The following is a 57,671-nucleotide window of genomic DNA, read 5'->3' as shown; positions in this document are numbered from 1 at the left end:
CGGACCGACGGGCGCTCTACGACTTCCAGAGCAACACGCTCAGCCTGCTCATCATCTCCAGGCGGTGCAGGGACATGCTCGAATCAGGCCACCACGCCAACATCGAGTTCCTCCCCATCACCCTCCTCGACCATCGTGGGAAGGTCGCGAGCCCCAGCTACTTCATCGCGAACCTCCAGGGTTCCGTCGACTGCATGGACCTGGAGAGGTCCATCTTCAGGCCGGAGCCGCTCAAGCCCTCGACCTTCGCCAGTTGCAGCCGGCTGGTGCTCCGCGACGACCGGATTCCCGAAGACGTGGAGCTCTTCCGACTGAGCAACGGCCCAACGACCTACATTCTCAAGCAGTCGCTCAAGGAGCGCTTCGAAGCCGCGGGCATCCAGGGAGCGTCCTTCATCCCCGAGCACGAGTACAACTCGGCGCTCTACTGACCATGGCGCATCATCTCCACGCGAGCATCGCCAGGTATGAGATCCAGCAACTGCTCCAGGGCTTCCAAACGACGTGTGACTTCCGGGAGCGTCTGCGTGTGTACCGAGCCTTCTGCCAGTCGCTGGAGACGCTCGCGTTCTGCGCGCTGCTGGGGCGGGCGGACGTCATGGGCTTCTCGCGAGGTCTGATGCGGGCGGCGCTCCACTGGAAGGCGCTGCTGGAGCATGCTCGGGACCATGAGCCCGGCGCCAGGGTGCCTGCCTCGTGGAACGGCCCCTTGCTGGGAGCCATCTGCTGTGGCCCCCGAAGCTTCGCCTGTGAGCTGGCGGCACTCTCGGCGCGAGCACCCACCCCGCCCGAATACGACGACGAGTTCCTCTCCGCCCTCCTCCTCCAGGAGTACCTGCGCAGCCGCTTCGTCGCGGGGAGCGAGCCCGCGGACCTGGAGGTCCTTTGTGAGCGCATGGAGGATTACCTCGGGAAGCAGACGCCTCGGGCCGAGGTCTACCGGGCGGTGTCGCGCAGGGATGGGCGCCTGTTCCCGGAGGCCTTCCAGGCGTGGAACGAGGAGGTTGCGGGGGAGCTGAGAACTCGCGCGGAGGCCCCAGGCGCCCCTCCCGCGCTGGAGGTGGGCAGGTACATCTGGCTGGAAGGGATGGCCGTGCTGAAGCTCGCCGAGGAGGAAGGGCTTTGGGTTCCCGACCGGATCCACCGGCTGATTCCGCCGCTCGCGCGCAGTGCCCCAACCCTCGCCCCCAGCGCGGTCTCCCTCCTGCTGGGGCACCCTGTGAATGAGCAGGAGCTCATCCTGCCCTGAGTGAGGCCCTCTCCATGTCCTCCAACGCGCTGGTCATCACCGGCATCGGAATGGCTTCGTCCCTGGGCCCTGCCATCGGCGCTTGCGCCGCCGCGCGTGCGGGTGTCACCCGGACGGCGCCCCTCGACCTCGTGGTGGGAGGGCCGGACACCGAGGTCCCGCTGCCCGTGACCGGGCATCCCTGTCCGTGGGTGGAAGGGTTCACGGGAGTGGGGCGGCTCGTGGCCCTGCTCAACCTGGCCATCGAGGACCTCGTCGGAGGCACGTCCTTGCCTCCGGGCCAGCTGCCGCTGCTGCTGGAGGCTCCGTCCGTGGAGGAGCGGCCGGGTCTGCAGGAGCAGTTGGACGAGGAGTGGGAGGAGGTGCCGGGAGACCTGGAGGGCCGCCTGGGGGAGGGCCTCTCACTGACCCAGGGGAGCTCGGGGTGGGGCTGGGCGCTCCAGGTCACCCAGCGAGGCCATGCGGGAGGACTGGCCTTGCTCCGCGCGGCGCAGGAACTGCTCCGCTCGGGCCGGCATGAAGCCTGTGTCATTGGCGGAGTGGACAGCCTCATGGACCTGCTGACCCAGGAGTGGCTCTACGCAACCCGGCAACTGAAGCACCCCAACCATCCGGTGGGACTGATGCCGGGGGAAGGCGCCGCCGTGGTGCTCATCGAGCGGGCCGCCCATGCGCGGAAGCGTGGCGCCAAGGTGCTGGCGGAGGTGGGCCCTGTGTCGCTTCAGGATGAGGAGTACAGCCTCTCCGATGAGGGCGTCTTCCCTCATGGGCGCGCCCTGGCGAGCGCCATCCGGGACGTGGTGCGGGCCTCTCCCCTCGGTGCCCGGAATGTCAGCGTCATCTTCCATGACCTGAACGGTCAAGTCGTCCGTGCCATGGAGTGGGGCAACACGCTCATCCATCTCGCGGGGGAACTGGAGATGCTGCGAGAGGCACGGCGCTGGATGCCTGCCGCGAGCTTCGGGGATGTGGGCTCCGCCTCGGGAGCCTTCTCGTTGTGCATGGCGACCCAGGCCTTCGCGCGAGGGTATGCGCAAGGGACTGAAGTCCTGCTCTGCAATTCTTCCGAGAGCGGGCTCCGGGGTGCCGCCATCCTGTCGGCACCAAGAGACACCTGAGCGACAGAAAGAGCCAGGCGCTGGGGGAGAGAGACTCCCCTATGACCGCCGCCTGAAGGCGCCCCTCCGCACTTGGTTCAAGAATGAGTGGAACATGGACATCCAACCGTGGCGCGAAGCGCTCCACCGGGGCCAGATGCCGTGGTGGAACGCTTCAAGCCGCCCCAACGCGGGGCTTGCGCCTCAGCTCCCCGCGGGCAGCCCGACGCTGGCCTCCGCCACCAGGCCGGGCGCGGGCGGTACGCCGAAGTAGCGCGAGAGTTCCGCCTGGGCCTCGCGGGCTTGCGCACCGCTGATGCGCCCTTCCCGCTCCAGCCTCCCGATGATGACTCCAGCTCGGGTGCGCAGGGCCTCGGGCCGTTGGGCCGGCAGCCAGCGGCGCGGGGCGGGCAGCATGGCCGCGAGCATCGCGCCCTGCGCCACGCTGAGCGCGCGCGCCGAGATGCCGAAGTGCTCGCGCGCCGCCGCTTCGATGCCGTAGACGCCCTCTCCCCACTCCACGACGTTCACGTACAGCGCGAGGATGCGCTGCTTGGACAGGTGATCCTCCAGCCGGCGGGCGAGCAGCAGCTCCTTGCCCTTGCGCAGCAGGCTGCGGTCCGTGGAGAGGTAGAGGTTCTTCGCCAACTGCTGGGTGAGGGTGGAGGCGCCGCGCCCCAGGCGCGCCTCGCGCACCGACTGTTCGAGGGCGTTCTCCACCTCGGTCCAGTCCACGCCCTCGTGCCGGTAGAAGCGCGCATCCTCGGAAGTCAGCACGGCGTCCATCACGTGCGGGGCCACCGCGCCAAGGGAGACCCAGGCCTGGCGCACGCGCGGCTTCCTGCCCGCCTCGCTCGCCTCCTCGGCTCGCTGATCCATGAGCGCGGTGGTGCGCGGATTCTGCGTCAGCAAGGTGCTCACGTCAGGCAGCCGCACGTACTCGATGCTGAGCCAGAGGACGAGCAGCAGCCACCCGCCGAGCGCCCAGCGGCCCCAGCCCGGGCCGGAGCGCTTCCCCACGACGCGCCGCGCGCCAGAGGTGAGCTGTTTCGTCTTCTGCGTCCTGGGGGACGGGGCTCGCGCGGAGGGCGTTCGGGATGCCATCTGTGCACACATTTCCCCCCATATGCGGCCGCTGTCCAGAAGACGGCCGGGGCGGCCCCCGTCGGTCCGCCCTTGCTAGGGTGCGACCCATGCTCTCCCTCCGTACCGCGCTCGGCGCGGGTGTCCTCGTGCTGGGCCTGGGTTCGGCGGGGCTTGCCGTGCATTCCTTCCAGGCGAAGCGGCGCGTCGCGGTCGAGGCGCGCATCGCGGCCCGCGAGAAGCCCGTCCTGACGCCTGCTCCAGGCCCCGCCCCCCAGGGGCTTCCCGTCGTCGCGCCGGCAGGGGCCAGGCAGGACAAGGTCCCCCGTGGACACGTGGACGGGGTGGCGCTGCGCTCGCTCCTGCTCCGCCGCCAGTTCGATGAGCTGACGCTGGCGGTGGAGCAACTCCAATGGGGCATGGAGGCGCACCCCCGGGACGAGCACTGGATGACGGACGGCATCCAGGCGCTCGGCAACGGAGCCCCTGACTCGACGGAGCTCCTGGACGCCTGGGTGGAGGCATCGCCGCGCTCCTTCGCGCCCTACCTCGCCCGGGGGACCCACTGGGTGAACGTGGGCTACCTGCGACGCGGGACGCGGTTCGGAGCGGAGACGGCGGCGGAGGAGTTCGCCGGGATGCGGAAGGCCTTCGAACGTGCGCTGCCTGATCTCAACCTCGCCTGGACGCTCCATCCGAAGGCGGTCTCCGCGGCGCGGCCGCTGATCCACGTGGCGAACGCGCTCGGCGACCACGAGGCGCGCGATCGCGTCTTCACCCGCGCCGCGGAGCAGTGCCCCTCCTGCGCGGACATCCGGACCACCTACCTCCACGGACTGGCCCCCCGCTGGGGCGGCTCCTACGAGGAGATGGACGCCTTCGCCGAAGCCCAGAGGCGCGCTCACCCCGAGCTGGGCTTCCTGCGCGGCTTCGCCGATTGGGACCGCGCTCGCTCGCTGCGGGCCGAGGGCGACAACGACCGTGCACTGGCCCTGCTCGCCAAGGCACTGTCGGCCGGTGACTTCTGGGAGTTCCGGCTGGCGCGAGCGAAGCATCTGCGCCGCGCCCGGGCCCTGGACGCCGCGCTCGTCGAGGCGAACCTGGCCGTGGCCCTGCGGCCCGCTCGCGCGGACGTCTACTTCGAGCGCTCCCGGGTCCTCGCTTCCAGCCAGAAGTGGGGACGCTCGGGAGAGGATCTCCTGCACGGCCTGCGGCTGGATGCGACGGACGCGGACGGGCGGTCCCTGCAACCTGGCGTGGTGAAGGGGCTGATCTCCGCGGCCTGGGAGCAGCATGAGGCAGGACGCCGCGAGGAGGCCCTGCGCCTGTTCGAGCTCGCGGGGGAACTCGCCCCGGGCGACCCCGAGGTGACGCGCTGGCGCGCCCGGGTCGTGACCTCTCCGCTGCACGCGGAGGCGCGGGTCGGGGAGGAGCAGGCCCAGGCGCCGGAGGACTTTCGCGCCGTGCAGCAGCGGGACTACGCCCTGGCGCGAGAGCGGCGCTTCGCGGAGATCCTCCCGCTCTGGGATGCCTTCCTCGCGCGCAATCCCGACCACGGGCTCGCCTTCCTCGAGCGCAGTGGGACGCACTACCACCTGCGCAACCTCGAGGCCGCGCTGTCCGACCTGAAGAAGGCGTGTGACCTGGGCATCAACGAGGGCTGTGCCCGGGCGCGCCAGGTCGAGCGAACCAGGGGCGCGGCCCGCTGAAGCCGCACCCTTGAATCATCCACCTTCGCCGCCAGCCGCGGTCCGGATGAACACGACCGAGAGGCTCATGGAGGCCGAGCCGGCCATGTCCGCCGAGGCCGTGTTCATCACCCAGTACAATCCGAAGGGCCCGCGCGGCAGCACCCACCGCGGTCCTGCCAGCCTCGCCATGTCCCTGGCGTACACGGGCCACAGGCCCCCGGGCCTCACGTTCGCGCCTCAGCTCAGGCCGCGCTCGCGGTTGACGAACGCGCTGACACGGGCGGCGTCGTAGTCCGTGCGCAGGTCCGGGTTGGAGATCTGCTCGCCGAAGGCGCCGTGGAACGGGATGGCGTCCGAGGCGTTCTGGGCATTCTCCTGCAGGTTGGACGTCACCCAGTTCTGGAGCTGATCAATGGTCAGGTCCTTGAGCTTGCCCGCCCCGGGGATGGGCAGGTCGGGCAGGAACTGCTTGGCGGAGAAGAGCAGGTCCACCATGCCCTTCACCGCGTCGTTGCGCTTGTTCAGCTCGTCCACGGCGATCTGGAAGCCGCCTTCCAGCGCGCCCACCAGGCTGCCCATGAGCCGGGCGTCGCGCTTGGCATCCTGGGACGGCGGGTTCTCCGTGGCGTGCTCCTCGAGGCCGGCGCCCATCGTCTCCAGCCGCGACATGACGTCCTGGCGGAACGCGGCCTGGCCCTCGAACTCCGGCGGCGAGAAGAGCGTGCGGGTGAAGAACTCGGACATCTTCTTCTCGCCGTCCAGGGTCAGCGAGCCGGCCTTGTCCTGCAGCGAGGACAGCACGGCGTCACCGTGCTGGGTGAAGAAGCGGGCGGCGGCGGCGCGCGACTCGCGGTTCTCCCCCAGCTTGTCGATGGAGTCCGAGAACAGCTTCAGCGACTCCGTGGTGGGCGGGTTGATGCGGCCGGCCGCGTCCAGCAGCTTGCCCAGCGCGGGCGAGTAGGACGCATCCATGCCCGCGTTGATGTTCTTGAGGACGTCCGCCATGCCGTCCTTGTTCTCGGCGAGGAACGACTGGAGCCGGTCCGGCGGCATGCCCGCGAGGGCCGTGGCCACCGCCGCGCTGCGCTGCTGATCATACCCGCCGTCCGCGCGGATGATCTCCATCTCCTTCTTGGCGTACGTCTCGATGAGGTCCGCGTTGCCCGTGCCCGCGACGATGCCCGCCAGGCCCTCGTGCGTCTCACCCGGCAGCTCCCCGCTGTGGGCCGACGCGACAGCCGCCTCCAGTTCGCCAGGGGACACCGCGCCCGAGCGATAGGCATTGTCGAGCGCGCGGGACAGGCCCGCGCGGTCCGCTTCCGGCAGCCGCTGCACGTCGTCCAGGATGGCGCCAGCGACGGGGCCGAACTTGAACATCAGGTCCATGAACGCCGCCTGCTTGGCGGGATCCGGGTTGGCCTTCAGCCAGTCGGCGACGTAGCTCGCGTCCCGGCCGTCATGCGCGTTGGCGATGGCCTGCTCAGCGGCCTTCTGCTCGGACGCCGACAGCGCCGTGGGTGCGACGGCCGTCGTGCTGGTGGCCCGCACAGTCGTCGTTTCCGCGCCCAGACTCACCGCGCTCCGCGTCACCGGCGTCGCCTGGAAGGCATCCCGCGCCAGTTCGGCACGCACCGCGTTGTCACGCACGGCCGGCTTCGTGACCGTCTGGCCCTCCGTGCGCTCCGCGGTTCGGGTCTCGACGCGCTTCGGATTGCCACGCTGGATGGTCGACATGAGGGTCCCCCTCGCCCGGACTCAGGCGATGAGTGAGGCGGTGTACGCCTCACGATTTCCAGGAATTATCGAATAGAATCCCTGGAAGTTGCGCCCCCCAGGAACTGGCTTGCCGAGCGGGCGGACGACCGACGTCCCAAGGCGCAGACCCCAGCGGGGCTCGCCGGGGAGGCACGGTCAGCTGAGCTTTTCCAGGAGGGTGCGCAGCTCCGCCTGCTGCGCCGCGCTCAGGCGGCCGAGCCGCGAGCCGAACGCCTCCGAGAGCAGCGCGATGCCGCGTTGCATCACCTTGCGCCCGGCGGGCGTGAGGTGCAGCCGGTGGCGCCGCAGGTCCGTGGCGTCGATCTCACGGCGCACGAAGCCTGCCGCTTCCAGGCGCTTCACGTACACGGTCACCGTCGGCTTGGGCATGCTCAGCGTCGCCGCCAGCTCCGCCGGGTACGGGTGCTCCTCCACCTCCGTGAGCACGAACAACTCCTTCGCCTCCAGCCCCAGCGCGGTGACGTCGGAGGCGACGCTGGTGATCACCGACATCAGCAGGCGGTAGTTCAGCGACCAGATCTTCGCCGGGTCGATCTTCGACATGTTCCCTTGCGTGGCAATTGGTTCAAAATTAAATTGGTTCAAGGCTGAACAAAATGGCCTTCAACGCTAGCACGCCCCAGGAGTTCCCATGCCTCTCGACCACTATGTGACGCTCGGCCGCTCTGGCCTCCGAGTGAGCCCGCTGTGCCTCGGTGCGATGACGTTCGGAGAAGACCTCGGCTGGGGTTCGAGCGTGGAGGAATCCCAGCGGATCATGGACCGCTTCATCGACCTGGGTGGCAACTTCATCGACACGGCGAACTTCTACACGAAGAGCCATTCGGAGAAGATCATCGGAGACCACGTCGGTCGCCACGCGGCCCGGCGAGAGCGGCTGGTCATCGCGACGAAGTTCAGCGGGAATCTCTACCCGGGGGACCCGAACGGAGGCGGCTCCGGCCGCAAGTCCATCGTGTCGGCCTGCGAGAACTCGCTGCGCCGCCTGCAGACGGACTACATCGACCTCTACTGGCTGCACAATTGGGACATGCACACGCCCATCGATGAGACGATGGCCGCGCTCGAGGACCTCGTCCGGGCCGGAAAGGTCCGCTACCTCGGCGTCTCCGACACGCCGGCGTGGAAGATCGTCGAGGCCAACGTGACGGCTCGCTTCCGGGGCTGGTCGGCCTTCATCGGCTTGCAAATTGAGTATTCGCTGCTGGAGCGTTCGGTCGAGCAGGAGCTCGTGCCGATGGCCCTGGAGCACGGGCTTGGGATCACGCCCTGGTCGCCGCTCAAGAGCGGAGTGCTCAGCGGCAAGTACACGCGCGCGAACGCGGGACAGATGAAGGCCGACCGGGGGCTCTTCGTCGAGCCGTACCTGAACGAGAAGACCTACGCCGTCGTCGACGCGCTCGAAGCCATTGCCCGCGCGCACGAGAGCACGGCGGCGCGCGTGGCGCTGTCATGGGTGCAGTCACAGCCGGGCGTGGGCTCGACGATCATCGGCGCGCGGCGGCTCGCGCAGCTCGAGGACAACGTGAAGGCGGTGGACGTGAAGCTCACGGCGGAGGAGCGCGGTCGCCTCGACGCGCTGACGAAGCCCACGTTCGGGTTCCCGCAGAACATGCAGCCCGTGTTCCCCAGCATCCACAACGGCGGGACGACGGTGAACGGCATCTCCGCGCCCCCTTCTGGCTTCGTGATGGAGAAGGGCAACAAGCCCTACTGAGCCGCCTCGAAAGACGCCAGGCGCCGCGCTGCCGGATCTTCGCGAACGCCTCTGGGTTCTCTCGGAGCAGGGACACCGGCACGGGCTCCGGCCGTTCCCCGGAAGCAGTCGCCGGAGCGTTGGCCATACCCCGAGGAGGTGGCTCTCGGGGTCTGGGGCAAACTCGCACTCCCGGCGAAGTGTCTGCTAATCTCGCCAGATGCTTTCCCGCGCCCTCGCTCCCCTGCTGCTCTGCGTCTCGGTTCTCGCGCCGCTGCGTGCGATTGCCTGCTTCAACTCGATGGACGCCAGCACCCGGGAGTTCACCCAGTCCTTCTGGGTGGACCTGATCCTCTGGACCCTGGGCGCGGTGTTCCTCAACCGCGTGGTCCTCTTCAACGGCCTGGGCACCAACGCCACGGAGCGGGCCAGCACCTCTGGCTTGCGCAAGGCCTTCCTGCTGCTCGTCAGCGCCGCGCTCGTCCTGCTGCTGGCGACGGTCTCCGCGGGGGGACCGCTCCTCAACTTCAGCTCGATGGACTTCGCCAGGTGTTCGGTGAGCCGCACCATGCTGTTGGTGCTGGTGGCCAGCCCCGCGGTGCTCTTCAGCCTGCAGGCCGTGTTCTTCCATGGACCGGGCAGACGGCTGTTCAGCGACAGGCGTGGCGTGGCGCTCGCGAGCCTGGTGCTCACGTCGGTGCTGCTGTCGACGGGGTTGGGAAAGGTCCGGGAGACCTTCATCCTTCCGCATCTCTGCGAGGCTCCCCCTCCATCCTCCTTCAAGAGCGGCGCCGTCTTCATGAACACCGGTTACTGAGCCGCGCCAGGAGCCTCCCTCATGGCCCTGCGCTCCCTCCCGCTCGCCTCCCTGGCCGGTGTCTTCATCCTGGTGGCCACGGCGGGCGGTGGCTTCGTGCTCTGGCGCGACGCCGACGTGCTCGCGCTGCGCATGCCGACGCGGGTCCTCGCCCCCACGCAACGCACGCCTGAGAGTCCACGGGACGCCGTGGAGCACTTCCAGTGCAACCGGTGCCACGTGGTGCCCGGCATCGAGCCGACGTCCGCGCGCATGAGCGAGAACTGCGTGACGTGCCACCAGGCCATCAGCGCCGGGCGACTCGACCTCTGGTACCAGAAGGCGGAACTCCAGAAGTGGAACGAGCACCTCACGCACCTGGTGCGGACCCCGGACCTCGGCTCCCTGGGACAGCGGGTCAAGCGCGGCTGGCTCACCTCCTGGCTCCAGGCGCCCCATGTGGTGAGGCCGCTCTACGGCGCCACCATGCCCCGGATGAAGATTGGCCCGAAGGAAGCCGGACTCCTCGCGGACTACTTCCAGGTGACCGGGGAGGAGTCCGGAGAACCCGCGCGAGGTGACGCGGCGGCGGGCCGGGCGCTCTACGAGAAGAACGCCTGCGCGAGCTGCCATTACCGGGGGGACTCCCCGCTTGAGTCCCTGCGCTACGGCGCGCCGGAGTTCCTCGGCCCCTCGGCCCGGAGGCGGGCCCCGGACCTGCGCCATGTGCGCAGCCGCATGTCGCTTTCGCAGCTGCGCAGTTGGCTGGTGGATCCCTCCAGCATCCTCCCCGACACCGAAATGCCCACCTTCCCGTTCACCCCGAAGGAGGTCGAGGACCTGGCGACCTTCCTGCGCGAACCCCTGCCAGAGGTCGCGGCCGAACCGCGCTCGCCCTACCGGCCCCGCATGCTCCAGCGCGAGGTGCACTACCCGGAGGTCGCGCAGAAGCTCTCACGCCACCTCTGCTTCCACTGTCACTCCGACATGACGCGCCCCGGAGATCAGGGACCGGGCAACACCGGCGGGTTCGGCTACGAAGGCGTCTCGCTCGACCTGGCCACGCGGGACGGCATCCTCCGAGGCATCAAGCGGGACGGCCAGTTCCGCGGGCTTCCGGACCGGATGGAGGATGGCACGCCCCGGCTGGTGGCCAGCCTGCTCGCCCGTCACCGTGAAATGGACGGGCAATCCCATCCAGGGGTGCTGGGCATGCCCATGGGCTTCCCGCCCATTCCCGACGAGGAGATTGACCTCATCTCCACGTGGATCGAACAGGGCGCGCCCGAGTAGCTGGCGTCGCCCGAGCGCGGGCCCTACGCCTTGAGCATGCCAAGCACGTCCCTGGACGGATTGAGCGTCTGTTCGCGACGGAGGCTCAACGTGGTCTCACAAACGGCCCATGACCCGAAGCCACATCGGCGACAAATCCGTGCGCGCAGACCCATGCGAGTCGGCGGTCGAATGACGAGGCGGGGCTCATGAGAGCAAGTCCTACCAGGGACATTCTTCCTTGGCGCTCTTTTGCGCCCCTATGCTGGGGCTCCTGGGAGGCCTCCAAGTGATCCGTTCGGCCAATACTGTAGAGCAGACCCGGCTCTTCACCGAGGCCAGAGCCGTGGATGCGGGCTACATGACGAGCCTGACGGTGAGGCTCACGCTCGGCGCCTTCACCGGCACTGGCGTCGTCTATGCCCGCTACCGGGATCGCGTCCTCATCGCCACCGCTCGGCACAACATCGAGATCGCGGCAGCCCTCGGGAATTTCCAGGCCAAGGTGCGCGCCTTCCGCGACAATGTGTTGATTCGGCTACCGGGCGCCCCTGCTGACGTCCACCCGACCACGGTGATCGCCCCAGCACAAGGCGCGGGGTCTGTCTACGATGTAGCGGTTCTCCTCGTCAGGGATGCGGCCTTCGTCGCCCAGGTGCGAGCGGTCGTCACCGCCCGTATTGGGCCGTTCGCAGAGGGGCCGGTGTGGAAGCTCTTCCGTCAGTGGCAGGGACTGGAGAGCTTCACCGCGCTCGGCAACCTCGGAGGCTGGTGGCCAGACCACGACAACGAGGTCATCAACAACGAGACCTTCCGTTATCGCGCGGGCGACCGGTATCACCTGCTCCAGGTAGGTTATGGCCGCACCGTCGCAAACAACGCGAATACGGCGGGGAATCTTCAGACACGCCACATGAACATGTGCACGCCGTGGAGCACGATCGAGACAAGCATCGATCAGAGCTTCCCGGATGAGGATGAAGAGGAGCCTGGTTTCAAGAGTCTGTTGATCCTGCGAGCGAGCAACGCCGAGTCGACCCTGCCCGGAGACTCTGGCGGCCCGCTGTTCCTGCTGAACACGTGGAACAGCGACATTCATCTGCTCGGCACGACCCTCGGCTCCAACTTCTACGAAGACCGCGTGGACAACGGCGACGACACCCACAACAACGCGACCACCGTCGTCTCGAAGTCCGCATTGGAAGAGATCGCAGGCATGGATGAAGGGATGATCTCGGCCTGATCCCTTCGACCGATGAACCTTGAGAGGCACCCCTCTAAACATCTTCTTTGACGTAGTCGACGGTGCCGGCAGCGAGGACGCGTGACGTCGCGACCTGCCGGCGCACCTCGCTCGCTGGCGCGTAGCCTTTCTTCTTCTTGGGCTTCGGTCCGCGAGGGTGCTTGAGGAGCATCGCTGGGTCGACGTGCCTTGCCATGTCCACCAGCGTCCGGGCCAGCCGTTTCGGTGTCTGGCTTTCGTAGGGCAGCCAGACTTCCTCCGGGAGAGCGGCCTTCATTCCACCGTAGTACTCGCGCAACTCGGCCGCGATGTAGAAAGAGGAGATGGGCTTCTCCTCGCATACGGGATGGGCGGTCCGCACTGCCGCCTGCAAAAGGGCCAATACATCATAGGCCACCAGTGCGACGCAGAATCCAAGCAGGGCTCCTCGGGGCGAGCCCAGGCTTCGCAGCTCGCTTTCAAGGACAGACTCCAAGCGGCCAAAAAGGCATTCAATCCGCCAACGCGTACGGTACAGCCGTGCGAGCGTTGTCGCCCCCTTGCGGTCCGCCGGGACGTTCGTCAGCAGCCGAATGACTGCGTCGCCGTCGTCGGTTGGCGTGTCGAGCTCAATCTCGATGCGCCGCAGTCGCAGCACTCCACCGGCTCCGTCTGGGATGGACACGGGCTGCTCGAAGACCGTCCCCGTTTCGATGCGCCCCACCTTGCGTCGTGGGCCCTCCTCTGTCGGCGAGGGATTGCGAGCGTGCTCCCGCACGAGCAAAAAGGCGTCGCGCGCGCTGAAGGCCTGGAGAATCGAGCGCGTGCTGAAGCCCCGGTCCGCCACCCAGAGGTGGCCTGGCTCGACTTGCGGCAGCAGGTGCTTGAGCAGCGAGCGCTCATGGTCATGCGCGTCCTCCCAGGGCAGCACGTCGGCCACCAGGTCCAGGTCCGGGTCATAAAGCACGAGGGATTGGCCCGGCATCGCCGCGCCCCGGAAACCCCGCAGCGCGCAAAGCCGCTTGTCACTGGCCGGCAAGTCGTTGCCGTCCACGATGCGCACGCTCATCCCCTCGCAAACCGCGTCCCCCGGGCCCATCGCGCGGCGCACTGGGGAAAGCCGCGCGTATGCGCCACGCACCAGCGCCCTGAGGACAGCTGGTTCGGTCCGGTTCACCTTCTTGTAGAGCGCCTGCACCGAGACGGGCAGCCGATGCCGCTGCGCCGCCGCATGCAGCGAGGGGCGCAGGCCCAGCACCACCAGACTCATGCGGTCAACGACGTCGGAGAAGAGCAGCTCGCGCTCATACTGCCGGCCCCGGTGCTCATGGAACGCCGCATCCACCCACGCTGCGTCACAGGCACGCTCCAGCACCACCCGGGCCATGACGGTGAGTGGACTCTGGGCAAGGAAGCGCTCCACGATGGACTCGAACATGACGGTAGAACCCCCAGTCCCAATGTGGCCAAGGCGCTCCCCTGCGCACAGCGGTCAGGACGTGCAGATGGAGCAGTCCCTTCGCACGCCCGCTCGCCAGCCTGCATGCCTTCCTCCCAGGGCGCCGAGGCCGAAGATGTTTAGAGGGGTGGGCGTAAGTGCCCGTTTTTAAGGGTATTTCCAGGTGTCAGATACGGTAGGTTACGCTTGGGTAAACTGGGTCAACCTTTAATGAGCAAGTGTCATGATTTACCCACCTTAAGTCTTGGCCTGCCGAGCGGCTATGCCATCCGGAGTAAACCTTGTCGGCAGGTGAGAACATGAAGCCCGAATGGCCTTTGCTGGTGCTTCTGATTCTCCTTTCTTCCTGTGCTGTTAGCCGTGGTTCCAAAACGGCCCCAGTTCATGTTCAAGAGGGAGAGACTTGCAAGAGTAGCGCCGACTGCGAGGAGGAGCTGGAGTGCATGATCTGGCCGCTGACACGTTCAGGTACCTGTCAGCGGGCGTGCGAAGAGACTTCGGAATGCCCGAGCGGAGAGGTGTGCGGCGGGGGATTGTTTACCGATTCTGCGGGGTCTTTTTGCACCCCTCCGGGCGTCTCCTATCAGGGGGCGTGCGAAGAGTGTGACGGGCCGGGGTAATGCATCGCAGTTGGGTCGGCCAAGCAGTTCGTAGCCGGGTCGGCCAAGCGGATCGCGCGCTGGAGCAATGGGCGCGGCAGTCGGCTCAGGGCGGAGGCCGTCAGAAGAAACCCTCATGCGAGGAGGTCCCGAGCCTCTCTGTTAGGTCTCCCTCCTGTTGACGGTAGCGTCTTCCTCTGGCGATCGGCAGAGGCCTCTAGTCGGAGGCCTCTGCCGCGCGGCGTTGGTCGCCACAGTCCGATTCGACGTCCTGATAACGGAGTCGGCGTGCTGGACCTATCGCAAGTGCCCGTATTTTATGGATGAAATGACGGGTCGGATAAGGTGGGTTGCGTCGTTTGGCCGGATAATCCCTCCGTAGACGTCTGTGGGATGGGGCCCAGGGGTAGGGGAAGGCGAGCCAGGGCCGGCCCTGGAGCACTCACGGCAGGCAGGGAAGTGCTTCCTGGCAGTCGTGGTTCGGGCGCGCGGTCCACGCAGGACAGGGGAGGGAGTGCAACCCTATCCCTGTGGGTAGTCCTGGAAAGGAGGGTGGGAAACGTCTCCGATGGCTGCATTGCGATCCTCGAGCTCGCCATCAAGGACCTTCCATGGCCGGTCTGTCCCCACTGCACAGGCGAGGGCCTTCTGGAGGCAGGGGCTCGGGGATGGGCCAGCTCATGGCGTGACGTGTTGAACGCCTACCCATCCCCCAAAGACAGAAGCCAGCCCTCCCGTGCGCTGGTAGCGTCCTGGGCCGCGTTGGTGGAAGGCTCGCCCGGCATTGACCGGTGGCTCGTGGCCGCCCATAAATCCCGGCCGCGGCCGCATGCTCTGCGCATGGCGGACAGCGTGAACAGCGACCGTGAGGAGTGACCAACTGATGGGCTTCAATCGGGATGGGCTACCTGGACACGAAGGCTCTGCAGTTGGATTCGTGACGCGGGACGGATGTGACAGTGCCGCAAGGCTGTTCCGCGAGCTGGAATACCGTCGCGACGACAATGAACGGGAGGTCGAGGCGCTTTCCGCCGGCTGCGACTGCGGCTGGCGCTCGCCTCGCTGGGCTCCAACACCTGGCACAACGTGGTTTCCCTTCATGGTGGCCACCAGCGCACCGGACGCGGAACGGGTTCGCCAACTCTGGGAAGAGCACGCCGAGCATCAGGCAGCGCATCTCCGCTCAAGAGGTCCCCAATGAATCCCAACGTCCAAGCTGACGGGCGCTGCGGCCCGTCCCTCCACCTTGCCCTGGGCCCTTGTCCGCACACGTCTGCGACGTTCTGGGCGCCCGGTCAAAGCACGCCGCGAGGGCCCCATGGTTTCCGAGTCGAAGCCGGCGGCGATGGTCGCGGCCACCTGCACTGGCAACAGCCGCACCGGCTCGCGTCGTGCCGGGTGCGTCGCCGCTTCTTCGAGGCGCTGCCCACCGCTCCCGAAGCCCGTGAGGCCCTGGACTTCATCCTCACCCTCTACGACCTCAAGCGCTTTCGCGCCGCCGCCACCCGTTACGACAAGACGGCGACCTGCTACCTCGCCGTCCTGCACGTCGCATTCATGCTTCTCTCGCTGCGTTAATCAGGGACAGCCCCTAGGAGCGTGTCGGGGTAATCGGAAGAACCTATTTGAAAGGTAGGCAGAGGCGTGGTGCTCTTTGCCTACCCATGAGCAAGACCTTCCGCCCCTACGCGCCGGAGCAGTCGGAGTTGCTGCCGCCCTCGCCCCGAGAGTGGCTGCCAGCCGGGCACGTGGCGTACTTCATCCTGGACACGGTGGCGGAGCTGGACTTGAGGCCGCTGCTGGAGCGCTACGAGCGGGAGCTGCGGGGCTATCCGCCGCACCACCCGCGGATGATGGTGGGGCTGCTGCTGTACGGGTACTGCGTGGGGGTGGCCTCCTCGCGCAAGATTGAGAAGAAGACGTACGAGGACATCGCCTTCCGAGTCATCGCCGCGGGTCAGCACCCGGACCACAGCACGGTGAGTGAGTTCCGGCGCCAGCACCTGGACGTGCTGGCGGGGCTCTTCGTGCAGGTGCTGGCGCTCTGTCAGAAGGCGGGGCTGGTGCAGTTGGGGCACGTGGCGCTGGACGGCACCAAGCTGAAAGCCAACGCCAGCAAACATAAGGCGATGAGCTACGAGCGGATGCAGCAACGCGAGAAGGAGCTGGCCGAGAAGGTCGCGGCGCTGCTCAAGGCGGCCGAGGCGGCGGACGCGGCCGAGGATAAGCTCTACGGCAAGAAGAAGCGCGGAGACGAGCTCCCCGAGGAGCTCAAGCGAGCCGAGACGCGGCTGGCGCGCATCCGCGCCGCCAAGGCGGAGCTGGAGGCCGAGGCGAAGGCAGCCAGGGCGGCGCGGCAGGCCGAGAAGCAGCAGGCCGAGAAGCAGCAGGACGGAGACGACGAGCCGCCGAGTGGCCCGACACCGCTACCGGGCCACCAGGTGCAGAGCGAAGCAGACGGCACGCCCAAACCCAAGGCGCAGCGCAACTTCACCGACCCGGAGAGCCGAATCCAGAAGACGCAGCATGGCTTCATCCAGGGTTTCAACGCGCAGGCCGCCGTGGACGAGGCGCACCAAATCATCGTGGCCCAGGCACTCACCAACCAGCCGCCGGACGTTGAGCACTTCTTGCCGCTGCTGGAGCAGGTGGTGGAGAACTGCGGCCAGGTGCCCCAGGTGACGACGGCGGACGCGGGCTATTTCTCCGAGGAGAACCTCACGCGCGCGGCAAGCATGGGCATCACCGCGTACGTGGCCGTCGGGCGGCAAAAGCACGGAGTGCAGCCGCCCGCGGTGCGAGGACGAATGCCGCGCGAGCTGAGCGTCAAGGATTGGATGGCGCGTCGACTGAGGACGAAGGCAGGACGACAGGCGTACGCCCGACGCAAAGCGGTGGCGGAACCGCCCTTCGGCCAAATCAAACAGGCGCGAGGCTTCCGCCAACTGCTGCTGCGTGGGCTCAAGAAGGCGCGCGGCGAGTGGGCGCTTATCTGCCTCACCCACAACCTGCTGAAACTCCATAGGGCACAGGCCACCGTGTAGTGGCGGTGCCGCCGGCCCCAGACGGGCGAGGCGGCACCGATGCAGCAAGGAGCCTGTTACCCAGCTCCTTGCCCGTTACCCCAACACACTCCTAGTGTCGTCGATGGCCGAGAGCAGCGCATGGGGGCATACTCATCGGACGTATAGGCGGGATAAAGGCCATGTTGATGAGGGCTGGATCGGAGGGGGTAGCTGCGAACGCACGGGCGTGAGCTGATCCAGAAACGTACCGTTGCCCAGCTCGCCGTCGGAGTTGCGGCCCCAGGTCCACACCGTGCCGTCCGGGCGGACCACCACCATGTGGTCACCGCTGGTGGCTGCCGCAGTGACACCACCGTCCAGGGGGGCGATGCGCACTGGTACCTCCGACGTGTCCAACTCGCTGCCCAGCTGGCCCCAGTCGTTGTAGCCGCCAACCCAGACCCCTCCGGTGAAGTCTGTCGCCAAGCTGGTGTAGTAGCCTGCGACGACAGTGTTTAGGTCGCTGATGGCGATGGGATTCAGCCCCGGCTCATAGGTGTGTTCCCACCCCAGTCCCTGCCCGAAACCGCCGTAACCCCAGGTCCAGCCCATGCCATTGGAGCGCACGGCGAGGGAATGGCGGACCCCTGCGGAAACGGAGATCGCGTCGCTCACTCCCTGGACCTGGACGGGCGTCGAACTATCGACGGTGGTGCCATCCCCCAACTCGCCATCCCAGTTGGAGCCCCAGGCCCAGACGGTGCCGTCGAAGCGCACGGCGAGCGCATGGAAGGCCCCCGCAGAAAGGGCGGTGATGCCCGTCAGTCCCTGTACCTGGGTGGGCACCAGCCGCGTCTGCCTGGTCCCGTCGCCCAACTGGGCATAGGTGTTATCGCCCCAGGCCCAGACGGTGCCGTCATCCTTCAGCGCCAGGGCGAAGCCCTCTCCCATGGAGATGGCGCTCACGGACGTCATCCCTGGCACCGGACCGGGCGTGCCACGGCCGTTGTAGGTGTCGTCGCCCAGCTGGCCATAGTCGTTGGAACCCCAGGCCCACACTGAGCCGTCGGAGCGCAGTGCCAGCGAACTGTCGAGCCGGGTCGACACCGCCGTGACGTCCGTGAGGCCGTGCACAGCTACGGGCAGCGCGCGTCGCGTGGTGCTGCCGTCGCCCAGTTGGCCGAAGCCGTTACCTCCCCACGCCCACACCGTCCCGTCGTCACGGACAGCCAGCGAAGACAGGAGGCCGGCCGCCACGGCCGTCACGCCCGTGAGCCCCGGAACCTGCTGGGGCGCGAGTTGGCGGGTCATCGCGCCGTTGCCTAGCTGGCCATACTGGTTGCCCCCCCAGGCGCTGACCGAGCCGTCGGAGCGCAGCGCTAGTGAATGGCTGAGTCCCGCCGCCGTGGCGACGACGCTCGTCAGGCCTTGGACCTGGACGGGTGTGGTGGCGCGTACCCTGGTGCCGTCGCCTAGCTGGCCGGAACCGTTACTGCCACAAGCCCAGACCGTGCCATCTGCTCGCTGCGCGAGCACCTGGACGTTGGCGCTGATGTCAGTGATGCCCGTAATGCCCGGCACCTGCGAGGGCGTAAGGGACACGAGGGAGCCGCCGAATCTTCCCCAGTGCCAGACGGTGCCGTTCGACTTCACCGCCACCGCTCCGCGGTAGCCCGCCGCCGCAGCCGTAATGCCTGACAGGCCGTGGACCAGCGTGGGAGCGCATCGCTGGACCTGCGTTCCATCCCCTAGTTGCCCCTGGGCGTTGTAACCCCAGGCCCAGAGGGTTCCATCGGAGCGCAGCGCCAGGGAGTACCAGAAGTTGGCCATCACGGCGACCACATTGGTGATGCCGGGAACCTGGGTGGGAACCTGCCGGTCGGTCGTGGTCCCGTCGCCCAACTGGCAGTACTGGTTGCTACCCCAGGCCCACACCGTGCCGTTGGACTTCACGGACAGGGAGTGGCTGTAGCCCGCCGCGATGGAGGTGACTCCGCTCAGCGAAGGCACGAGGCCGGGCAGGTTCCGAGACTCCCAAGTCAGGGAGTTGTCGCCCAGTTGGTCCGCCCAGTTCGCGCCCCACGCATGGACTTTGCCGTCCGAGCTCAGCGCCAGCGAATGGGCGGAGCCACCGGCGACGGAAACGATGCCCGACAGCCCCGTTACCTGCACCGGCGAGGAGCGCTCCAGGAAGGTTCCGTCACCCAGTTGGCCGTTGCCGTTTCTGCCCGCTGCCCAGACGGTGCCATCCGGGCGAACGACCAGCGAGTGGTATTCACCCGCAGCCAATCGGGTGCGCGGACTGGAGCGCTTGATGGCGGCTGTGGACGCGTCCTCCGCCACAGCCACATCAGCCTCGGACGGCTGCTGGCCGCAACCCAAAGACAATCCCAACCCCAGCAGTGCCAAGTGCAGCCAACGGCTTGTACTGTAATCCATTTCCATCTCCTTGAAATTGGCGACTTTGCTGCTAGTACCATTTTTCAGGAATTTTTGAGATGGCAGCAGCCACATCGTGGCGGTGAGGGCTGTGGGCACCGTCTGGGCCTGGGGCTGAAACAACCTCGGTCCGCTCGGTGACGCAACCGTCAGCGACAAGTGGATGCCGGGGGAGGTGCTGGTATTGGGGAACTGATTCCATGAACTGGGTGCCCGCCGAAGACGGGCGCCCAGTCGAGGTCCAGCGGTGCCCCCGGACGCTGGCCAAAGAACACCGCCAGCGTCCGGGACGCCGCAGCCGGATTCGACGTCCAGATAATATGCAGCGCTCATGTTGCTTTTCTAAGTATTTGTTTTTTCTGGACTTTAATTGTGTCCGATAAGAGTGATTATGTCGCCTTGGTCGAAAAGCCGCCCGTAAGTAGGCGGAGTTACAGCCTGAGCCCAGCTCGTGGATCCGTGCCGCCCCGGGACGCCGCCGACAGGTTCAGGTCGCAGACGACGGGCCCGCGAAGGCCGTTGGTGCCCGCGTGGAAGTAGCTGACGCCCCCGCCGGCTAGGTCGCCGCCACCCTTCTTGGAAGTCGCCTCTCAGCTCCATCCTCCGACTGAGGGCGCATGATGCAAACTGACCGGATAAAATCCGCCCGCGAAAGTGGGCCCCGTGGTTCTGCGGTGGCCTCCGACGGGGCAGCCCGAGTTAACCGGCCAATGGCCATCGCTCGTGGCGCTCGCTGCGAGTCTGAGCTAGGTTGTCATTAATGGGCTCGGCGTCCGTCGGGCCTTCTGCTCGGGAGCGCGAATGCGTAGAAGAATTGCCAAGCTCATGTTGGCGGCCGTCCTGGTGTCGGCCGGCGTGCCGGCCGGCGCGACGGTGCTGGTCTCAGGTCCGGCTTCGGTATTGACCGCGACGTGTCAGGGCTCTCGGATCGCCACGTTGACCCACAAGAGGTCCGGTGGGGTAGTGGTTGCGACGACCGGCGTCTATGAGACGGCGGATCATCGTATCTGCGCCGTGACGATCAAACAGGGGGCGCTCTATGGGCAATCGACGCGGATGGACCTGAGGATGACGCGCTTCCGCAAAGACAACAGTTCGACACATGAGTCTGACGTCGGCAAATTCAAGTACCAAGCGGGGGCGATCACGATGAGCGCGTTGAATTCGTGCATCTACATCGATTTGGCCATGTGGGGGCCCGGCGGTGCTGAGATTGTGCAGGACCACACCTACACGGGATGGTGCCGCTAGGTCGAACGTTTGTCGTTGAGAACCCGCAGGCCGCCAAGCCTGCGGGTTCCGTCGTTCCGGGACCATGGCCCGTGTAGCGGCGACGGTGAGTCCGGAGGCATCCTGCCCCTGCCCACCGTGAGTGCCCCAGGGCCGGCCCAGGCACCCTGATGATGTCCAGCGTCTGACCGTCCTCTCGACCCCCGAGTGCGTCCACCGGCTCCGTCTGTGGAGCTGCACTCCCCGGTGATCCGCAGCACTCGCCCCCGGCGGCCCCCGTGACAGCTCCCCCGACCCTTCACCTAACCCACGGGGCGGCCGTCGCCGTCTGGCGCATTCTCTTGGCCGCCCTCAAGCGTGCTCCACGCCCTCATGGCCTGGTCTCCGATTTGCTCGCCTCGTTCGAGTCGGTTGCGCCAGACTGGCTCGACCAATTCGAGCCGCTCCGCATCGAGGACGGCCTCCTCATCCTCGGTTGCGCTTCGGCGTTCCTTGAGGCGGCCCTCTCGGATTTGTACGGCTGTGAGGAAGTCACCGTCGTCGAGCGAAGCTTCGTGCTGCGCTGGGTGCGCCGGCAGAAGTACCGCTGCCACCAGGGCTGCGTGCCGGTGACGGCCCCCGCGCCGCCGCGGCTGATTCGTAACCGTCCGGCCAACGACGTGTGTCGGAACTGTCAAGGCTCGGCTGATCGGGTCACTGTTCGGTCCGGCCAAAGAGGTCCGGACGAGAGGAGCCCGGGAAGCGCGACGGCGTGGACCGCGCGGGTTCGGCCAAACCGGTCCGGCAGGGGCTCCGCCAGGCGTCAGCGTGCGGCGGTCTCGACCTGGGCCGCGCGCGGAGCGCGGGTGCGCTTGGCGAGCGGCGGGTTGCGGTAGCTGTCCCCTTCGATGGTGAGGACGTGGGCGTGGTGCAGCAGCCGGTCCATGGCGGCGCTGGCCAGCAGTGCGTCACCAAACAGCGGAGGCCACTCCTCCAGGGCGCGATTGGAGGTGATGCAAGTGGCCGCGCGCTCGTAGCGACGGCGGACAATCTCGTACAGGTCCATGCCCTCCTCACCCGTGAGGGGCCGCAGTCCCAGGTCGTCGACGATGAGCAGGGCTGGCGTGGTGAAGCGCAGGAGGCGTCGCTCGTAGCTGTTGTCGGCGCGTGAGGCGCGCAACTGCGTGAGCATGTCGTGAGCGCTCACCATCGTTTTTCAAGAGGGCGGGTACACCGGGAAGTCCCGCTACATGCCCAGCTATGCGGACCTCGTGATGGCCTACAACGCCCTCAAGGATGAGGCGGAGCAGGAGGACCTGCTTCGGACCCTGGTCGTGTTGGGCTCGCACCAGTACATCATCCCGGAGAGCAACATGATGATCAACGCCTCGCTGGGATTCGATGGAATCGCCAGGAAGCCCTTCATCCTGTTCAAGAAGCTTCACGACAAGACCATGGATGCGATTCCCTCGTCGGTGAGCATCTCGAACGTGGGAGGGCCCAAGAGCCTGTATGGCTTCGACATGGCCATCTGTGCCGACGTTGGGTACCTGGACCTCGACAAACAACTCCTCGCAAGGATTGTGTCCAGCTATGGGACTCCGGAATCCCTGGATGACGCCAACGGTCTCAAGATCGTCGCGGACGGTGCCTACGAGGAGAAGGCCGGGGTCTTCGAGGGCACCCTGGCCCCGAAGGACACCACCTGGACCTGGGTGGCGGAGCTTTGCGGCTTCCAGCCCAAGAAGAAGATGGTCCATGTGAACCAGGAGCTCATGCCCACTGCGAATCTCCTCGCGGACAGTGACGGCTACAAGTCGAAGGTCATGCTCTATCGCCCCGTGGTCGTGAAGAAGCAGTAGCCCACGGGGGGGACCCGCTGACGCCAGGCATCAGCGGGCTTCCGGTTTCCGAGGCACGTCCAGGGTTACGCCTTGAGCATGCCGAGCACGTCCGCGGACGGCATCGGGCGCGAGAACATCGGGAAGTCGTACTTGAGCGCGTTCTTGTGCTCTTCCGACGAGGTGGCGGCGGTGCAGTCGACGAGGGTGATGACGTCGTAGCCGTTCTCGTAGGCGCTGCGCATCGTCGACTCCACACAGCAGTTGGTGAGGAAGCCGCCAATCACCACCGTCTTGATGCCCTTGCTGCGCAGGATGAAGTCCAGGTTGGTGCTGGCGAAGGTGTCCAGGCCGCGCTTGCCCTCGATGACGATGTCGCCCTTCTGCGGTTCCAGGGATTCGATGAACCGCGCGCCCCAACTGCCCTTCACGAATGCATTGCCGTCCACCACGCCCTTCAAGATGCCGTACGGGTGCCGCGTCAGCTCTCCGTAGCCCTCGGCGAAGGTGATGGGCGCGTGCATCACCGTCACGCCCTTCGTCCGCGCGGCCTTCACCAGCGCCTGGGTGTTCTCCAGCATCCGCGTCTCCTCCATGACTCCTTTCACCGCCGGGTGGAGCACCCCTCCCTCGGTGGCGAACTCGTTCTGATACTCAATCAGCAGCACGGCGGTGGTCGATGGGTCGAGCGACATGGCGGACTCCTTAGTAGAGGAAGTTCAGTGCGATGATATCGTATTGGGAGAACTCGCCGGTCACGGTCGCCGGCATGCAGGAATTCATGATCGACTTCGGGTCCAGGGTCGGCGTCCCGGGGATGAGGATGCCGCCCACGCCCCCGCCGCCTTCGCCGCTGCCGCAACCAGACGTGGTGAAGAAGTCCGTGTGGCGCAGGCCAACCGTGTGGCCCAGTTGGTGGGTGATGACGTGCTCACTCCAGTCCACGCCGTAGCTCTGCAGCCCGGTGCCGATATTGATTTGTCCATAGGGATTGCCGCCCGAGGGGTATCCCGAAGAGCCGCTGATGCCGGTCATGGTCCCCGCGGTGATGTTCGCGTTGCAGCCGGTGGTCGGCCCCCGCGCCAGCGTGAAGGTCAGCCCCAGGCTGTTGTAATTGGCGATGGCCAGATCGAGCCCCTGGCTCAGTTGGCTGTAGCTGTTGAACGCGGCCGTGGGGTTGATGCAGATCCTCCGCACGACGGTGGTGTTGATGAGGTTGGTCGTCCGGTAGTGCTCCTGGGTCCCCTCCCCCTGCTGGAGCATCTCCTGGGACGCCATGAGGCTCACCTTCGCGTCGCCCCCGACGTACACGGCACCGTCGATGACCTGGATTCCCTCGGCCGGGAACCCGGCTTCGATCAGGTTGGAGACGATCTCCCCATTCGCGACCTCTGCGTCGGTTCCGCAGCCGGACAGCAACGCACCACAGCTCACCACGAGGACTGCTGCTCGCTTGAACATGTTCGTTTCCCTCTTGTCTTGAGGCGGTTCTTCCCACGCTCCCGGCATGGGGGCGGCTGGGCGGACAGCCGTCCTTTCTAGGCCACCCCAACCGTAAAAACCAGGGAGCCACGATTAACTGATATTCACCATGATACATGCCACACACGGCATGTCCTCTCATCACCCCGGAGATTGAAGATGCCTTCCAGCCGTCCGACGAAGATCGCAGTGATTGGCAGTGGGCTCATGGGAAGCGCCCTCGCGCGAGCGTTCGCGGCGGCCGGACACGAGGTCGCGGTCTGGAACAGGACCCCCAGCAAGGCCAGGGCCGTAGGCGGTGGCACGCTCGCGTTCGAGAACCTGGGCGAGGCTGTCGCCGGACGCGAGCTCGTGGTCGTCTCGCTGTCCAACTACGCCGCCAGCGCCGAGCTGTTCGCTTCGCAGACTGTCGCATCCGCGTTGGCTGGGACGACGCTCGTCCAGCTCACCAGTGGCTCACCCGCGGACGCGCGGGGAGGACTGGAGTGGGCCAGGGCCCATGGCGTGGACTACCTGGATGCGGCGATCCTCGCGTACCCGGCCTTCGTGGCCACTGACTACGCCACGGTCTTCTACGCCGGGTCGAAAGCGGTCTTCGACCGGCACCACGAAACCCTCCGTGCGATTGCCAGCAACTCCGTCTACGTCGACGAGAAGATCGGCTCCGCCGCGACGCTCGACTGCGCGATCCTCGAGGCCTACTACGGAGGCACCCTGGCGGTGCTCCACGCCGCGGCGATGTGCAAGGCCGAGGGTCTGGATCCGAAGGCGTTCTTCGCCCAGAAGAACTCCTTCCTGGGTCTGATCTCCGTCACCGCCGACGCCGCGCAGGGCATGATCGAGAACAACGACTTCTCGGGCGACCAGTGCAGTCTCAACACCCATGTCGCGGCCATCGAGCACATCGTCCGGCTGAGCACGGACGCACGCATCAGCTCACGCTTCCCCAGGGAGCTGCTGGAGAACTACCGGCGGGCCCTCGGCGCGGGCCTGGGTGACAAGGAATTGCCCGCCGTGTTCCGCACCCTGGAAAGGGACTGAGCCCCGACGGCAGGGGCGGCTTCAACGGGCGCGCGTCATGACGCCGCCCTGCTCCAGCAGCCCGAAGAGCTCCAGGAGCGCCTCCACGGGGAAGACGTGGCCGTACTCGGCATGGGCCGCGTCGCGGATGTCCGCCACGGAGCGCCTGCCGTCGGCGTAGCTCGCGAGGGCTTCGGCCAGTTGGTAGAAGCGCAGCTCGCTCTCCCCTCGCTCCCGCAGGGCCGTGGCCGCCTCGTTCATGGCGGCCTGCACCGCGGCCACGCGGGGCTTCGACTCGGGGGCCGCACGGCGCTCCAGCGCGTCGAACGAAGCCAGCTCCTGGCCCTTCACGCGACGCGGAACATAGGCCCGCGCCCGGCGTTCGGCTTCGCTGGGGGCAGGCTCCTTCAGGGACACCCCTCGCGCCCTGGCCTCCGCGTCCAGCCGCCCCAGGGACTGGGCCTCCGCGGTCTCCAGCGTGCGGACCATGGACTGCACCGGCGCGGTGGGCGCGCCCAGCGACAGGCAGGAGCGCAGGGCCTCGCGCTCGCGCTGGTAGCCCGCGCGCACCCCGGCACGGGCCAGGCGGACGGCACCGGGCAACTGCGCGTCGGGCGTCGCGGCCAGGTCGCGGCGGGCCCGGAACTCGTCCTCCGCCACGCGCCGCACGCCGTGCACCGCCACCAGCCGCGCAAGCTCCAGGGCCCCCGCGCCTTCGGCCCAGGCGGCGACGGTGATGGAGGCCAGGCCCGCGAAGGCGGCGCGGTGGAGCTGGGTGGGGTCCACGTTCTCCGGCCGGTCACCGCTGGTGTGGTAGCCGTCGTCGGGCCACGTGGCGAAGGCCACGCCGGGGATGCCGTGGTCGTTGAAGAGCTGGTGATCCGAGCCCCGGCTGTAGCGATCCATGTGCGCATCCATCGGGTCCTGCGACCCGGTGACCGAACCGATGCGGAAATCCCTTCGCGGCGGATACGCCACCGCGTTGAAGCGGTTCATGAAGACCACCGTGGACTCGGACACGGCGTTCACGAAGCTGCCATTCCAGTCCGGGGTGTAGGACACCGAGAAGCGCGAGTGGGCGCGGGTCAGGCTGGCGCCGAGCATGTCGAAGTTGAAGTGGGCCACCCGCCGCGCCGGATCCGCACCGTGGAGGGAGAACCATTCGCGGGTGCCCTCGAACTCCGGCAGCCACAGCACGCGCAGGGTGCGCACCGGAGGCGGCAGCACGCCCTGGCGGATGAGCGTGGTGTAGGTGCGCACCAGCTCCAGCAGGGTGGCCGCCCCCGAGGCGTTGTCATTGGCGCCGGGCTTGTAGTGGTCCAGGTGGGCGGTGAGGACGACCTCCTCGCCCGCGCGGGTGCCGGGGATGACGCCACTGACGATGCTGAGGTGTCCCGTGGGCGCCTGCGTGGCGACGCTCACGTCCACCTTCACCGGGCCTGTCTGGAGCTGGGCGCGCAGCTCGCGCCCCTGCCGGTCCGACACCATGAACAGGAAGGGCGCTCGCGTGCCCTGCGGCAGCAGCCCCTGCGGGACGGTGGCCCAGCCCACCTGATCCGGGAAGTCGCCGTCCATGCGGTGGGGAGCATTCCAGGGTGGCGTCGAATAGGACGACACCACGCCCACGGCGCCGAGCTTCGCCACGGCGGTGCGCAGGGCGGTCGAGGGGTGGCCCCGGGTGAGCGCCACCCTGCCCTTCAGGTCCTTGCCTGCGTACTCCGCGTCCTGGGTGCCCGTGCCCACGTCGACCAGCTCCAGGCCCGTGCCCTCGAAGCTGCCACTGCCCGTCGCCAGGGCCATGGGCAGGTCGGCCCAGGACGTCACCCGGTAACGGTGGGGGCCGGCCACCCACAGCTCGCCACGCGTGGCGCGCCACTGGGGACCGTCCTTCATCGCCTCCAGGTGCACGTCCTGAAGCCCCGCGGCCTCGGCGGCGGCCTTCGTCCATCCGGCCGCCTCGGCATAGCCGTCCTGGGCGTCCCGGGCGAGGAGCGAGAGCCGCTGCACGCCGTCGTGGATGCGGTCGCCCGAGCTCTCATGGATGAGGGCGCGCACCACGTCATCCCGCAGCACCAGCCCGGTGGTGGGCGAGAGGGGCCCCAACGGGGACGTGGGGACCTGGGCGGCGGCGCTGAGCGCGACGGGCGTCGGTGCGGCCCCCATCACGACGAGGAACACCACGAAACAGAGAGAGGGATTGAGCCGCACGGAAGCGTCCTTCGTGGGATGGAGGCAGACGCGCCCACCCTATGATTTCCGTGCGGCCCGAGCATCCCCCTTCCGCTTCGCGCCGTGCCTGCCTGTGGAGGCAGGGGCAGGAGGACCTTCAGGGGATCGCAATCATCTCAAAGCGGACCGCCGTCCCAAGCCGCTGAGTGAGTCGTGCGCAGATCCGGGAAACGACCTGGCGGGCTGCTTCGACCGACAGGCCACCGTCATGGAGCACGACATCCAGATGGACCCGGTCGTTGTAATAGAAACCCCATTCGTGCCCGTCGATGAGCACCTGTCCCTCCCCCTGCCCATGGTTCAACTGCTCGCAGTCCGCGCCCTCTGGAAAGAACACGGACAGCGGAGGAGTGCCGCTGTAGTCCAGGTCATCCCAGCTCGAATCAGCGCACGACAGTCTGAACACCCACTCCGTCGGCTCCATCTTCACCTCCATCCCCGAGGCATCGAGCCTCGGGGTCCCTTCGCGCCAACCGTGAGTGAACATCCCGCCTCGTGGAGGTGCTCAGCGGGACGCGGGAGGCGCGGCGTCCTCGCCGAGCAGCAGCTGGCGGACGATGGGCACGGGCGGGTAGCCGTGGGAGACCACGGCATCGTGGAAGCGCTGGAGGGTGAAGTCCCTGCCCCACTTCACCTTCGCCTCCTCACGCAGCTCCATCAGCATCTTCTTGCCCAGCGCGTAGACGAGGTACGTCGGGTCCGACGTGCCACGGCGCGCCTCGCGCTCCGCGTTGATGCGCGTCATGTACGCCTCCTCCTCGAAGAGGCGCACCGCCTGGTCGTACGTCATCCCCCGCGTGTGCAGTGACAGGCCCGCCACGTAGCGCGCCAGCCGCTGGAGGTAGAGCGCCAGTTGGTTCAACCGCAGCCGGTCCGCCTCCGGCCCCGTGCCGCCGTAGCCTTCGTCCAGCATCATCTGCTCGGTGTACAAACCCCAGCCCTCGCTGAAGGAGCCTGAGCCGAACAGCCTGCGCACCTTGGACTGGATGCGGTTCGTCCACAGGAACTGCACGTAGTGCCCCGGGTACGCTTCATGGATGGAGACGAGGGGCAGCGCGTAGCGGCTGTAGAAACTCATGTGCTGCTCGGTCTGCTCCGCGCTCCACGCCGGGTCCGGCGGCGTCACGTAGTAGTACGCCTCCGTCGCCTTCGACTCGAACGGGCCCGCCGTGCTCATGCTCGCGAAGGACAGCGCGCGGTTGAAGGCCGGCGTCTCCGCCACCTTCGCGCGGACCTCGCTGGGCACGGTGATGATGCGGTGGTCGAGGAGGAACTGGCGGATGCCCTCCAGCGTCGCCGTCGTCGTGGCCACCAGCTCCGCCGGGGCCGGGTGCTCCTGGCCCAGCTCGCGGTACACGTCCATGGGCGCCCTGCCCGGCGCGATGCGCGCCGCCACCGCGCGGAACTCCTCCTGCGTGCGCTTCATCTCCGAGCGACCCCAGGCCAGCAGCGAGTCGATGCTCTCGGTGACGCCCTCCTCGTACTGGAGCTTCTTGCGGTACGTCTCCTCACCGATGGCGAAGTCCCCGTTCGAGCGGGGCAGCAGGTCGTCCTTCAGGAAGCGGGTGTACCCGTCGATGGCCTCCAGGCACCGCGCCTGTTCCTTCTGGAAGGCAGCCTGGAGCGCGGCGTCCTTCACCGGCGCGAAGGCCCGAGGCAGCGTCTGCGCGTAGAGCGCGCGCGTGCCCTTCACCTGCTCCAGGGCAATCTGCGTCCACAGCTTCGGCGGGTTCTGGAGGCTGGCCGGCGCCGCCGCGAAGACCTCCGGCACCACCGCCATGCGCTTCACCGCCGAGCGCATCCGGTCCTCCAGCGGCGCGAAGTCGCGGTTGATGAGCTGGAACACGGACCCTGACGCGAAGCCCAGGTACGTGTTCGGGTTGCGCTCCCACGAGCGCACCGTCTCCAGCTCCAGGATGCGCGCCCGGAAGTGGTTCTCCAGGATGTCGTAGTCGGCCCGGTCCTCCGGCGGCAGCGCGGCACGGTCCACCGCCGTGGGCAGCGCCACGAGCCGCTCCTTCAGGTACGCAAGGCTGGACGCCCGCTCCTCGGGCCGGAAGCCTCGCAGCTCGCCGTCATGAGCGTGGAGGCCCGCGGACGTGGCGGACATCGGCGAGCGACGGAAGTGCTCCTCCAGGTGCGCATCCACGAAGGCGCGCAGCGCCACCTGCGCGGGCGTGGCGTCCGGTGCGGTCGTGGACGCGGTCTGGACCGGCGGGCGCGAGGAGGTGCAGCCAGGGGACAGCAACAGCAGCGCGGCGAGGACACTCGTGGGGCGCAGTGCGTGCATGGAGCCTCGGGGAAAGGGACGCGGGAGCGTCGCCGAAGGCCCCTCGCGCGACAAGCATCAGGCCGCGGACCGGATGGAAGCAGGCTGGCGTGCGACCGTTCGCACCGCGTCCAGACACTGCTTCGCGGGCTCGATTCCATTCCCACGACGTGGCCCTGACTGACTCCACGCCCTCCACGCGGATGACCGCCTCGGAGGGAAACCCCTTAGGTGTCTGTGTTTGACAGAGTCAATCCCTAACACCATCGTGATTGCGCAGCAAAAGCAGCACAACCCAGGAAAGGCTCCGCAGATGAAAAATATGCTCAAGCTGTTCGCGCTCGCGGCCGCTGTGGTGTCACTCCAGGCCTGTGGCGTGGCCGAGGCCCAGGACAATGCCCGGCCCCCGGAGGAGTCGGTCACCCTGAATACGGAACCGGGTGAGGCGGTACGGCGCACTGAGCCTGGAGCTCAAGGAATCCAGGCCCCCGCGAAATGTGAGGGTGATGATGGCAGCACCTGCGGCTGCGCCCCCGGAGTGATCTGCATCGCCACCGGCGGTGGCTGCTGCTGCGGCTGCTCGGTCACGACGGAACAGACGGCGGCGACGCCGGACCAGAATGCGCCCGCGGGTTCGACGCAGGCCCGCTGAAGCAACGCAGGCGCTGGAACCTCGACGGAGGGGAGTGTCCTTCCCCCCGCCGGGTTCCCGGGGCCCGCTGGCCTGGCGGTCGGGCGCCCGCGTTGGACAGGCTCCGGTCCGTTTGACACCCTCCTGACCACAATGCCCCCCATTCCCCCGACCCCACCCGCCTCCCCCTGGTGGGTCGAGCGCGCGGAGCTCCTCCTGGCGCCCGGGGATTTGAAAACATTGAGCCTGGGCGCGCAGTGGGAGCTCTTTGAACGGTTCTCCTTCGTGCAGGAGAACGTGGAACCCGCGCTGCTCCTGCTCGATGTGCAGGCGCGTCCGGAGCTCCAGGTCCTCTGGACGGAGCTGGAGGCGCGGGCCCTCCTGGTGACCGCCGCGCTGGATGCGGCGGGAGAGGATGTCGCCCAGCGGTTGCGCACGGGAGGCCTCTCACCGGCGCGCTTCCGGGAACAGTGGGAGGGGCTCGGCTTCACCGAGGCCACGGGTCGCGCGAGCACGGCGGCGGATGACTGGCTGGAGGGCCTGCTGCGCATCTCCCGCATCACCACCGGCCAGAACCGCCCCCCATTCGGTCAGGTGAACATGGCCTCGCGGGCCGAGCGCATCTCCGATTTCCTTTCCGTCACGAGTCCCGGACAGAGCGACACCGTCTACGACCTCGGCTGTGGCAACGGGAAGTTCGCCATCACCGTGGCCGCGAGCTCCGCCGCCCGGGTCAAGGGCGTGGAGTATGGGCAGACGTACGTTGATTCCGCGCGCCGCAATGGCGAGCGTTTCGCGCTGCCGAACCTGGAGTTCATCCACGCGGATGTCCGCGACGTGGACCTGTCGGACGGCACCGCGTTCTATCTGTACTTCCCCTTCTGGGGAGAGGTGGCGCACGCGGTGGCCCGCACGCTCGGGGACATCGCGCAGGCCCGGAACATCACCGTGTATGCCTCCGGCCCCCGGCTCGACTACGGCGAGCACTTCCTCGAACAGGTGTCACAGGGCGCGCTGCGTCTCGCGCCCGAGCGCCTGGACTTCGCCGACGTGATGGTCCTGCGCAGCGCCGCCTTCGCGTGAGCGGCGTCGGCGAAAGCCCCTGCCTTCAGCAAGCCCGTGCGGACATGACGCCTTCTGGACAGAGGTTTCGCAGAAGCACGCCCCTTCCCCTGAAGGGAGGGCAGGCCTTCGTGCAAGCGCCGACATCACGGGAAATCCAAGGAGACCCCGGGTTGCCATTTCTGGCAGCATCCTGGGCATCCATGGGGGATATCGATGAGTCCACGCATCGCCGGGCACCGCGCCCATTCCGCTCCCGCAGCGAAGCATTCCGCTCCGGCTCGCGCTTCCGTCTCACCGGTACGCCCCCAGACGAAGCAGCCCCAGGCCCGCGCGCCGGGCCATGAGCGCCGGGACGCCTTCGAGGGCTCCTCGGCGTCCCGAAAGACCCCGGAGCTGGTGGACCGGCTTCGCTCGAACGACACCTTCCGCCAGTTGCCGCGGGGAACGCAGGCCCGACTGCTGGCCACCGCCCGGAAGCATGGGGAGTCTCCGGAGGCACGCCGCAACATCGTGACCCTCGCGCTGAACCAGAACCTGGATCGGCTCGCGCCCCGTCAGCAGCGCGAGGCCATCAAGACGCTGCGCGAGGGCATCAAGAACAAGGGTGTGGGCGCGGATCTGGTCGAGCTGGCCTCGGACAAGGACTTCCGGCGCCTCAACGGCAAGGACCAGCGGAACATCCTGGAGTCGGTGGCCGCCCAGCGCAAAGACCGCTCCGCACGGGATGCGCTGGTGGACCTGGGATCGTCCAGGGGCTTCGGCAAGCTGAAGGCCCCGATGCGCAAGCAGCTGATCGACGAACTCGAGAAGCGGCGCAGCGGCAAGTCAGAGGCGCGCTTCGGAAAGGCCGCCCTGGAGCTGGCGGACAGCGCGAGCTTCCGGCGGTTGTCTCCCGATGTGCAGAGCCAGTGGGCAAAGGCCATCGCCCCCGGACGTCCCTCCAGCCAGGCGGCTCGCGCTGCGCTCGTGGAGCTCGGTTCGAACCCGGGACTCGCGAAGCTGCCGCCTGAAACCCAGCGCAAGGTGCTGGAGCATCTGCCCCCGCCCCATGCGGGCCGCGAGGTCAGCGTCGATCACATCGACCGCCTCGCGACGCTCGTGGACGGTGGCGCCTTCGCGAAGCTGCGGCCGGAGCTGCAGGGCCGCATGCTCGACGCCATCCGCCCCGGACGGCTTGAGCCCGAACATGAACAGACGCTGGTGGATCTGGGCTCCAGCAAGGGCTTCGCCGCCCTGTCGGCCCCGGAGCAGGACCGGCTGTTTCCGTACGTGTCGGGCACGAATCCGCTCTCGCGGCATGTCCAACTGGGGCTGGGTGAGCTGCTCCTGAGCAAGGGCTTCGAGAAGGCGGATGCCGCAGGTCAGGCCGACCAGCTGCGAACCTTCCTGCGGGATCAACCCGCCGTCCCCGATCTCACTTCGTCGCTCGAGGGCAGCTTCCCGACCCGCCCTTTCACCCTCACCGGTCCCACCGAGGTGCAGGGGCACGGCTTTCCCTCCGGGCCGGGGGACGCCCTCCGCTACGAGGTGGAAATCGAGGGACAGCGCATCCCGGTGTTCATCGCGAAGGACCAGGATGCCAGCCGTGGCAGCTATCATTCGATTGACGAGGTCGCGCAGGGCCTCTCGACGCTGCCTCCCGCGAGCAGGGCGCTCGTCAAACAGGTGGATGTGGACGGCAAGCAGAACCCCCAGGATGCCTATTGGGAGCAGGTGTACGGGGAGCCTGGATTCCGCTCGTACATGACCGCGGGCGCCGAGGGGATCATCACCCTCTATCCCACAGCGGGAAAGGTGCAGCAGGAGGCGATGAACTCCTCACTGATCCACGAGACGGGACACACGCTGTCGCACCAGCACTGGGGTTCGGACTCGCAGGGGCCGCGCTGGAATGACTACCGTGCGGCCATCGCCAATGATGGGTTCGTGCCCTCCAACTACGCACGCAACTCACCCAGTGAGGACTTCGCGGAGACGCTCGTGTTGTACGAGAAGGTCCACGGAACACCTCAGGAAGCGGAGGTCCGCGCGCTGATGCCAGGACGCTTCCGGCTCATCGACGAGCTTCGTTCCCGTCCACCTCCCGCGGCGCAAGCCCCCTTGCGCATGGCCGCCTCCCACTGGATGGCGGGTTCCTTCCGGGCCTGAAATCATGAGCAAACCCAAGCACCCTGGCTTCATCCGATACATCGACGGCAAGACCCAGCAGGAGGTCCGCCGCATGGACGTCTCCCAGGTTCCGGAGGCGCTCCAGTACGCGCAGGGTCCCAAGGGCTGGGTGCCCGTGGTGAAGGTCATCGCGCTGGAAGAAGGCAATCAGCGCACCCTGCGGGAGTATGGTCCTGAGGACGAGCTGCTGCGTTCGACCGTGCAGGCGCGCCCGTAGCCAGCCCCCTACGGCACGATCCCGTTGGGGGGCGGCGTGCTGGAACAGGAAGACGGCCTGGGAGGCGAGCCCGTCCCTGGCCGCACGTGACGAAGCCTCATTATCAACCCTGGCTTAAAAGCCTGTTGGCTTCATGCGCATAGTCATTGGCGGTCCAGGTCCCTACGTTTCTTGCGAACGGGGCGGACGACAGGGTCCTCACAGGGCCCTGAGCCGCCGCTCGACCTGATTGCTCTCTCAGAGGAAAACGCCATGCAGAAGCGCAAACTTGGAAACAGCGGACTGGAAGTCTCGGCCATCGGCCTTGGCTGCATGGGTTTGAGTTATGGCTATGGCCCGGCCACTGAAAAGCAGGAGGCCGTCCAGTTGCTTCGTCTGGCCTTCGAGCGCGGGATCACCTTCTTCGACACCGCCGAGGCCTACGGCCCCTACCGCAACGAAGAGCTCCTGGGCGAAGCCCTCGCTCCCTTCCGGGACCAGGTGGTCATCGCCACCAAGTTCGGCTTCGACTTCGACTCCGCTGGCGGTCAGAGCGGCATGAACAGCCGGCCGGAGCACATCAAGGCCGTCGCCGAGGCGGCGCTCAAGCGGCTCAAGACCGACCGCATCGATCTCTTCTATCAGCACCGCGTCGACCCGAACGTTCCCATCGAGGAGGTCGCGGGCACGGTGAAGGAGCTGATCCAGCAGGGCAAGGTGAAGCACTTCGGCCTGTCCGAAGCAGGCGCGCAGACGATCCGGCGCGCGCACGCGGTCCAGCCGATCACCGCCCTCCAGAGCGAATACTCCCTGTGGTGGCGGGAACCCGAGAAGGAGATCCTGCCGACGCTGGAGGAGCTCGGGATCGGCTTCGTGCCCTTCTCCCCGCTCGGCAAGGGCTTCCTCACGGGGGCCATCAGCGAGAGCACGACGTTCGACAGCACGGACTTCCGCAACGTCGTCCCGCGCTTCACGCCGGAGGCCCGGAAGGCGAACCAGGATCTGGTGGACCGGCTGGGCGAACTGGCGACCCGGAAGAAGGTGACCCGCAGCCAGCTCGCGCTCGCCTGGCTCCTGGAACAGAAGCCGTGGATCGTGCCCATCCCGGGGACCACCAAGCGGCATCGCCTGGAGGAGAACGCCGGAGCCGCGGACGTCAGGCTGACGCCCGAGGAGCTGCGCGACATCCAGGGGGCCCTCGCCCAGATCACGGTGCAGGGAGATCGCTACCCCGCGCACCTCCAGGCCAGGGTCGGTCGCTGAGCACCGGGCCGGTGCGGCACGGCGGCATCCCGAGGGTCAGTTCAGCGTTCCGCAGTCGGCGATGCGCTGCACCCGAAGCGCGGCCAGCCGTTCCAACGGCGCCGCCGCCTCCGGTCCTTCGAGCAGCGCCACCGCGCGGGCGATGGCATCCAGGGTGGACATCCCTGAGGGATGCGAGGTTTCGCGAAGCCGGAGCAGCCCGGGCTCGGGCGGTGGCAGCACCAGCCGGGGGAGCGTCCGAAGCGCGGGGATCCGCTGGCTCATCCGCCGTGCCTGTGACCAGTTCCCGTCCAGCACCACCAGTTGCCTCGGCGCGGGAGCGTCTGGCGGTGCGGTGGGGCCATCCGGGAAGAGCAGCCAGGTGCCCGGTTCGGAGAGCACGGCCGGGTCGAAGGCATCGACCATCGCACCGTGGATGAACAGCCTCGCGTTCGTGAGGGCCAGCGCGGCCACGCGCCCGGTGTTGCTCCGCTTCGCGACCTCCATCACGTGCTGGAGCAGGAGGATCCGGGTCCGGGTCTCCACCCGAGGAATCTCCGCGCACAGGCACAGGTGGATCGCGAGGTTGCAACGCGGACAGCGGGGTGGACGGTCGGCGCGGGGAGGCATCCGCCGTCATCCTGGGCCGGCCACCTCGGGAAGAGAAGCCTTCGTTGATGGGCGGGCCCGTGCGTCCACCTCCGCCTGGACTCACCGTGCAACGAAATGCACAGCTGCACGGCGCGTCCGCGCGGCACCCTGCACACCGGGACCGTCCGACGGCGGGCTTCAGACGAACGAAGGCCCGCGCACGGACCGGTGATTCTTCTGGAGGATGCGCTCCACGCGCAATGCCAGAGCCCTTGCGGAGGTGGACCCATCACTCCTTGACCAGACGCAGGCCGGCATCTGCTTCAGGCCCAGGGTGTCAGGAATACTGGGGCATTTCCATCTGCACTGGAAGGCCCTGACGGCCTGCATTCAAGGAGGTAGCATTCAAACCATGCGTTCATTCCTTCCCTGGCTTGCCCTGGCATGGCTGACAGCCTTTCCCACGCAAGCGGAGACTCACATTCCTCCTCCTGCCACGGGCTCCTATGGCGTCGAGGCGGAGTACTACATTTTGTCGGATGCACTGCGCCAGTCGACAGGGCTGGCCTGGGCTCCGGACGGTTCCCATCGCCTCTTCGTGACGCTCCAGGAGGGACAGGTCCTGATCTTCCAGGACGGCGTCTTGCAGCCGATGCCCTTCATCACCGAAACCGTGGTGACCGGCCTCGAGCTGGGATTGGTGAACCTCGTCTTCGACCCGGACTTCGCGAACAACCACTACGTCTACTTCTTCGCCAGCCAGCAGGGTCCTAGCTTCTGGCCTGTCACCCGGATCCTCCGGTACACCGACGTCGGAGGCGTGGGAATGGACCGCACCGTCATCGTGGACGACATCCCCGCCAACCAGGTTCACAACGGCGGTGGCATGGCCTTCGGTCCGGATGGTCTGCTGTACTTCGCGGTGGGAGACACGGGCGGCTGGGGAACCGACGAGGACCTGACGCTGATGTCGTCAAAAATCAATCGCGTCCACAAGGACGGAACCGTCCCCACGGACAACCCCTTCTACGACGGCCCCGGGCCCAACAACGACTACATCTGGGCCCGGGGCTTCCGCAATCCCTTCAAGATCCGCTTCCAGCCGGGCACGGCGCACCTCTGGGTCAACGTCGCCGGGCAGTCCTTCGAGCAGATCTTCCGGGTGGGGCGGGGCGACCACGCAGGCTGGAGCCAGTATGAAAACAAGCAGCCCGACGGCTACCTGAAGCCGGTGGTCGCCTACAACTCGCAGTGGTGGGAGGAATACTGGTTCGCGGAGACAGGCGCGGTGCGAAAGGATGGTGTCGCGACCTTCACGGTGATCGACGACGACTACATGCCGGTCTCCACCCTGCGCCAGGGCAAGCGGATCCATGTGCGCGATGTGCGGGACCCGAGCTTCAACGGGGTCGGGTTCATCACCGGCTTTCCCTCCCCCCACACCTTCACGATGGCGCAGCCCGGACCCGACGCGGTGAGCGGGGGCGGTACCTTGAAGACGGATCCGATGGGCAACGTCCTCGTGGGCGGCACCTTCTGTGAAGGCCCGCTCTTTCCTCCGGAGTACCAGGGCAACTATTTCTTCGCGGATATGACTGGCAATGTCTTTCGCGCCGTCCTCCGACCGGATGGTTCCGTGGACCGGGTGGACTTCGTCGTGATCGGCAGCATCGGGGGTGAGCTCATCGACCTGGCGATGGGCCCGGACGGGGCCCTGTATGTCTTGCCCTACTCGGGAGGGGTTCTCCGGATCACCCCCGTCCCGCCGGAACTGGGTCTGGTCTTGTCGTCGCAGGACCTGGTCATCCCGGAAGGAGGGTCGAAGACCGTCACGGTGTCCCTGGCCGCGCCGCCCACCAAGCCCCTGACCATCACCGCACAGCCGCGCCGGCAGGAGGATTTCCGCGTGAGCGAAGGCAGCGTGCTCCAGTTCGACGCGACCAATTGGAGCGTCCCGCAGTTCGTAACGATCTCCGCCAATCAGGACGCGGACGCAGACATCGACCACGGGACGATCTTCTTCAGCCTGTACAATGGCTTCCCGGATGGCTTCCCCGGAAGGGACATCCGGGTGCGCACCTCGGAAGATGAAATCCAGGCGCTCCAGCTCTCCGCCTCCTCCCTGGACTTCGAGGAGGGCACGGGCGGGTCCTTCACCGTGGCCCTGGCCTACGCGCCGACAGTCCCCGTGACGATCACCGTGGCGCACACTTCGGGGAGCGAGGATGTGAGCATCACGGAAGGCGAAAGCCTGACGTTCACCCCCGAGGACGGTACGGCGCCGAAGACGGTCACCGTCGCGACGGCCCGAGACTCCGACAGCGATGACGACCTCGCGGTGCTGACGGTGTCCGCACCCGGGATGGAAGCCCGGGCCGTCACCGTCACCGCCCGGGATGTCGCCGGGGTGCCCGTCATCACCTCCGCGCCCGTGACGGAGGCCACCGTCGGTGAGCCGTATGCCTATTCAGTCACAGCGACGGGGCGACCCGTGCCCATCCTCACGCTGGAGCAGGGCCCGGAGGGCATGACGCTGGACGCTGAGTCCGGACTCCTGTCGTGGGAGCCCCTGGCCGAGACAACCGTTGGCGTGTCCATCCGCGCGCACAATGGGCAGACGCCGGATGCCGTGCAGACGTTCCAGCTCAAGGTCCAACTGCCCGGCGCGGCCGACGCGGGAACGGACCTGGATGGTGGCGGCGTGCTGGATGCCGGCCCCGAAACGGACGCGGGCACCGACGCCGATGCGGGCACTGTCTCGGATGCGGGTCCTGAGTTCGATGCGGGCACCGTCGCTGACGCGGGCCACGGACTGGATGCGGGCACCGCGCACGACGCCGGCACGGGGCCGGACGGGATGGAGAACGAATCCGGAGGCTGTGGCTGCGGTGCTACCGCGATGCCAGGTGTCCTGGGCTGGTGGCTCCTGACAGGCCTGGTGTGGAAGACCCGCCGGGCTCGGCGGTAGCGCCTCCCTCCCAGCTCCAAGCCTTCGCGGCCGCCGCGCCGTCGGCCGCGAGGGCACCTGCGGGCGGGGGCCACCCGTCACCCATGTCTGGATGCCTTTGCCGTATAGGATGAAGTCCTGGTGGGCTTGCTTCCGATGAGCTCTGGGCGCCGTCCGAGCGGAAGTGAGCCGCCGAGGCAAGCTGCCCGTCAGCTCCCGGGGGCCCGGGGCGTCGCTGTGCGGCGCCGTGCTAGCGTGAGCCCCCTTCCATGAACTTCCGTTTTCAATGCTGGGTGCAGCGGCACGCCAGCCGCCGGGTCACGCTCACTCCGTTGGCGCTGCCCCACCTCGCCGTGCACGCGGAGACGCTGGAGAAGGCCACCGAGGAGCTGACACTGGCGCTCGATGATCAGCTCACCCGCGTGCACCCCCGCCGGGTGCCGGAGTTCATCGCCGCGTCCGACGGCGTCCTCCACACGCTCGAGGTGCAGGAGGCCCTCCCCATCTGGGGCGCGGAGTCGAACACCGTCGCGCCGCTGCACTTCACCGCCATCGTCGCCCCCGCGCACCAGTCCTTCATCGGACTGCATGCCCCGCGCCTCGGCACGCACCTGTGGTTCCAGGGCAAGGCACTTCCCCCAGACGCATCGGACCGGCTGGGCGAACAACTGGAGGGCCTCTCCGACGCGCGTCGGCTCGCGCTGCGCCCGGAAGGCGCGGAGTCGCTGGTGGAGATTGAAGTCCACGCCACGCCCACCCTGCTCGCCACCCTCACCCCACGCCAGCTCCGCCTGGACATCCGCCCACCGGCGCGTCCTCCAGATGCGCCCGTGGAGCCGTCGGGCGCGGACCTGGACGACGAGGATGAGGACGCGCTGGACCTGGACACGTGGGAGCCGCGCCGCCGCTCCCGCCGCCGCGACGGGAGCGCGAAGCCGGAGAAGCCGCCTCCCACGCCCACGCTGGAGCGCATCGCCGTGCCCTGGCACACGCTCGCGAAGGACGGACAGCTCGACGCCGCGTATGAGCAGGACGCGCTGGTGACGCTCCTGCGCGCGCGCCTCGCCGCGAAGGACGCGGAGTCCGTGGTGCTGGTGGGCCCTTCGGGCGTGGGCAAGACGGCGGTGCTCCACGCGCTCGCCCAGGCGATGCGCGGCCCCACCGCCACCGCGTCCGAGCGCGCCCGTCCCTGCTTCTTCCTGGACGGCAGCCGCCTCATCGCGGGCGAAGGCATGGGGGGCGACTGGCAGCAGCAGGTCATCCGCTGCATGCGCGAAGCCGCCGAGTCGCACGCCCTCCTCTGCCTGGGCCACGCGGTGGACCTGCTGGACGCGGGCAAGAGCGCGCACAGCGACCAGAACGTGGCCCAGCTCCTGCTGCCGCTGCTCGCCACCCGCGAGGTGTCCGTGGTCGCCGAGGCCACGCCGGAGACGTGGGCACGGGTGGAGCGCCGCAACACCAGCTTCGCCCGCCTCTTCTCCGTGGTGCGCGTGGAGGAGCCGTCCACGGACGCGCTGGCCCGCATCCTCGCGCGCGTGGCCGAGGACGACGCGGGACCGAAGCCGCTGGAGGTGCGGCCCGAGGCGCTCGACGAGGCACGCTTCCTCTGCCGCCGCTTCCTGCCCTACGGCGCCCAGGTGGGCAACACGGTGGCCTTCCTGCGCCGCCTGCTGGCCACGTGCTCTCACGCCGGACAGCCGCGCGTCACCCGCCTGGACGCCGTCCGCCAGTTCGCCTCCGAGTCCGGCATCCCTGAAGCACTGCTGCGCGACGACGTCCCGCTGGAGCCGGCCCAGGTGCGCGACTTCCTCTCGGCGCGGGTGCTGGGACAGGAGACGGCGGTGGAGCGCGCGGCGGCGGTGGTGTCCGTGCTCAAGGCGGGCCTCGCCGACACCCGCCGCCCGCTGGGCGTGCTGCTCTTCGTGGGCCCCACCGGCGTGGGAAAGACGGAGCTGTCCAAGGCCCTGGCGGAGCTGCTCTTCGGCGCGAAGGAGCGCATGGTCCGCCTGGACATGGGCGAGTACGCCGGCCCGGACGCGCTCTTGCGCCTGCTGGGCGACGGCGAGACGCCCGGACACCTGTCGGCCGCGGTGCGCCGCCAGCCCTTCTGCGTGGTGCTGCTGGACGAAGTGGAGAAGGCCCACCCCGCCGTGCACGACGCGCTGCTCGGCGTGCTGGGCGAGGGCCGCCTCACCGACGCGTCCGGCCGCTTCACCGACTTCCGCAACGCGGTGCTCGTGCTCACCAGCAACCTGGGCGCGGACACCTGGCGCGCCCGCGTGGGCTTCGATTCGTCCGGCGGCATGCCCGACACCGCAGCCCTGCGCGCGCACTACCTCGCGGAGGTGCAGCGCTTCTTCCGCCCGGAGCTGTTCAACCGGCTGGATGACGTCGTTGTCTTCTCCCCCCTCTCCGCGCAGCTGCTGCGCCGGCTGGTGGTGCGCGAGGTGGAGGCCGTGTGCCGCCGCCCGGGGCTGTCCCTCCACGACGCGGCGCTGGAGGTGGCCCCTTCCGCGCTGGACTGGCTGGCCACGCGCGGCTTCGACCCGCGCTACGGCGCCCGTCCCCTCAAGCGCGCGCTGGAGCGGGAGCTGGTCGTGCCGGTGGCGGCGTGGCTCGCCGCGCATCCCCAGGGCGGCGCGGTGAAGCTGTCCGTGGAGGCGGGGGACGCGGGGCTGACGCTGCGCGCGGAAGCGGTGGGCGGGGATGCCGAGGGCGTGGGGCGGCAGACCCTCGAGAAGGTGCTGGAGGAAGCGGCCAGCCTGCGCGCGGAGGTGCAGCGATGGAGCCGCTCGGAGCCCATGCGGGGCCTGCGGCGCGAGCTGGCCGTCTTCGACAAGGCGTCCCGCCAGCCGGCGTACTGGGAGGAACGGGCCCTGGCGGAGGCGTCCTCGCGCAAGTCGTCCGAGGCGCGTGAACTGGACAAGGCCTTCCGCGACTGCGCGCAGCAGGCCGAGGCCGTGGAGGACCTCCTGTTCGAGGCGCACCTCACGCGCGCCGTGGGACAAGCGGAAGGCCTGGCCCGCGACGTGGCCGTGCTCCGGCGGGCCTTCCAGCCCCTGCGCGAGCGCATCTACGCCAGCCTCTTCCCTGTCTCGCGCGGCGCCACCCTCATCCTCGTCCCCGGACGCGGCGCATGGCCGCACCTGTGCACGCTGGCGAAGGCGTACGAGGCCTGGGCCCACGCGCAGTCCATCGCCTTCCACCGGTCCCTGTTGCTGCCCGAGGAACCCAAGGCGGGCGAGAAGCCGAAGCCCTCGCGCAAGGACAAGGACCTCCGGTTCAAGTGGAGCTGGGAGCAGAAGGCCTCTCTGGAGGAACTGAAGCGGCCCCCCGCCGCGTATGCGCTGCAGCTCAACAGCGGCACGCTGCCGCTGCTGCTGGCGGGTGAGCACGGCGTGCACCGCTTCGTCGAGGGCAGCCAGGCCGCGCTGGTGCGCGTGCGCTTCGAACCGCAGCCCCTGGCCCTGCACGCACTGCCAACGCTGGAGGACCTGGAGAAGTCGCTGACGAAGCAGGAGGTGCGCCGGGTGCGGCCCATCGCCAGCATCGTGACGGGAGGCTCGCTGGAAGACCTGCGCACCGGCGCGAAGCAGCGCTACGGGCCCACCGGACCGGACATGGAATCGCTGCTGGAAGCGTGGTTGCAGTGGCGCGTCTTCGGCGCGCGAGAGGAGGACTGACACCATGGATCTCAAACTGCCCCTGGTGGTGTCCCCCCTTGGCGGACGGCTGGTGCAGGCCTGGGTGCCCGCCTTCTGGCCCCGGCTGAGCGGCGTGGGCCCCAGCCTCTCCACGCTCCGCGACGAGCTGGCGCTCGCCGTCATGGAGCGCTTCGAGAAGGAGCCCGTGGCCCACGTGGCCGCCTATCAGCTCCCGCCGCACCTGGCCCTGCGGCACGTCAAGGTGGACACGGAGGCGAGGGACCGGGAGAAGAACAAGCGCGTCGTCCTCCAGGGCCGCATGGCCGTGCTGCTGGAGAAGTGGCCGCGCGACGAGTTCTGGGTGGTGACGCCCACCCGGCTGCCCCTGGCCCGCTTCGCGCTCGCGAACCCAGACGCGCTGCCCCAGGCGCTCGCGCGCCGACTGGCCGCGTGGTGCCTGGAGCACGACCTGGAGAACCTGGACGAGGCCTGGGGCACCGGACACGAGCGCCTGGAGCTGCTGGAGGTGGACGCGTACGCGCCCACCATCCTGCCCCGCACGCCTCCCAAGCCCCCCACCCCGCCGCGCCGTCGCAAGGCCACCTCCGAGAAGAAGGAGCCGGCCCCGGAGACGCCCGAGCAGCGCGAGGCGCGCCGCAACCGTCGCCGCCTGTCGCTCGTGGAGCTGCGCGCGGTGGCGCGCAACCTGAGCCATGGCGCGCGCGACGAGACCCTGGAGCGCTGCTTCGGCCGCGAGGCGCTGGTGCGCGAGGTGGTGGACGCGCTGGAGGGCCGCGAGGGCGCTGGGGTGGTCCTCGTGGGCCCGCCCGGCTCCGGCAAGACGGCGCTGGTGCACGAGGCCGTCAGCCGCCTCACCGCGCGGCAGGACGCCGCGAACACCCGGCGCGACGTGTGGCGCGTGGACGGCAACCAGTTCATCGCGGGCATGATGTACGTGGGCCAGTGGGAGGCTCGCGCGCGCGGCGTGGTGCGGGAGCTGGTGGAGGTGGGCGACCTGCTCTACGTGGACGACCTGGCCTCGCTCGTCTACGCGGGGCGCACCCACAACGAGCGCACCAACGTGGCGCAGTACCTGGAGCCCCACCTGGCGCGCGGCGAGCTGACGGTGCTGGCCGAGTCCACGCCGGAGCGCTTCGAGCGCGTGCGCGAGGAGGCTCCCACCTTCGCGTCCCTCTTCCGCGTGGTGCACGTGCCCGCGCTGGACGCGCGCGCCACGCTGCCCGCGCTGCTGGGCACGCTGCGCGAATTGGAGGCGTCGAGCGACGCGGGCGCGGTGCGGCTGTCCCCGCTGGCGCTGGAGACGCTGTTGGACCTGCAGCAGCGCTTCGTCGCGCACGAGGCCTTCCCGGGCAAGGCCGTCCGGCTGCTGCGCCGGGTGGTGTCGCGGTCCGGCACCGAAGAGGGCGGCGTGCGCCGCTTCACGCAGGAGGATGTCACCGCCGCCATGCGCGAGCAGACGGGCCTGCCGGACTTCGTGCTGGGCAGCGAGCCGCCGAAGACGCGCGACACGCTGGAGCGCGAGCTGGCCGCGCAGGTGGCGGGCCAGCCGGAGGCCGTGTCCGCGGTGGTGGATGCCATCCTCACACTCCAGCGCTCGCTACAACCACCGGACAAGCCGCTGGCCACCTACCTCTTCGTGGGCCCCACCGGCGTGGGCAAGACGGAGACGGCCAAGGCGCTGGCGCGGACGCTCTTCGGCGGCGAGGGGCGGCTGGTGCGCTTCGACATGTCGGAGTTCGTGTCCGCGTCCAGCATCACGCGGCTGCTGGGCATGCCGGGCGCGCCGGACGGCGAATTGACCACCGCGCTGCGCACCCAGCCCTTCTGCGTGGTGCTCTTCGACGAGGTGGAGAAGGCGCACCCGCGCATCTTCGATGCCCTGCTCCAGTTCCTGGGCGAGGGGCGGCTGACGGACGGCGCGGGCCGCACGGTGGACGCGCGCCAGGCGGTGGTGGTGCTGACGTCCAACCTGGGCGTGCGCGAGGCCGCGGCCCGCACCGGCTTCCACCGCACGGCGGAGAGCGCGGAGGCGCACTACCTGTCGTCGGTGCGCGCCTTCTTCCGCCCGGAGTTCTTCAACCGGTTGGACCGGGTGGTGCCCTTCCGTCCGCTGACGCCCGCCGCGCTGCGCGTGGTGGTGGAGCACGCGCTGGAGTCGCTGCTGTCGCGCCGGGGCATCCGCCGGGGCAACGTGCTGGTGGAGGTGGAGCCCGCGCTGTTGGACCTGCTCGTGGAGCAGGCCTATGACCCGCGCTACGGCGCCCGTCCCCTCAAACGCGCGCTGGAGCGGCGCCTCACGGTGCCCCTGGCCCACCACCTGGTGCAGCGCGGCGCCGAGGACCTGGCCCGGGTGGAGCTGTTCCCCCGGGGCGACGACATGGGCCTCTCCGTGGAGCTGCTGTCGCGTGAGAAGGCCTGGGCACAGGAGCCGGACCCGGCGGCCTGGACGCTGGCGGACGTGTCGCGCGTGCTGGAGGAGACGGCGGCACGGTTGGAAGCACTCGGCGCCCCAAAGGTAGGCCCGGAGGCGTTGGAGTTGGTGGAGCGGCTGGAGCGCCTGCGCGCGGAGGCGGTGGACATCCGGGAGACCGAGCTGGCGGAGCGCGATTTCCTGGAGACGGAGGAGGCGGTGCCCAAGGAGGTCGAGCGCGCGTACGACTGGCGCCGCAACCCCGGTCGCGGGGGCCTCCGGGCCCGGCCGTCCTATGCCTCCGTGCCCCTGCCGGTGTCCCGAGAGGAGCGGCTGCGTCGCTGCCGCCCACGCGTGGTGGACCTGCGGGACGAGGTGGAGTGGCTCTCGCATCAGCTCGCCTGCCGCGAACGCGGTCCGGACACGCGAGCCCTGCTCATCGAAGGCCTGGGCGATGCGTCCGTGTCCGCGCTGGAGTCGGTGGTGCGCGCGCTGCCGCAGGCCCTGGGGCGCATGAGCGTGTACGAAGAGCGCGTCGAGCCGGACGGCCGCATCGCATGGACGACGACATCCGGCGAGCAGCGTCCCGCGGCGGTGCGGGTGCGGCGCATGGCCGTGAGTCTCACGGCCTTCGGCCTCGCGGAGGTGCTGGCGCCGCTGGAGGGCTATGCGCTGGTGGAGTCCCGCCGCGGAGACGGGATGCGCCGGTCGCACGTGCGCCTGGAGTTGCTGGACGGCGTCGCTGGACTGACGGACGACGTGTTCCGGGCGGTGGTCGCGCGGGACGCGGTGCGCGCGGCGGAGCGCGAGGCGCGGCGGACGGGGACGGCGCGGGAGCAGGACCGGGGCCGCGCGGTGCTGGAGGGAACCATCGGCGGGCTCGTGCACCTGGCGAGCCAGCGCTCGCCGTCGGAGGCGCTCGCATGGGCCGGGTGCGTGCTGCGGCGCGCGGCCCGGAAGGAGGGCTGAGCCATGGACAAGAACTTCCACCTCTTCGTGCGCCGCTATCCAGGACTGGGCGTGGCGGCCCACGTGCTGACGCACCCGCACCTGGCCTCGTTCGCGAGCGACCTGAACACCGCGCGGTTGGACATCGCGGAGGTGGTGGGCCGCCTCCTGCGCCGGGGGGAACTGTCCGACGAGGTGACGCACTGGGCGGACCTGCGGCAGCGCCGGATGGCCCTCACCGTGCGCGCCATGCAGCACGGGCGGCTGCTGCCCGTGCCGCTGCGCCTGACGGTGGTGACCCATGGCGGGCGGGGTGCGGCCCGGGCCGCGCGCAAGGGCGACGCGGCGAAGGGGCCGCTCAGGGTGTGGGTGCCGCGCGTGGGCGTGGAGGGCACGCTGCACGACACGGCGGACCTGGAGTCCTACGTGGAGGAGCTGGTCCGCCACGAGCTGTACCTCGCGCCGCTGGACCGGCTGCACGAGCTTGCGTACCTGGGCGAGGAGTCGGTGGAGACGCTGTCCGTGTCGTCGCGCATGAAGCCGACGAAGGCACGCGCCGAGGAGGAGGCCACGAAGCAGCCCCGGCGCCAGCCTCCGCCCGCCGGGCTCGCGGAGGCCAGCCGCTGTCTCAACGAGGAGGCGCGCGCGGGCCTCCTGGAGCGCGCGTGGGAGCGCGACGCGGAGGTGGCCCGGCTCGCCGAGACCGTCACCGCGAGCGCCCGCGCCAGCGTGCTGCTGGTGGGCCCGGCCTCCGTGGGCAAGACGGCGCTGGTGCATGAGCTGGTGCAGCGCGCGGAGTCCGCCGCGGAGGGCCATCCCCTGCGCGGCCTGGAGGTCTACAGCACGTCGGGCGGCCGCATCATGGCGGGCATGCGCTACCTGGGGCAGTGGCAGGAGCGCGTGCAGGCCATGGTGGAGGCGCTGCGCGTGCGCCGGGCGGTGCTGCACCTGGACAGCCTGTCGGAGCTGCTCTCGCTGGGCGGCGGTGACACCGGCCTGGACGTGGCGCGCCACCTGCTGCCGGCCCTGGAGGGCGGCGAGGTGACGCTGGTGCTGGAGGCCACCCCGGAGGACGTGGCCCGCGCGGAGCGGACGCACGGGGCGTTCCTTCAGGCGCTGCGGCACTTCTCCGTGGCCCCCCTGAACTCCGGGGCCGCGCGCAACGCGCTCCAGCAGGCCTCGCAGCGGGTGGCCCGCGCGCGCAAGGTGCGCTTCACCGCGGACGCGCTGGAGCGGGCCGCCGAACTGACGGAGCGCTTCGGAGACGGTCCGCCCCCCGGTGGCGCGGTGTCCCTGCTGCGCTCGGCCAGCACCCAGCCCTCCCCCACCGGCGAGGTGGACGCGACCGGGGTGACGCAGGCCTTCTGCACGCGCACCGGCTACCCGCGCGAGTTGGTGGACACGTCCGTGCGCCTGGATCCGGAGGCCCTGCTGCGGCGCTTCCGCGAACGCATCGTCGGCCAGGACGAGGCCACGCTGCTCTTGCGCAACCTCATCGTCACGCTGAAGACGGGGCTTGCGGATCCATCCCGCCCGCTGGGCGTCTTCCTGCTGCTGGGCCCCACCGGCGTGGGCAAGACGGAGTCCGCGCTGGCGTTGGCGGAGTACCTCTTCGGCGACACGTCCCGGCTGGCCCGCTTCGACATGGCGGAGTACGCGGCGCCGGGCAGCGCGGGGCGGCTGGTGGGCGAAGGGGGAGGCCAGCAGGGCGGCCTCGCGCGCCGCGTGCGCGAGCAGCCCTTCGGTGTGGTGCTGCTGGACGAAGTGGAGAAGGCGGACGCGGGCGTGCATGACCTCTTGCTTCAAGTATTGGGCGAGGGACGCCTCACGGACGGCACCGGCCGCACCGTCAGCTTCCGCAACACCGTGGTGCTGCTCACCAGCAACCTGGGCGCGGACAGCGCGGGACGCTCACTCGGCTTCGGCGGAGGCAGCGTGCGCGACATGGAGCAGCACTACCTGGGCGCCGCCACTGCCTTCTTCCGGCCCGAATTGCTGAACCGGTTGGATCAGGTGGTGCCCTACCGGTCCCTCACCCCGGAGGTCATCCGGGCCCTGGCGCGGCGCACGCTGGAGGCGGCCCTGGCGCGCGAGGGGCTCACCCGCCGGGGCGTGAAGGTGTCCTTCGGCGAGGACGTGGTGGAGTACCTGGCGCGCACCGGCTTCGACGCGCGCTACGGCGCCCGGCCCCTGAAGCGCGCGGTGGAACAGCACGTGGTGACGCGGCTGGCCCAGTGGCTCGCCGGTCACGCCAGCGCCCCTCCAGCGCACGTCATGCTGCGGGTAGGGACGGATGGCGAGGTGGAGCTCGCTTGAGCCATTGCCCTCCGAGGACTGCGACGGAGGTCCGCACCCCAACGGCGCAAACACCTTGGTCAGCAGCCTGGGCCCCCCGAAGAGTGTCTGGGTTTACTGACCCGCCGCCTGACTCTCGGCTGTCCGCGGCGGGCCTTCCCTTGCCGCCGCGGCTACCGGCGCTCGCTGTCCAGGTGGTGCATCTGCTCCGCCCCGTAGCGGTCGCCAGCAATTGTCACGATCGACTCCACGGCCGCCACGTCCTCCTTCGACAGCGGCCGGGCGAGGGCGCCCAGCGCGTCGTCCAACTGCGCCTCCGTCCTCGCACCCACCACCGGAACGAAGCCGGGCTGGCGCGCGAACACCCAGGCGATGGCGAGCTGGCCCGGCGTCATCCGCCGCTCCTGGGCGAAGCGCTGGAGGGCGGCCACGCTGTCCTGGTTCTTCTCACCGTTGGCGCCGGCGAAGCGCGGCAGGTACGCGCGGTAGTCGCCCTGCCCCTTCGGCTTGCTCCCCGTCAGGAGCCCTCGTGAGAGGACGCCGTAGAGCGTCGCGCTGATGCCCAGCTCGTTGAGCGCGGGGAAGATGGCCGCCTCGGGGCCCCGGCTCGCCACCGAGTACTCAATCTGCAAATCGACGATGGGGTGCACGCGGTGCGCGCGGCGGACGGTCTCCACGCCCATCTCGGACAACCCGATGTGGCGCACGTAGCCGGCCTTCACGAGGTCCGCGATGGCCCCGATGGTCTCCTCGATGGGGACGGCGGGATCCAACCGCGCGGGGCGGTAGATGTCGATGACCTCCACCCCCAGCCGCTTCAGGCTGTAGGCCGCGAAGTTCTTCACCGCGGCGGGACGCATGTCCATGCCCATCCAGCTCCCGTCCGGCCCGCGAAGCGCACCGAACTTCACCGACAACTGGACGCGCTCGCGCCGGCCCGCGATGGCGCGCCCCACGAGCATTTCGTTGTGCCCCATCCCGTAGAAGTCCCCGGTGTCGAGGAGCGTGACGCCCCGGTCGATGGCGGCCTGGATCGTCCGGATGCTCTCCGCGTCATCCGTCGCGCCGTACATGCCCGACATGCCCATGCACCCCAGCCCGAGCGGGAATACCTCGGGGCCCGTGGAACCCAGCTTCACCGTGCGCTGCGCCTGCTTCGTCTCTTGCGTGGCCATGTGTGTCGTCCCTTCCGTGTGAGGGGAGATTCATCATTCGCCATGCTGAAATCCATTGAATAGGATGTATCCCAATCATGAACGACATCTATGGGAGGAACCTGGACCTCAACCTGCTCCGCGTCTTCGTCGTGGTGGCGGAGGCCGGCAGCGTCACGGTGGCGGCCGAGCGCCTCTACCTCACGCAGCCCGCGGTGAGCGCGGCGTTGAGGCGGCTCGCATCAACGGTGGGTGCTCCCCTCTTCGTCCGCGCGGGGCGGGGGCTGGCGCTGACCACGCGCGGCGAGCGCCTGCTCGCTTCAGCGCGGCCCCACCTGGGGGCGCTCGTGGAGGCCACGCTGTCACCCGTGGCGTTCGACCCGAAGACGAGCGAACGGACGGTGCGCCTGGGCCTGTCGGACGTGACCGAGGCCTGGCTGCTTCCTCCCCTGCTCCGCATCCTCGCCCGGGAAGCGCCGCGCATGCGACTGGTGGTGCTGCCGGTCCAGTTCCGCACCGTCGTGGCGGCCTTGACGGACTCCGCGGTGGACCTCGCGGTGACCGTGGCGGATGAGCTTCCGGCCGGCACCCGGCGCCTGGAGCTCTTCAACGGAGGCTTCGTCTGCCTCTACGACCCACGTCATGCGCGGGTTCCGAAGCGCCTCACGCTGGAGCGCTACCTGGAGCACGAGCACGTCATCGTCTCGTACAACGGAGACCTGCGCGGCGTCGTGGAGGACCACTTCGACGTCCAGCGCAGGATCCGGGTGTCGGTGCCCACCTTCCAGAGCATCGGCGCCCTGGTGGATGGAAGTGAGCTGCTCGCCACGGTGCCGAGAATGGTCGCGCGCGACATCCTCCGGCTGCGCCCGCACCTCCAGACGACGGCGGTGCCCCTGGCCCTGCAGGGCACGCCCATGGAGCTGCTCTGGCGGGGCGCGGTCGAGGACGACGAGGCCATCCGCTTCATCCGCGACCACGTGGTGCAGGTGACGAAGGTCCTCTGGCACGACGCGTGACCGGCGGGGTCACGCGTCGCCCCAGGGCATTACTTCGCCTGGGCGATCTTGTTGCCCATGCCGGTATGGCTGACCTTCGGCTTCGACTTGCCGATGACGCGCTTCCAGGTGACGGAGTTGGACGCCCCCGTCACGTCGATGGCGCGGGTGGCCTCCACCTTCACGACGTTGCCGGAGCCGTTCACGGTGACGCTCTTGCACTCGCCGGTGAGCGTGACGTTGTTCGACGCACCGGTGATCTCCACCGTGCTGCCCGGCTTGCACTCGTGGGTCGAGGTCTCGCCGGTGCCGGTGACATCGATGGTGGCCTCTCCCTCCGAGTCCTCCTGTGCGGCGGCCGCCATCGGGCCGAAGGTACACGCCACCATCATGAACACTGCCGCGCCGAGCTTCCTGTTCATACGAGTTGATTCTCCCTGAGACGAGGTGCGGGCCGGGTCTGGCGCCGCACGGCCCCATCTACGTGAGGGGTGATGGGATATTCAACCCGTGACGAGTACGGCGAGGTCCCTGCTGAACATCACCGTCATGACGGCCGCCCCTGATCCAGGCTCGAGATGACCCGCGCCAGCAGCGCGCGGCGGTCCGGGCGGGCATGGGCCAGCTCGCCCCGGAGGACGGGCAGCGCGGCTTCGCCCATGACGAGCAATCCATCCCAGGCCGCGCGCGCCACCGCATTGCGGCGGTCAGGCAGCAGCGCCGCCACCTCCGCCACCGCTGGCAAGTGCCCTCCGAACGTGAGCGTCCGGACGGCCCGGACGACGTTCCCGGCCTCCGCATCCTTGAGCAATTCGCGGGTCAGCTCCAGGTACGACTCCCGTGACACCTGATCCTTCAGCAGCCGGTGCGCATGCAGGCGCACCGAGGACTTCCGGTGGGAGAGCAGCCCCGTCAGTCGTTCGACGACGTGAGGCGCACGCCGGAGCACCATCCACTTCATCGCCTTCGCCTCCGGTTCGGGGACTTCCCAGGCCAGCGCCTCCAGCCTCCGCTCCACGTCGCGCATGAGCTCGGCCGGGAGCTTCTTTTCGAGCGACGGATCATCCAGGACGAGGAGCGCGAGCGCGGTGACGACCTCCGTCCGCAGCGCTGGCGTGGTGACCCGCGCGAGCAGCGCGATCCGCACCTCCGGGCCCTGCCGTTCGAGCCCTCGCGACATCGCCGCCAGGGCCTGGGCGTCGTCCTTCCGGTTCACGATTCCGATGAGCCCGTCCGCCAGGCGGAAGGCGTCTTCGCGGTTCCCCCAGCAGGCGCGTCCTCCGAGGAGCTGCAACGCCGCCTCGCGATGACCATCGTCCTCGTGGACGATGCGCAAGAGCGCATCCTCCAGTCTCCGGCCGTCGCGGCCCTGCACGGTGTCCACTCGCTGGAGCCACTCCAGGAAGTGCGTTCGCGCCAGGCCCCGCGCCTGGAGGAACATCTCCATCAACTCGGGTCCCCACACGGTGTCGCCCGGGAGGATTTCGAGCGCCGCGGTGTGGCCTTCTCGAAGCATCGGGAGGACGAAGGGCAACATGCGGGCCGCTGGGAGCCCGCGCAGCCTGTCCGCCGCCATCGTCACCGACCGACCCCGGCCTATCCGCCACACGTCCAGCAGGAGCAGGGCCAGGGAGGGCATCAGGCGCTGCTCCGACCCGAGCCCACCGAGCAACTCCAGCAGAGACTCCAGCCAGACGTCCCCTTCCAACTTCTCCGCATCGGAGCCCGGGGCTTCGACGAAGCCGAGCATCGCACGCAGTGCTTCCAGATCCTGCCGATCCACGGCCCACGGAGGGAGCCACCGGCGCGGCTGCGCCTCGCCGATGAGGTCGAGCAGATATTGGAGACGAGGCAGTCCCCGCACCCGCCAGAGCTGCCACGCGGCCTGTCGGCGGATCTCGACGTGGGCATGGGACAGCAGGTCGACGAGCAGCGCCTCATCCTCCGCCGAAGTGGGTGTCCCCAGCGCCGCGAACGCGGCGAGGGCGATCCCCCGTTCGTGATGGCGCGCGAGTCGCCGCAGGGACGCCCGGGCCGCCTCCGTTCCGACCTCCGCCATCCACCGCACGAGCGCCCCCGCCTGCGGGGACGCCACGGCTCCGACGGCGCGGGCAAGCTCCGCGAGCAGCGCGTCCTCCGGCACGCGTGCGTCCCACTCCTCGCGGACGAGCTCCAGCAGGTCCCCGTGTGACCCTCGCGCCGCGGCTTCCAGCACCTGGAGCGGCGGCACTTCCCGCAGCGCGTACGGCACGAGGAACCGCCGCACCGAAGGCGAGCGGGCCTGCTTCAGCGCCTCCATCAGCCCAGGGCCGGACAGCTCCCCCGCGAGGATGCGTCGCTCCGTTCCCCAGAGCGCCACGCGCTCGTCCGGGAGCGAGGAAGCCATCCGTGTCTCCTCCAGCGAAGGCACGGCCCCCAACCGGTACAGGACGCCAAGGGCCTCGTGAGGCTCGATGAGCTTCCCTGTCCATGCGCGTCGAACCTCCGCGAGCGCCCCCACCCGCTCGGGCTCGGACAGCCGTCCAGCGAGCGCCGTCAGCAGGCCCAGGGCCAGTCGCCGCAAGGAAGGTCTGGGGCTGTCCAGCAGGCCGCGAATCCCATCGAGGTGCCGCTTGAGGACGGCCGCCCGCGTGTCCGTGAGGCCCGCGCTGGCCACCGCCGCGAGCCGCTTCGTGAACTCCTCCTCCGGGGCTTCGAGCAGGGCCGCGTCCCCGGACGCCAGCGCGTCATCCATCCACGCGAGGTTCGCATCCAGCCGTCGCTCCCGGAGCAGCCTCGCCTGCACGGGGTCGTCGGACGTGGCGGGAATCCACTGCGACAGGCCATGGCGTCGCAGCAGCACCTCCAGCGTCTCGCGCGCCTGCGACGAAAGCAGGAGGACTCCGTCATGGACCGCGTCGTTCAGCACCTTCGCGGAGCGTGTCCCACGCCGCAGGAGGGACACGAGCGCATGGGGCGACAGCTCGCCGGAGAGCGCCTCGCACAGCAGTTCCTGCTCACGTGGCGTTTCGGTGTCTTCGAGTGCATCGAGCACGGTCGCGACATGGCCCCGTCCGCAGGCGGCACGCAGCGCGCGGATGAGGGACTCGCGCAGGCCCGGGTTGTCGTGGCGCCGGAGCCAACCCAGCATCAGCCCGATGGGCGCAGGCCAGCCAGGACCCGCGTTGGCGAGCGCCTCGGCGGCGGTCTTCTTGATGTTCATGTTGGGGTGCGCGAGCCCCGCCGCGAGGAGCGGCACGGCCCACTCCACCTTGAACACCCCGAGGCCACTGAGCGCCTGCCGCAGGCGATAGATGTCCTCCGAACGCGCGAAGGGCACCAGCCAGGCCACGGCCCGCGAGTCTCCGGAGTGCGCGAGACACTCCAGCACGAGCTTCCGCACCTGCACGCCCTCATGGCGGAGCAGACGCCGCAGCCGCCGCGCGAGCGCGGGATGCTTCCGGCCAACGAGCTGCCCCAGCACCCGTTCGAGCTGCGCGTCGCTCAGGTCCCGCCGCTGGAGCAGGTCGAGCAGACACTCCGTGAGGACCCGCGCACCGGCTTCGTCTTCCGATGCGTGGGCGGACCGCCGGTCCGGGCGCACGCGGCCACGGGCCTGGAGCCCACGCCCCACCTGGGCAACAGCCTGCTGCGCCGCGGACCGGACGTCCTCGTCCGCATCGAGCAACAGCTCCCCCAGCGGTTCGAGTGCACGCCGCCGCGCTTCATGGCCGAGCTGGCCGATGGCCTGGAGCCGCAGCGGATGCTGGGTCTGGAGCGCGATGCGGGAGACCTCGGAGAAGGACGCGTCGTCGTAGCCGGGCTGAAGGCTCGCGAGCACCTCACGGCTCGGCTCACCTTCCACGGGCGAGGGCATGGACGCGGGTGCGTCCTCGAGCGCCGCCAGCAGGGCAAGCGCTTCGGCGCGCCAGGGGGAATCAGACAGGCCCGGGTGGGCACGCAGGAACGCCACGGTGCGTGCGCCGCCCAGGTGATGGAGCGCATCGAGGCAGGCCCAGGGTTCGGCATCGAAACAGGCGAGGAGATCCTCCTCCGCGGCCTCGTGTCCCTGCTGTCCGAGCGCCTCGATGACCTCAGGACGGAGCGCACGCGCTTCGGGCCGGACGAGCAGCGCGCGGAGCAGATCGAGCGCTTCGGGACCGTCCAGCTCCCGCAGGAGCGCGAGGTGCCGGGTGAAGTCCGCGTCCGTGGCGGACAGCGTCCACAGCGGTTCGACGTACTCACGCTGCCGGAGACTCAACACCTCCGCGATGACCTCGGGCGTGATGGCCGGGCTGGAGAGGAACAGCCCGCGCACCAGGGGAACATCGTCCGGCTCGCACCGCACGCCCCGCCGGTAGAGCGTCTGGAGCAACCCCGCGCACGTGGGGCCGAAGAGGAGCGGATCCTCCCGTGAGAGGTGGAGCGACAACCGCAACTCCGCATGGCTCGCGAAGGGTGCCAGCAGGGCCATGGCCTCGCGCCGCACCGGGAGCGATCGCCGACCGTCCTCCAGCACGAGCCGCAGCGCGGAAGCGTCTCCTCGACGGGCGAGGATGCGCAGCGAAGCGAGGGCCAGTCGTTCCGAGCGCTCCAGCAGGCCCTGGAGCGAACCGAGGGAAGGAGCCAGGTCGGGCCTCGCCGCCCAGGGCTCCGCGAGCAGCTCCGCGGCCTGGAGCGCCACCCGCGCGTCCGGGGCTTCGAGCGCGCGAACCGCCACCGCCAGCGCATGCTTCACCGTGACGAGTCCCAGGCCGAGCGCCTCGCCCAGGTGGCGAAGACCTTCGAGTTGGACCTCCGGATCCAGGTGGCTGCACAGCGCGTCGACCAGCGCCTCCGCGTCAACTGCATCGGCCGGGGAGAGTCGCTGCACGGCATGCAACAGCAGTGCACCTCCCGGAAGGACCGCCAGCTTCGCGGGCTCGCGAAGCACCTCCGTGACAAGCCACGCCAACTCGGCGTCAACGGGGAGCGGCCCCCTCCCCTCCGCCAGCGACCTCAGCCTCGCCAGGGGAACCTCCGGAGGTAGCAGACAAGCCAGCTCGGCGAGGAGCACCTGCGACTCGGGAGCGCACGCGCCGAGGGCCGCCGGTAGCGCCTCCACCAGCGACGCCGGCGTGTCACCGCCCTCCAGCCGCTCCAGGCGGCGCTTCAGGTGCAGCAGCGCCGCGTGGACCTCTTCCGGATCGGACGCGGCGAGCAGGGCGCGGAGCTCCTCGGGGGCCAGCCGCTCGGTGAGAAGCCGCTGGGTGAGGAGCGCGCGGCGACGACGCGGGGTGAGCTCGACCGGTTGGGGCTGAGGCATGGAACCCTTATAGGCGGACCGGGGAAAGCCCGGCACGCCTCAGGGGACGCCCGCCGCGCCGCGCCCTGACGGCTCACGAGGGACCGGCTCGTGCCCCGCGCGTGACGGGGCACCTCTTCCGGACGCCTCACCCGTGGCGGAGCACCAGCAGCCGCGGCTCCGTCATGTCCTCCATGGCGTACTTCACGCCCTCGCGTCCCAGCCCGGATCCCTTCACCCCGCCGTACGGCATGGTGTCGACCCGGAAGCTCGGCACGTCACCGACGACGACACCGCCGACCTCCAGTTCGTCCCACGCGCGCATCGCCCGCGACAGGTCCTGCGTGAAGAGGCCCGCCTGAAGTCCGTAGCGACTGTCATTCACCCGGCGCAATGCCTCGTCGAAGTCGCGGAACGGCTGGAGCAACACGACAGGCCCGAAGGCCTCCTCCACACACAGCGACGCGTCCTCGGGGACGCCCTCCAGAACGGTGGCCTCCAGCAGCGCGCCGCGCCGCCCACCTCCGGTCAGCACCCGGGCTCCGCGCTCCACGGCCTGTTGAATCCACCCCTCCAGTCGCCGCGCCGCGGGCTCGTCGATCAGCGGTCCGAGCGTGGTGGACTCGTCCCGGGGGTTGCCCGCGCGCAGGGCCCGAGCGCGCTCGACAATCCGCTCGCTCAGGCCGTCGTACAGCGATTCGTGCACGAGCACGCGCTGCACCGAGATGCAGCTCTGCCCCGCCTGGAAGAAGGCACCCTGGGCGATGCGGTCCGCGACGAAGTCCAGGCGCTCGCCCTGGTCCGCGTCCACCACGCAGGCCGCGTTGCCGCCCAGCTCCAGCACCACCTTCTTGCGACCGGCGCGGGCCTTCAGGTCCCACCCCACCTTCTCCGAGCCGGTGAACGACAACAGCTTCAACCGCTCATCCTCGATGAAGGGACCCACGTCCTCCAGGCGCGTGGGCAGCACCGAGAAGGCGCCTTCGGGCAGCGCCGTCTCCGCGAGCACCTCCGCCATGAGCAGCGCGCTCACCGGCGTGCGGTCCGACGGCTTGAGGACGAAGGGGCAACCGGCGGCGATGGCGGGGGCCACCTTGTGCGCCACCAGGTTGAGCGGGAAGTTGAACGGCGTGATGAAGGAGCACGGCCCTACCGGCACGCGCTGGGTGAAGCCCCGGTAGCCCTCCGTGCGCTGCGACACCTCCAGATTGAGGACCTCGCCCCCGCCGCGCACGGCTTCCTCCGCCGCCGCCTTGAAGGTCTCGATGAGACGGGTGACCTCCGCCCGCGCGTCGCGCAGCGGCTTGCCCGCCTCGATGCAGAGGGCGAGCGCGAACTCCTCCGAACGCTCCTGGAAGCGGCGCACGCAGTGCTCCAGCACCGCCTGCCGGGCGTAGGGGGCCATCTTCCGCAGGGGCACCGTCGCGCGCACCGCGGCGGCGATGGCCTCCTCCACGGCGGACGCATCAGCGACGGCCACGCGCGTGACGACCTCCCCCGAATACTTGTCGGTGACGGCCAGCTCAGCGTTGGGCTGCCTCGGACGGTTGGCCAGGTAGTACGGGTAGCGCTCAGCCAGCATGGTGTTCCCCACTTTCACTTTTTGTGCCCATGGCTCACGACTCCACCAGGGCGCCGGCACCGAGCGCACGCGCGGTGTCCGTGTAGTCGATGGGCAAGTCGATGACGTGCACGCCACCCGACTCCAGGCAGCGCGCGAGCGTGGCGCCGAACTCGGTGGCGCTCGTCGGGCGGTGCCCGCGTGCGCCGTACGCCTCCGCGTAGCGGACGAAGTCCGGGTTGCCCAACGTCATCCCGAAGTCGGGCAGGCCCATCTCCCCCTGCTTCCAACGGATCATCCCGTAGCCGTCGTCGCGCACCACGACCACCGTCAGGTCGAGCGTCAGGCGCACCGCCGTCTCCAGCTCCTGCGAGTTCATCATGAACCCACCGTCACCGCAGACAGCCACCACCTTGCGCCGGGGATGCACGAGCTTCGCGGCGATGGCGGACGGCAGGCCCGCGCCCATCGTCGCGAGCGCGTTGTCGAGCAGCAGCGTGTTGGGCCGGCGGCAGCGGTAGTAGCGGGCGAACCAGAGCTTGTACATGCCGTTGTCCAGGCACACGACGCCGTCATCCGGCATGGCGCGGCGCACCTCCGCGACGAGCCGCGCGGGGTAGATGGGGAAGCGGTCGTCGGCGGCGCCGCTCACGAACTGCGCGTCGAGCCCCGCGCGGGCCCGCTCGAAGGGCGTGAAGTCCCAGTGCGAGCGAGGGCCCACGCCCTCCGCGATGCGCCACACCGCATTGGCCAAGTCTCCCGTCACCTGCACCTGCGGGAAGTACACGGGGTCGACCTCCGCGGAGGAGAAGTTCAGGTGGATCACCGTGCGGCGGCCATCGCGCATGACGAACGGGGGCTTCTCGATGACGTCATGGCCCACGTTGAGGATGCAGTCCGAGGCCTCGATGGCGCGGTGGACGAAGTCGCCGTCGGACAGCGCCGCGGTGCCCATCCAAAGCGGGTGCGTCTCATCCACCACGCCCTTGCCCATCTGCGTGCTGAAGAAGGGAAGGCCCACGCGGTCCACGAAGGCGCGAAGCATCTCCGACGTCAGCTTGCGGTTGGCCCCCGCGCCAATCATCAACAGCGGGCGGCGGGC

At 69.0% G+C, this 57,671-nt stretch carries 41 protein-coding genes (2 of these 41 running past the window's edge); 24 read left to right on the top strand and 17 right to left on the bottom strand.

Going from position 1 to position 57,671, the window contains the following annotated elements; genetic code table 11:
- The 3 genes in view from OV208_RS11430 to OV208_RS11420 are tightly spaced (at most 14 nt apart) and all read left to right on the top strand, a layout consistent with a single transcriptional unit that may run on beyond the window.
- On the top strand, positions 1-431 hold the 3' portion of the coding sequence (locus OV208_RS11430; RefSeq protein WP_267573864.1) for an imm11 family protein. Its footprint begins 34 nt before the window's first position; only the last 431 of its 465 coding nucleotides appear in the window; the start codon falls outside the window, past its left edge; its stop codon occupies positions 429-431.
- 2 nt (positions 432-433) lie between these two features.
- On the top strand, positions 434-1,249 hold the full coding sequence (locus OV208_RS11425; protein WP_267573863.1) for a hypothetical protein: 816 nt from the start codon (positions 434-436) through the stop codon (positions 1,247-1,249).
- Between the two features lie 14 nt (positions 1,250-1,263).
- Entirely contained in the window at positions 1,264-2,367 is a 1,104-nt protein-coding gene (locus OV208_RS11420; RefSeq protein WP_267573862.1) for a beta-ketoacyl synthase N-terminal-like domain-containing protein, read from the top strand.
- Positions 2,368-2,550: 183 nt separating this feature from the next.
- On the opposite strand, the gene mtgA is transcribed toward OV208_RS11420, so the two are convergent.
- Positions 2,551-3,450 carry a monofunctional biosynthetic peptidoglycan transglycosylase gene (gene mtgA, locus OV208_RS11415; RefSeq protein ID WP_267573861.1) on the bottom strand — a complete coding sequence of 300 codons (900 nt, stop codon included), beginning with the start codon at positions 3,448-3,450 and terminating at the stop codon, positions 2,551-2,553.
- An 89-nt stretch (positions 3,451-3,539) separates the two neighbouring features.
- Between mtgA and OV208_RS11410 the strand changes: the two genes are divergently transcribed.
- Both OV208_RS11410 and OV208_RS11405 read left to right on the top strand, forming a co-directional pair.
- The gene (locus OV208_RS11410; protein WP_267573860.1) at positions 3,540-5,138 is read left to right on the top strand and encodes a DUF4034 domain-containing protein; all 1,599 of its coding nucleotides are present in this window, start codon (positions 3,540-3,542) and stop codon (positions 5,136-5,138) included.
- 46 nt (positions 5,139-5,184) lie between these two features.
- The gene (locus OV208_RS11405; RefSeq protein ID WP_267573859.1) at positions 5,185-5,412 is read left to right on the top strand and encodes a hypothetical protein; all 228 of its coding nucleotides are present in this window, start codon (positions 5,185-5,187) and stop codon (positions 5,410-5,412) included.
- On the opposite strand, the gene OV208_RS11400 is transcribed toward OV208_RS11405, so the two are convergent.
- Positions 5,358-6,854: a hypothetical protein gene (locus OV208_RS11400; RefSeq protein ID WP_267573858.1), complete on the bottom strand. Its 1,497-nt coding sequence runs from the start codon at positions 6,852-6,854 to the stop codon at positions 5,358-5,360. The two genes, OV208_RS11405 and OV208_RS11400, sit on opposite strands and share 55 nt — an antisense overlap.
- Before the next feature lie 177 nt (positions 6,855-7,031).
- A complete protein-coding gene (locus tag OV208_RS11395) occupies positions 7,032-7,439 on the bottom strand; it encodes a MarR family winged helix-turn-helix transcriptional regulator (RefSeq protein ID WP_267573857.1) in 408 nt (135 codons plus the stop codon).
- Between the two features lie 88 nt (positions 7,440-7,527).
- On the opposite strand from OV208_RS11395, the gene OV208_RS11390 reads away from it, so the two are divergent.
- From OV208_RS11390 to OV208_RS11375, 4 genes are all read left to right on the top strand, one after another.
- Positions 7,528-8,613 carry an aldo/keto reductase gene (locus OV208_RS11390; protein ID WP_267573856.1) on the top strand — a complete coding sequence of 362 codons (1,086 nt, stop codon included), beginning with the start codon at positions 7,528-7,530 and terminating at the stop codon, positions 8,611-8,613.
- 199 nt (positions 8,614-8,812) lie between these two features.
- Positions 8,813-9,409 carry a hypothetical protein gene (locus OV208_RS11385; protein ID WP_267573855.1) on the top strand — a complete coding sequence of 199 codons (597 nt, stop codon included), beginning with the start codon at positions 8,813-8,815 and terminating at the stop codon, positions 9,407-9,409.
- 21 nt (positions 9,410-9,430) lie between these two features.
- The gene (locus OV208_RS11380; RefSeq protein ID WP_267573854.1) at positions 9,431-10,681 is read left to right on the top strand and encodes a c-type cytochrome; all 1,251 of its coding nucleotides are present in this window, start codon (positions 9,431-9,433) and stop codon (positions 10,679-10,681) included.
- Positions 10,682-10,949: 268 nt separating this feature from the next.
- Positions 10,950-11,903, top strand: coding sequence for a hypothetical protein (locus OV208_RS11375; protein ID WP_267573853.1), 954 nt, complete (start codon positions 10,950-10,952; stop codon positions 11,901-11,903).
- Positions 11,904-11,937: 34 nt separating this feature from the next.
- Here the strand turns inward: OV208_RS11375 and OV208_RS11370 are convergent, their stop codons facing one another.
- The gene (locus OV208_RS11370; protein ID WP_420715018.1) at positions 11,938-13,269 is read right to left on the bottom strand and encodes an IS4 family transposase; all 1,332 of its coding nucleotides are present in this window, start codon (positions 13,267-13,269) and stop codon (positions 11,938-11,940) included.
- A gap of 2,069 nt (positions 13,270-15,338) precedes the next feature.
- Between OV208_RS11370 and OV208_RS11365 the strand changes: the two genes are divergently transcribed.
- Both OV208_RS11365 and OV208_RS11360 read left to right on the top strand, forming a co-directional pair.
- Positions 15,339-15,518, top strand: coding sequence for a hypothetical protein (locus OV208_RS11365; RefSeq protein WP_267573851.1), 180 nt, complete (start codon positions 15,339-15,341; stop codon positions 15,516-15,518).
- An 86-nt stretch (positions 15,519-15,604) separates the two neighbouring features.
- A complete protein-coding gene (locus tag OV208_RS11360) occupies positions 15,605-16,984 on the top strand; it encodes an IS1182 family transposase (protein ID WP_267572142.1) in 1,380 nt (459 codons plus the stop codon).
- A 132-nt stretch (positions 16,985-17,116) separates the two neighbouring features.
- Here the strand turns inward: OV208_RS11360 and OV208_RS11355 are convergent, their stop codons facing one another.
- Positions 17,117-19,483 (bottom strand): RCC1 repeat-containing protein, encoded by a 2,367-nt coding sequence (locus OV208_RS11355; RefSeq protein WP_267573850.1) that lies wholly within the window; start codon positions 19,481-19,483, stop codon positions 17,117-17,119.
- A 726-nt stretch (positions 19,484-20,209) separates the two neighbouring features.
- On the opposite strand from OV208_RS11355, the gene OV208_RS11350 reads away from it, so the two are divergent.
- The gene (locus tag OV208_RS11350; protein ID WP_267573849.1) at positions 20,210-20,635 is read left to right on the top strand and encodes a hypothetical protein; all 426 of its coding nucleotides are present in this window, start codon (positions 20,210-20,212) and stop codon (positions 20,633-20,635) included.
- A gap of 781 nt (positions 20,636-21,416) precedes the next feature.
- On the opposite strand, the gene OV208_RS11345 is transcribed toward OV208_RS11350, so the two are convergent.
- A complete protein-coding gene (locus OV208_RS11345) occupies positions 21,417-21,803 on the bottom strand; it encodes an ATP-binding protein (protein ID WP_267573848.1) in 387 nt (128 codons plus the stop codon).
- A 40-nt stretch (positions 21,804-21,843) separates the two neighbouring features.
- Between OV208_RS11345 and OV208_RS11340 the strand changes: the two genes are divergently transcribed.
- Entirely contained in the window at positions 21,844-22,455 is a 612-nt protein-coding gene (locus OV208_RS11340) for a hypothetical protein (protein WP_267573847.1), read from the top strand.
- A gap of 65 nt (positions 22,456-22,520) precedes the next feature.
- On the opposite strand, the gene OV208_RS11335 is transcribed toward OV208_RS11340, so the two are convergent.
- Together OV208_RS11335 and OV208_RS11330 are read right to left on the bottom strand one after the other, a co-directional pair.
- On the bottom strand, positions 22,521-23,129 hold the full coding sequence (locus OV208_RS11335; protein ID WP_267573846.1) for a cysteine hydrolase: 609 nt from the start codon (positions 23,127-23,129) through the stop codon (positions 22,521-22,523).
- A gap of 10 nt (positions 23,130-23,139) precedes the next feature.
- Positions 23,140-23,895 carry a M57 family metalloprotease gene (locus tag OV208_RS11330; protein ID WP_267573845.1) on the bottom strand — a complete coding sequence of 252 codons (756 nt, stop codon included), beginning with the start codon at positions 23,893-23,895 and terminating at the stop codon, positions 23,140-23,142.
- Positions 23,896-24,018: 123 nt separating this feature from the next.
- Between OV208_RS11330 and OV208_RS11325 the strand changes: the two genes are divergently transcribed.
- Positions 24,019-24,957: an NAD(P)-dependent oxidoreductase gene (locus OV208_RS11325; RefSeq protein ID WP_267574279.1), complete on the top strand. Its 939-nt coding sequence runs from the start codon at positions 24,019-24,021 to the stop codon at positions 24,955-24,957.
- Positions 24,958-24,978: 21 nt separating this feature from the next.
- Here the strand turns inward: OV208_RS11325 and OV208_RS11320 are convergent, their stop codons facing one another.
- The 3 genes from OV208_RS11320 to OV208_RS11310 all read right to left on the bottom strand — a co-directional run bounded on the left by OV208_RS11320 (position 24,979) and on the right by OV208_RS11310 (position 29,455).
- A complete protein-coding gene (locus OV208_RS11320; protein WP_267573844.1) occupies positions 24,979-27,144 on the bottom strand; it encodes a M28 family peptidase in 2,166 nt (721 codons plus the stop codon).
- Positions 27,145-27,262: 118 nt separating this feature from the next.
- Complete coding sequence (locus tag OV208_RS11315) at positions 27,263-27,652, bottom strand: hypothetical protein (protein WP_267573843.1); 390 nt, start codon at positions 27,650-27,652, stop codon at positions 27,263-27,265.
- An 18-nt stretch (positions 27,653-27,670) separates the two neighbouring features.
- Entirely contained in the window at positions 27,671-29,455 is a 1,785-nt protein-coding gene (locus OV208_RS11310) for a DUF885 domain-containing protein (RefSeq protein ID WP_267573842.1), read from the bottom strand.
- Between the two features lie 220 nt (positions 29,456-29,675).
- On the opposite strand from OV208_RS11310, the gene OV208_RS11305 reads away from it, so the two are divergent.
- The 5 genes from OV208_RS11305 (at position 29,676) to OV208_RS11285 (ending at position 34,758) form a co-directional block, all read left to right on the top strand.
- Positions 29,676-30,086, top strand: coding sequence for a hypothetical protein (locus OV208_RS11305; protein WP_267573841.1), 411 nt, complete (start codon positions 29,676-29,678; stop codon positions 30,084-30,086).
- A 210-nt stretch (positions 30,087-30,296) separates the two neighbouring features.
- Positions 30,297-31,148: a methyltransferase domain-containing protein gene (locus OV208_RS11300; RefSeq protein ID WP_267573840.1), complete on the top strand. Its 852-nt coding sequence runs from the start codon at positions 30,297-30,299 to the stop codon at positions 31,146-31,148.
- 195 nt (positions 31,149-31,343) lie between these two features.
- Complete coding sequence (locus OV208_RS11295; protein WP_267573839.1) at positions 31,344-33,278, top strand: hypothetical protein; 1,935 nt, start codon at positions 31,344-31,346, stop codon at positions 33,276-33,278.
- Between the two features lie 4 nt (positions 33,279-33,282).
- Positions 33,283-33,516 (top strand): hypothetical protein, encoded by a 234-nt coding sequence (locus OV208_RS11290; protein ID WP_267573838.1) that lies wholly within the window; start codon positions 33,283-33,285, stop codon positions 33,514-33,516.
- A 252-nt stretch (positions 33,517-33,768) separates the two neighbouring features.
- Positions 33,769-34,758 carry an aldo/keto reductase gene (locus tag OV208_RS11285; RefSeq protein WP_267573837.1) on the top strand — a complete coding sequence of 330 codons (990 nt, stop codon included), beginning with the start codon at positions 33,769-33,771 and terminating at the stop codon, positions 34,756-34,758.
- 36 nt (positions 34,759-34,794) lie between these two features.
- Here the strand turns inward: OV208_RS11285 and OV208_RS11280 are convergent, their stop codons facing one another.
- A complete protein-coding gene (locus tag OV208_RS11280) occupies positions 34,795-35,367 on the bottom strand; it encodes a tRNA-uridine aminocarboxypropyltransferase (RefSeq protein ID WP_267573836.1) in 573 nt (190 codons plus the stop codon).
- A 373-nt stretch (positions 35,368-35,740) separates the two neighbouring features.
- Between OV208_RS11280 and OV208_RS11275 the strand changes: the two genes are divergently transcribed.
- From OV208_RS11275 to OV208_RS11260, 4 genes are all read left to right on the top strand, one after another.
- Positions 35,741-38,296 (top strand): PQQ-dependent sugar dehydrogenase, encoded by a 2,556-nt coding sequence (locus OV208_RS11275; RefSeq protein WP_267573835.1) that lies wholly within the window; start codon positions 35,741-35,743, stop codon positions 38,294-38,296.
- Between the two features lie 248 nt (positions 38,297-38,544).
- Positions 38,545-41,958 carry an AAA family ATPase gene (locus OV208_RS11270; RefSeq protein ID WP_267573834.1) on the top strand — a complete coding sequence of 1,138 codons (3,414 nt, stop codon included), beginning with the start codon at positions 38,545-38,547 and terminating at the stop codon, positions 41,956-41,958.
- 4 nt (positions 41,959-41,962) lie between these two features.
- A complete protein-coding gene (locus tag OV208_RS11265; RefSeq protein ID WP_267573833.1) occupies positions 41,963-45,319 on the top strand; it encodes an AAA family ATPase in 3,357 nt (1,118 codons plus the stop codon).
- A gap of 3 nt (positions 45,320-45,322) precedes the next feature.
- Positions 45,323-47,614 (top strand): AAA family ATPase, encoded by a 2,292-nt coding sequence (locus OV208_RS11260; protein WP_267573832.1) that lies wholly within the window; start codon positions 45,323-45,325, stop codon positions 47,612-47,614.
- A gap of 152 nt (positions 47,615-47,766) precedes the next feature.
- Here OV208_RS11260 and OV208_RS11255 read toward each other — a convergent pair whose 3' ends face one another.
- Complete coding sequence (locus tag OV208_RS11255) at positions 47,767-48,768, bottom strand: aldo/keto reductase (protein WP_267573831.1); 1,002 nt, start codon at positions 48,766-48,768, stop codon at positions 47,767-47,769.
- 77 nt (positions 48,769-48,845) lie between these two features.
- Between OV208_RS11255 and OV208_RS11250 the strand changes: the two genes are divergently transcribed.
- Positions 48,846-49,766, top strand: a complete 921-nt coding sequence (locus OV208_RS11250) for a LysR family transcriptional regulator (protein ID WP_267573830.1) — start codon at positions 48,846-48,848, stop codon at positions 49,764-49,766.
- A gap of 29 nt (positions 49,767-49,795) precedes the next feature.
- Here OV208_RS11250 and OV208_RS11245 read toward each other — a convergent pair whose 3' ends face one another.
- The 4 genes from OV208_RS11245 to OV208_RS11230 all read right to left on the bottom strand — a co-directional run.
- Positions 49,796-50,167 carry a DUF3060 domain-containing protein gene (locus OV208_RS11245; RefSeq protein WP_267573829.1) on the bottom strand — a complete coding sequence of 124 codons (372 nt, stop codon included), beginning with the start codon at positions 50,165-50,167 and terminating at the stop codon, positions 49,796-49,798.
- 125 nt (positions 50,168-50,292) lie between these two features.
- The gene (locus OV208_RS11240) at positions 50,293-55,029 is read right to left on the bottom strand and encodes a hypothetical protein (protein ID WP_267573828.1); all 4,737 of its coding nucleotides are present in this window, start codon (positions 55,027-55,029) and stop codon (positions 50,293-50,295) included.
- Between the two features lie 127 nt (positions 55,030-55,156).
- Entirely contained in the window at positions 55,157-56,590 is a 1,434-nt protein-coding gene (locus OV208_RS11235; protein ID WP_267573827.1) for an aldehyde dehydrogenase family protein, read from the bottom strand.
- A 34-nt stretch (positions 56,591-56,624) separates the two neighbouring features.
- Positions 56,625-57,671 carry the 3' portion of an acetolactate synthase large subunit gene (locus OV208_RS11230; protein WP_267573826.1) on the bottom strand. It continues 585 nt past the right edge of the window, so only the last 1,047 of its 1,632 coding nucleotides appear in the window; its start codon lies off the right edge, out of view — the gene reads right to left on this strand; the stop codon is at positions 56,625-56,627.

The sequence above is a fragment of the Corallococcus sp. bb12-1 genome (assembly GCF_026626765.1).
Lineage (GTDB): Bacteria > Myxococcota > Myxococcia > Myxococcales > Myxococcaceae > Corallococcus > Corallococcus terminator.
This window is presented reverse-complemented; position numbering and strand designations above follow the sequence as displayed.

What these genes read in the sequence shown, in the direction of transcription:
- OV208_RS11425 (WP_267573863.1), top strand. Translation starts at nt 434, where the DNA reads ATGGCGCATCATCTCCACGCGAGCATCGCCAGGTATGAGATCCAGCAA.
- OV208_RS11420 (WP_267573862.1), top strand. Translation starts at nt 1,264, where the DNA reads ATGTCCTCCAACGCGCTGGTCATCACCGGCATCGGAATGGCTTCGTCC.
- mtgA (WP_267573861.1), bottom strand. Translation starts at nt 3,450, where the DNA reads ATGGCATCCCGAACGCCCTCCGCGCGAGCCCCGTCCCCCAGGACGCAG.
- OV208_RS11410 (WP_267573860.1), top strand. Translation starts at nt 3,540, where the DNA reads ATGCTCTCCCTCCGTACCGCGCTCGGCGCGGGTGTCCTCGTGCTGGGC.
- OV208_RS11405 (WP_267573859.1), top strand. Translation starts at nt 5,185, where the DNA reads ATGAACACGACCGAGAGGCTCATGGAGGCCGAGCCGGCCATGTCCGCC.
- OV208_RS11400 (WP_267573858.1), bottom strand. Translation starts at nt 6,854, where the DNA reads ATGTCGACCATCCAGCGTGGCAATCCGAAGCGCGTCGAGACCCGAACC.
- OV208_RS11395 (WP_267573857.1), bottom strand. Translation starts at nt 7,439, where the DNA reads ATGTCGAAGATCGACCCGGCGAAGATCTGGTCGCTGAACTACCGCCTG.
- OV208_RS11390 (WP_267573856.1), top strand. Translation starts at nt 7,528, where the DNA reads ATGCCTCTCGACCACTATGTGACGCTCGGCCGCTCTGGCCTCCGAGTG.
- OV208_RS11385 (WP_267573855.1), top strand. Translation starts at nt 8,813, where the DNA reads ATGCTTTCCCGCGCCCTCGCTCCCCTGCTGCTCTGCGTCTCGGTTCTC.
- OV208_RS11380 (WP_267573854.1), top strand. Translation starts at nt 9,431, where the DNA reads ATGGCCCTGCGCTCCCTCCCGCTCGCCTCCCTGGCCGGTGTCTTCATC.
- OV208_RS11370 (WP_420715018.1), bottom strand. Translation starts at nt 13,269, where the DNA reads ATGGCCCGGGTGGTGCTGGAGCGTGCCTGTGACGCAGCGTGGGTGGAT.
- OV208_RS11360 (WP_267572142.1), top strand. Translation starts at nt 15,605, where the DNA reads ATGAGCAAGACCTTCCGCCCCTACGCGCCGGAGCAGTCGGAGTTGCTG.
- OV208_RS11350 (WP_267573849.1), top strand. Translation starts at nt 20,210, where the DNA reads ATGTTGGCGGCCGTCCTGGTGTCGGCCGGCGTGCCGGCCGGCGCGACG.
- OV208_RS11345 (WP_267573848.1), bottom strand. Translation starts at nt 21,803, where the DNA reads ATGGTGAGCGCTCACGACATGCTCACGCAGTTGCGCGCCTCACGCGCC.
- OV208_RS11340 (WP_267573847.1), top strand. Translation starts at nt 21,844, where the DNA reads ATGCCCAGCTATGCGGACCTCGTGATGGCCTACAACGCCCTCAAGGAT.
- OV208_RS11335 (WP_267573846.1), bottom strand. Translation starts at nt 23,129, where the DNA reads ATGTCGCTCGACCCATCGACCACCGCCGTGCTGCTGATTGAGTATCAG.
- OV208_RS11330 (WP_267573845.1), bottom strand. Translation starts at nt 23,895, where the DNA reads ATGTTCAAGCGAGCAGCAGTCCTCGTGGTGAGCTGTGGTGCGTTGCTG.
- OV208_RS11315 (WP_267573843.1), bottom strand. Translation starts at nt 27,652, where the DNA reads ATGTTCACTCACGGTTGGCGCGAAGGGACCCCGAGGCTCGATGCCTCG.
- OV208_RS11310 (WP_267573842.1), bottom strand. Translation starts at nt 29,455, where the DNA reads ATGCACGCACTGCGCCCCACGAGTGTCCTCGCCGCGCTGCTGTTGCTG.
- OV208_RS11295 (WP_267573839.1), top strand. Translation starts at nt 31,344, where the DNA reads ATGAGTCCACGCATCGCCGGGCACCGCGCCCATTCCGCTCCCGCAGCG.
- OV208_RS11290 (WP_267573838.1), top strand. Translation starts at nt 33,283, where the DNA reads ATGAGCAAACCCAAGCACCCTGGCTTCATCCGATACATCGACGGCAAG.
- OV208_RS11285 (WP_267573837.1), top strand. Translation starts at nt 33,769, where the DNA reads ATGCAGAAGCGCAAACTTGGAAACAGCGGACTGGAAGTCTCGGCCATC.
- OV208_RS11280 (WP_267573836.1), bottom strand. Translation starts at nt 35,367, where the DNA reads ATGCCTCCCCGCGCCGACCGTCCACCCCGCTGTCCGCGTTGCAACCTC.
- OV208_RS11275 (WP_267573835.1), top strand. Translation starts at nt 35,741, where the DNA reads ATGCGTTCATTCCTTCCCTGGCTTGCCCTGGCATGGCTGACAGCCTTT.
- OV208_RS11270 (WP_267573834.1), top strand. Translation starts at nt 38,545, where the DNA reads ATGAACTTCCGTTTTCAATGCTGGGTGCAGCGGCACGCCAGCCGCCGG.
- OV208_RS11265 (WP_267573833.1), top strand. Translation starts at nt 41,963, where the DNA reads ATGGATCTCAAACTGCCCCTGGTGGTGTCCCCCCTTGGCGGACGGCTG.
- OV208_RS11260 (WP_267573832.1), top strand. Translation starts at nt 45,323, where the DNA reads ATGGACAAGAACTTCCACCTCTTCGTGCGCCGCTATCCAGGACTGGGC.
- OV208_RS11255 (WP_267573831.1), bottom strand. Translation starts at nt 48,768, where the DNA reads ATGGCCACGCAAGAGACGAAGCAGGCGCAGCGCACGGTGAAGCTGGGT.
- OV208_RS11250 (WP_267573830.1), top strand. Translation starts at nt 48,846, where the DNA reads ATGAACGACATCTATGGGAGGAACCTGGACCTCAACCTGCTCCGCGTC.
- OV208_RS11245 (WP_267573829.1), bottom strand. Translation starts at nt 50,167, where the DNA reads ATGAACAGGAAGCTCGGCGCGGCAGTGTTCATGATGGTGGCGTGTACC.
- OV208_RS11240 (WP_267573828.1), bottom strand. Translation starts at nt 55,029, where the DNA reads ATGCCTCAGCCCCAACCGGTCGAGCTCACCCCGCGTCGTCGCCGCGCG.
- OV208_RS11235 (WP_267573827.1), bottom strand. Translation starts at nt 56,590, where the DNA reads ATGCTGGCTGAGCGCTACCCGTACTACCTGGCCAACCGTCCGAGGCAG.